This window comes from Acinetobacter amyesii, assembly GCF_023499985.1.
GTDB lineage: Bacteria > Pseudomonadota > Gammaproteobacteria > Pseudomonadales > Moraxellaceae > Acinetobacter > Acinetobacter amyesii.
In genome coordinates this window covers 460,717-518,387 of record NZ_JAMCOU010000013.1, presented here as the reverse complement: position 1 = coordinate 518,387, position 57,671 = coordinate 460,717, and the positions used below count along the sequence as shown (strand labels likewise).

Annotated in this window: 55 protein-coding genes and 1 tRNA gene; 26 read left to right on the top strand and 30 right to left on the bottom strand. The window is 39.6% G+C overall.

The annotated features are described in order from the left end of the window. Positions 1-191: 191 nt before the first annotated feature. Both alaS and M5F03_RS04035 read right to left on the bottom strand, forming a co-directional pair. Positions 192-2,885 (bottom strand): alanine--tRNA ligase, encoded by a 2,694-nt coding sequence (gene alaS, locus M5F03_RS04040; RefSeq protein ID WP_249706752.1) that lies wholly within the window; start codon positions 2,883-2,885, stop codon positions 192-194. A 314-nt stretch (positions 2,886-3,199) separates the two neighbouring features. Beyond that, positions 3,200-4,015, bottom strand: a complete 816-nt coding sequence (locus M5F03_RS04035; protein ID WP_180115319.1) for a hypothetical protein — start codon at positions 4,013-4,015, stop codon at positions 3,200-3,202. Positions 4,016-4,190: 175 nt separating this feature from the next. Here M5F03_RS04035 and M5F03_RS04030 point away from each other — a divergent pair, with 175 nt between their 5' ends. Continuing rightward, the gene (locus M5F03_RS04030) at positions 4,191-5,219 is read left to right on the top strand and encodes a type I glyceraldehyde-3-phosphate dehydrogenase (protein ID WP_249706750.1); all 1,029 of its coding nucleotides are present in this window, start codon (positions 4,191-4,193) and stop codon (positions 5,217-5,219) included. 199 nt (positions 5,220-5,418) lie between these two features. Continuing rightward, positions 5,419-5,721 (top strand): hypothetical protein, encoded by a 303-nt coding sequence (locus M5F03_RS04025; protein ID WP_078189224.1) that lies wholly within the window; start codon positions 5,419-5,421, stop codon positions 5,719-5,721. A gap of 163 nt (positions 5,722-5,884) precedes the next feature. On the opposite strand, the gene M5F03_RS04020 is transcribed toward M5F03_RS04025, so the two are convergent. Next, positions 5,885-6,184, bottom strand: a complete 300-nt coding sequence (locus M5F03_RS04020) for an AzlD family protein (protein ID WP_078194391.1) — start codon at positions 6,182-6,184, stop codon at positions 5,885-5,887. Next, entirely contained in the window at positions 6,181-6,927 is a 747-nt protein-coding gene (locus M5F03_RS04015) for an AzlC family ABC transporter permease (protein ID WP_249706749.1), read from the bottom strand. Before M5F03_RS04015 ends, M5F03_RS04020 begins: the two co-directional genes overlap by 4 nt. 142 nt (positions 6,928-7,069) lie before the next feature. Here M5F03_RS04015 and M5F03_RS04010 point away from each other — a divergent pair, with 142 nt between their 5' ends. From M5F03_RS04010 to M5F03_RS03985, 6 genes are all read left to right on the top strand, one after another. Further along, on the top strand, positions 7,070-7,525 hold the full coding sequence (locus M5F03_RS04010; RefSeq protein ID WP_078189073.1) for an Lrp/AsnC family transcriptional regulator: 456 nt from the start codon (positions 7,070-7,072) through the stop codon (positions 7,523-7,525). Positions 7,526-7,845: 320 nt separating this feature from the next. After that, positions 7,846-9,012, top strand: a complete 1,167-nt coding sequence (locus tag M5F03_RS04005; protein ID WP_249706748.1) for an ATP phosphoribosyltransferase regulatory subunit — start codon at positions 7,846-7,848, stop codon at positions 9,010-9,012. Positions 9,013-9,078: 66 nt separating this feature from the next. After that, positions 9,079-10,398 carry an adenylosuccinate synthase gene (locus M5F03_RS04000; protein WP_078189071.1) on the top strand — a complete coding sequence of 440 codons (1,320 nt, stop codon included), beginning with the start codon at positions 9,079-9,081 and terminating at the stop codon, positions 10,396-10,398. A gap of 561 nt (positions 10,399-10,959) precedes the next feature. Next, on the top strand, positions 10,960-11,763 hold the full coding sequence (locus M5F03_RS03995) for a M48 family metallopeptidase (protein ID WP_249706825.1): 804 nt from the start codon (positions 10,960-10,962) through the stop codon (positions 11,761-11,763). 97 nt (positions 11,764-11,860) lie between these two features. Continuing rightward, positions 11,861-12,169 (top strand): hypothetical protein, encoded by a 309-nt coding sequence (locus M5F03_RS03990; protein WP_180113969.1) that lies wholly within the window; start codon positions 11,861-11,863, stop codon positions 12,167-12,169. 112 nt (positions 12,170-12,281) lie between these two features. Beyond that, the gene (locus M5F03_RS03985; RefSeq protein ID WP_078194384.1) at positions 12,282-13,061 is read left to right on the top strand and encodes a M48 family metallopeptidase; all 780 of its coding nucleotides are present in this window, start codon (positions 12,282-12,284) and stop codon (positions 13,059-13,061) included. 56 nt (positions 13,062-13,117) lie between these two features. Here the strand turns inward: M5F03_RS03985 and M5F03_RS03980 are convergent, their stop codons facing one another. The 4 genes from M5F03_RS03980 to M5F03_RS03965 all read right to left on the bottom strand — a co-directional run bounded on the left by M5F03_RS03980 (position 13,118) and on the right by M5F03_RS03965 (position 17,576). Beyond that, entirely contained in the window at positions 13,118-14,101 is a 984-nt protein-coding gene (locus tag M5F03_RS03980; RefSeq protein ID WP_180088512.1) for a hypothetical protein, read from the bottom strand. Positions 14,102-14,238: 137 nt separating this feature from the next. Then, complete coding sequence (locus tag M5F03_RS03975; protein WP_078194383.1) at positions 14,239-14,721, bottom strand: FKBP-type peptidyl-prolyl cis-trans isomerase; 483 nt, start codon at positions 14,719-14,721, stop codon at positions 14,239-14,241. A gap of 136 nt (positions 14,722-14,857) precedes the next feature. Then, positions 14,858-16,159, bottom strand: coding sequence for an NAD(P)/FAD-dependent oxidoreductase (locus M5F03_RS03970; protein WP_249706747.1), 1,302 nt, complete (start codon positions 16,157-16,159; stop codon positions 14,858-14,860). A 103-nt stretch (positions 16,160-16,262) separates the two neighbouring features. Beyond that, a complete protein-coding gene (locus M5F03_RS03965; protein WP_180085733.1) occupies positions 16,263-17,576 on the bottom strand; it encodes a D-alanyl-D-alanine carboxypeptidase PBP6B in 1,314 nt (437 codons plus the stop codon). 180 nt (positions 17,577-17,756) lie between these two features. Between M5F03_RS03965 and M5F03_RS03960 the strand changes: the two genes are divergently transcribed. Further along, on the top strand, positions 17,757-19,460 hold the full coding sequence (locus M5F03_RS03960) for a M61 family metallopeptidase (protein WP_249706746.1): 1,704 nt from the start codon (positions 17,757-17,759) through the stop codon (positions 19,458-19,460). Between the two features lie 61 nt (positions 19,461-19,521). Next, positions 19,522-20,271: a hypothetical protein gene (locus M5F03_RS03955; RefSeq protein ID WP_249706745.1), complete on the top strand. Its 750-nt coding sequence runs from the start codon at positions 19,522-19,524 to the stop codon at positions 20,269-20,271. A 65-nt stretch (positions 20,272-20,336) separates the two neighbouring features. On the opposite strand, the gene M5F03_RS03950 is transcribed toward M5F03_RS03955, so the two are convergent. Further along, a complete protein-coding gene (locus tag M5F03_RS03950; RefSeq protein WP_078194377.1) occupies positions 20,337-21,365 on the bottom strand; it encodes an ELM1/GtrOC1 family putative glycosyltransferase in 1,029 nt (342 codons plus the stop codon). A gap of 141 nt (positions 21,366-21,506) precedes the next feature. Continuing rightward, positions 21,507-22,295 carry an rRNA large subunit pseudouridine synthase E gene (locus M5F03_RS03945; protein ID WP_078194376.1) on the bottom strand — a complete coding sequence of 263 codons (789 nt, stop codon included), beginning with the start codon at positions 22,293-22,295 and terminating at the stop codon, positions 21,507-21,509. 188 nt (positions 22,296-22,483) lie between these two features. Here M5F03_RS03945 and icd point away from each other — a divergent pair, with 188 nt between their 5' ends. Together icd and M5F03_RS03935 are read left to right on the top strand one after the other, a co-directional pair. Then, positions 22,484-23,737, top strand: a complete 1,254-nt coding sequence (icd, locus tag M5F03_RS03940; protein ID WP_249706743.1) for an NADP-dependent isocitrate dehydrogenase — start codon at positions 22,484-22,486, stop codon at positions 23,735-23,737. A 418-nt stretch (positions 23,738-24,155) separates the two neighbouring features. Next, complete coding sequence (locus M5F03_RS03935) at positions 24,156-24,305, top strand: hypothetical protein (protein WP_171319314.1); 150 nt, start codon at positions 24,156-24,158, stop codon at positions 24,303-24,305. Between the two features lie 302 nt (positions 24,306-24,607). On the opposite strand, the gene M5F03_RS03930 is transcribed toward M5F03_RS03935, so the two are convergent. Together M5F03_RS03930 and M5F03_RS03925 are read right to left on the bottom strand one after the other, a co-directional pair. Next, positions 24,608-25,783 (bottom strand): YbfB/YjiJ family MFS transporter, encoded by a 1,176-nt coding sequence (locus M5F03_RS03930; RefSeq protein ID WP_249706742.1) that lies wholly within the window; start codon positions 25,781-25,783, stop codon positions 24,608-24,610. Between the two features lie 230 nt (positions 25,784-26,013). Next, positions 26,014-27,444 (bottom strand): pyridoxal phosphate-dependent aminotransferase, encoded by a 1,431-nt coding sequence (locus M5F03_RS03925; protein ID WP_249706738.1) that lies wholly within the window; start codon positions 27,442-27,444, stop codon positions 26,014-26,016. A 228-nt stretch (positions 27,445-27,672) separates the two neighbouring features. On the opposite strand from M5F03_RS03925, the gene msrB reads away from it, so the two are divergent. The 3 genes from msrB (at position 27,673) to M5F03_RS03910 (ending at position 29,199) form a co-directional block, all read left to right on the top strand. Then, positions 27,673-28,092 (top strand): peptide-methionine (R)-S-oxide reductase MsrB, encoded by a 420-nt coding sequence (gene msrB, locus M5F03_RS03920; RefSeq protein ID WP_180004102.1) that lies wholly within the window; start codon positions 27,673-27,675, stop codon positions 28,090-28,092. Beyond that, the gene (locus tag M5F03_RS03915; RefSeq protein WP_111885907.1) at positions 28,089-28,577 is read left to right on the top strand and encodes a glutathione peroxidase; all 489 of its coding nucleotides are present in this window, start codon (positions 28,089-28,091) and stop codon (positions 28,575-28,577) included. The genes msrB and M5F03_RS03915 overlap by 4 nt, the downstream gene beginning before the upstream one ends. A gap of 112 nt (positions 28,578-28,689) precedes the next feature. Then, positions 28,690-29,199 (top strand): energy transducer TonB, encoded by a 510-nt coding sequence (locus tag M5F03_RS03910; protein WP_249706736.1) that lies wholly within the window; start codon positions 28,690-28,692, stop codon positions 29,197-29,199. Positions 29,200-29,565: 366 nt separating this feature from the next. Here the strand turns inward: M5F03_RS03910 and dapC are convergent, their stop codons facing one another. From dapC to M5F03_RS03880, 6 genes are all read right to left on the bottom strand, one after another. Further along, entirely contained in the window at positions 29,566-30,735 is a 1,170-nt protein-coding gene (gene dapC, locus M5F03_RS03905; protein ID WP_249706734.1) for a succinyldiaminopimelate transaminase, read from the bottom strand. Between the two features lie 24 nt (positions 30,736-30,759). After that, positions 30,760-33,426: a [protein-PII] uridylyltransferase gene (gene glnD / locus M5F03_RS03900; protein WP_180085728.1), complete on the bottom strand. Its 2,667-nt coding sequence runs from the start codon at positions 33,424-33,426 to the stop codon at positions 30,760-30,762. A gap of 29 nt (positions 33,427-33,455) precedes the next feature. Further along, entirely contained in the window at positions 33,456-34,670 is a 1,215-nt protein-coding gene (gene purT, locus M5F03_RS03895; protein WP_249706732.1) for a formate-dependent phosphoribosylglycinamide formyltransferase, read from the bottom strand. Positions 34,671-34,830: 160 nt separating this feature from the next. Next, positions 34,831-35,235, bottom strand: a complete 405-nt coding sequence (locus M5F03_RS03890; RefSeq protein ID WP_249706730.1) for a hypothetical protein — start codon at positions 35,233-35,235, stop codon at positions 34,831-34,833. A 335-nt stretch (positions 35,236-35,570) separates the two neighbouring features. Then, positions 35,571-35,918 (bottom strand): L-valine transporter subunit YgaH, encoded by a 348-nt coding sequence (gene ygaH / locus M5F03_RS03885; protein WP_078189050.1) that lies wholly within the window; start codon positions 35,916-35,918, stop codon positions 35,571-35,573. After that, the gene (locus tag M5F03_RS03880; RefSeq protein WP_078194362.1) at positions 35,915-36,667 is read right to left on the bottom strand and encodes an AzlC family ABC transporter permease; all 753 of its coding nucleotides are present in this window, start codon (positions 36,665-36,667) and stop codon (positions 35,915-35,917) included. The genes ygaH and M5F03_RS03880 overlap by 4 nt, the downstream gene beginning before the upstream one ends. 103 nt (positions 36,668-36,770) lie before the next feature. Between M5F03_RS03880 and M5F03_RS03875 the strand changes: the two genes are divergently transcribed. Continuing rightward, entirely contained in the window at positions 36,771-37,250 is a 480-nt protein-coding gene (locus tag M5F03_RS03875) for a hypothetical protein (protein ID WP_078194361.1), read from the top strand. A 432-nt stretch (positions 37,251-37,682) separates the two neighbouring features. Next, positions 37,683-37,841: a hypothetical protein gene (locus M5F03_RS03870; RefSeq protein ID WP_180133541.1), complete on the top strand. Its 159-nt coding sequence runs from the start codon at positions 37,683-37,685 to the stop codon at positions 37,839-37,841. 96 nt (positions 37,842-37,937) lie between these two features. Here the strand turns inward: M5F03_RS03870 and M5F03_RS03865 are convergent, their stop codons facing one another. Next, positions 37,938-38,645, bottom strand: coding sequence for a Crp/Fnr family transcriptional regulator (locus M5F03_RS03865; protein ID WP_249706728.1), 708 nt, complete (start codon positions 38,643-38,645; stop codon positions 37,938-37,940). A 100-nt stretch (positions 38,646-38,745) separates the two neighbouring features. Here M5F03_RS03865 and M5F03_RS03860 point away from each other — a divergent pair, with 100 nt between their 5' ends. Next, positions 38,746-39,285: an Mpo1 family 2-hydroxy fatty acid dioxygenase gene (locus tag M5F03_RS03860; protein WP_249706727.1), complete on the top strand. Its 540-nt coding sequence runs from the start codon at positions 38,746-38,748 to the stop codon at positions 39,283-39,285. A 63-nt stretch (positions 39,286-39,348) separates the two neighbouring features. On the opposite strand, the gene M5F03_RS03855 is transcribed toward M5F03_RS03860, so the two are convergent. Then, complete coding sequence (locus tag M5F03_RS03855) at positions 39,349-39,783, bottom strand: hypothetical protein (protein WP_249706725.1); 435 nt, start codon at positions 39,781-39,783, stop codon at positions 39,349-39,351. 231 nt (positions 39,784-40,014) lie between these two features. Further along, complete coding sequence (ychF, locus tag M5F03_RS03850; protein ID WP_078189045.1) at positions 40,015-41,106, bottom strand: redox-regulated ATPase YchF; 1,092 nt, start codon at positions 41,104-41,106, stop codon at positions 40,015-40,017. A gap of 269 nt (positions 41,107-41,375) precedes the next feature. Between ychF and M5F03_RS03845 the strand changes: the two genes are divergently transcribed. Beyond that, the gene (locus M5F03_RS03845) at positions 41,376-42,140 is read left to right on the top strand and encodes a glutathione S-transferase family protein (RefSeq protein ID WP_078194356.1); all 765 of its coding nucleotides are present in this window, start codon (positions 41,376-41,378) and stop codon (positions 42,138-42,140) included. A gap of 81 nt (positions 42,141-42,221) precedes the next feature. Here M5F03_RS03845 and M5F03_RS03840 read toward each other — a convergent pair whose 3' ends face one another. After that, positions 42,222-43,550, bottom strand: a complete 1,329-nt coding sequence (locus M5F03_RS03840) for a hypothetical protein (protein WP_249706723.1) — start codon at positions 43,548-43,550, stop codon at positions 42,222-42,224. Between the two features lie 482 nt (positions 43,551-44,032). On the opposite strand from M5F03_RS03840, the gene M5F03_RS03835 reads away from it, so the two are divergent. After that, positions 44,033-44,503 (top strand): Lrp/AsnC family transcriptional regulator, encoded by a 471-nt coding sequence (locus M5F03_RS03835; RefSeq protein WP_067763303.1) that lies wholly within the window; start codon positions 44,033-44,035, stop codon positions 44,501-44,503. Between the two features lie 89 nt (positions 44,504-44,592). Here the strand turns inward: M5F03_RS03835 and M5F03_RS03830 are convergent, their stop codons facing one another. The 3 genes from M5F03_RS03830 to M5F03_RS03820 all read right to left on the bottom strand — a co-directional run bounded on the left by M5F03_RS03830 (position 44,593) and on the right by M5F03_RS03820 (position 47,057). Next, entirely contained in the window at positions 44,593-45,345 is a 753-nt protein-coding gene (locus M5F03_RS03830; RefSeq protein WP_078194353.1) for a YebC/PmpR family DNA-binding transcriptional regulator, read from the bottom strand. Positions 45,346-45,646: 301 nt separating this feature from the next. Then, positions 45,647-46,216 carry a 1-acyl-sn-glycerol-3-phosphate acyltransferase gene (locus tag M5F03_RS03825; RefSeq protein ID WP_180077584.1) on the bottom strand — a complete coding sequence of 190 codons (570 nt, stop codon included), beginning with the start codon at positions 46,214-46,216 and terminating at the stop codon, positions 45,647-45,649. Between the two features lie 764 nt (positions 46,217-46,980). Continuing rightward, positions 46,981-47,057 (bottom strand) — tRNA-Ile (locus M5F03_RS03820). Between the two features lie 368 nt (positions 47,058-47,425). Between M5F03_RS03820 and M5F03_RS03815 the strand changes: the two genes are divergently transcribed. Both M5F03_RS03815 and M5F03_RS03810 read left to right on the top strand, forming a co-directional pair. After that, positions 47,426-49,630: an OsmC domain/YcaO domain-containing protein gene (locus M5F03_RS03815; protein ID WP_249706721.1), complete on the top strand. Its 2,205-nt coding sequence runs from the start codon at positions 47,426-47,428 to the stop codon at positions 49,628-49,630. Between the two features lie 535 nt (positions 49,631-50,165). Continuing rightward, positions 50,166-50,390 (top strand): hypothetical protein, encoded by a 225-nt coding sequence (locus M5F03_RS03810; RefSeq protein WP_180034670.1) that lies wholly within the window; start codon positions 50,166-50,168, stop codon positions 50,388-50,390. 125 nt (positions 50,391-50,515) lie between these two features. Here the strand turns inward: M5F03_RS03810 and bioB are convergent, their stop codons facing one another. Both bioB and queG read right to left on the bottom strand, forming a co-directional pair. After that, entirely contained in the window at positions 50,516-51,508 is a 993-nt protein-coding gene (bioB, locus tag M5F03_RS03805) for a biotin synthase BioB (RefSeq protein ID WP_249706720.1), read from the bottom strand. Positions 51,509-51,785: 277 nt separating this feature from the next. Continuing rightward, a complete protein-coding gene (gene queG, locus M5F03_RS03800; protein ID WP_078193286.1) occupies positions 51,786-52,880 on the bottom strand; it encodes a tRNA epoxyqueuosine(34) reductase QueG in 1,095 nt (364 codons plus the stop codon). Between the two features lie 20 nt (positions 52,881-52,900). Between queG and M5F03_RS03795 the strand changes: the two genes are divergently transcribed. Both M5F03_RS03795 and M5F03_RS03790 read left to right on the top strand, forming a co-directional pair. Then, on the top strand, positions 52,901-54,388 hold the full coding sequence (locus M5F03_RS03795) for an NAD(P)H-hydrate dehydratase (protein ID WP_249706717.1): 1,488 nt from the start codon (positions 52,901-52,903) through the stop codon (positions 54,386-54,388). A gap of 1 nt (position 54,389) precedes the next feature. Then, positions 54,390-54,665, top strand: a complete 276-nt coding sequence (locus M5F03_RS03790) for an acylphosphatase (RefSeq protein WP_249706823.1) — start codon at positions 54,390-54,392, stop codon at positions 54,663-54,665. A gap of 70 nt (positions 54,666-54,735) precedes the next feature. On the opposite strand, the gene ruvC is transcribed toward M5F03_RS03790, so the two are convergent. Further along, positions 54,736-55,281, bottom strand: coding sequence for a crossover junction endodeoxyribonuclease RuvC (gene ruvC, locus M5F03_RS03785; protein WP_078189034.1), 546 nt, complete (start codon positions 55,279-55,281; stop codon positions 54,736-54,738). A 131-nt stretch (positions 55,282-55,412) separates the two neighbouring features. Between ruvC and M5F03_RS03780 the strand changes: the two genes are divergently transcribed. Together M5F03_RS03780 and M5F03_RS03775 are read left to right on the top strand one after the other, a co-directional pair. Then, positions 55,413-55,985, top strand: a complete 573-nt coding sequence (locus M5F03_RS03780; RefSeq protein WP_078192890.1) for an FxsA family protein — start codon at positions 55,413-55,415, stop codon at positions 55,983-55,985. 146 nt (positions 55,986-56,131) lie between these two features. Continuing rightward, the gene (locus tag M5F03_RS03775) at positions 56,132-56,776 is read left to right on the top strand and encodes a LysE family transporter (protein WP_180094140.1); all 645 of its coding nucleotides are present in this window, start codon (positions 56,132-56,134) and stop codon (positions 56,774-56,776) included. Between the two features lie 72 nt (positions 56,777-56,848). Here M5F03_RS03775 and M5F03_RS03770 read toward each other — a convergent pair whose 3' ends face one another. Next, positions 56,849-57,043, bottom strand: coding sequence for a hypothetical protein (locus M5F03_RS03770; RefSeq protein WP_180077594.1), 195 nt, complete (start codon positions 57,041-57,043; stop codon positions 56,849-56,851). A 238-nt stretch (positions 57,044-57,281) separates the two neighbouring features. Next, the gene (locus M5F03_RS03765) at positions 57,282-57,524 is read right to left on the bottom strand and encodes a hypothetical protein (protein WP_180094142.1); all 243 of its coding nucleotides are present in this window, start codon (positions 57,522-57,524) and stop codon (positions 57,282-57,284) included. Positions 57,525-57,671 lie beyond the last annotated feature (147 nt).

Sequence of the window (57,671 nt, the reverse complement as noted above, 5' to 3'; positions counted from 1 at the left end):
GAACCCAGCCTTTTAGACTCCATTTTCATCATTTAGCCAGAGGTTGAATATTGGTTTCAACATGATGATTGAGTTTGCGCTTTCACGCATCAACAGTGTTTAAGCAGGATCCAGCATTAAAAAACACACTGCTTAAACCTGTTGATTTGCTCAAAGGAGGTGAGTCACTTTGAGCTATAGGACTTTTGGTCTTATTTTGCAGCTAACCATGCAACGAGGTCAGTCATTACCGCTTCAAGTTTGTCGCTATAAGGCGCACCACCTTGAGCCATATCAGGTTTACCACCACCTTTACCGCCAAGTTCTTGACCAAGGTGTTTGATGATGTCACCTGCTTTTACAGCAGCAGTGTATTCTTTAGCAACCGAAGCAATGAGGCTCACTTTGTCGGCATCAACCGCCGCGATCACGATCACAGCATTGTCTAACTTAGATTTCACACCGTCGTGCAAGTTGCGAAGTGATTTCGCATCTACACCTTGAACCGTGGTGATTAATGTTTTACGGCCAGCAATCTCTTGAACTTGACTCAATAACTCAGCGGCTTGGAAGCTTGCCAATTTTTGGTTCAATTGTTCAATTTGTTTTTGCAAGCTAGATGCTGTGTGAGACAAAGCTTCAACTTTTTCTAAAGTTTGATCTTTTTGCGCTTTCAGCAAATCGTTGATTGCATGAATGTCACGATCTGCTTTTTGCGCAGCTTCAACAGCTTTAGTACCCGTAACGGCTTCAATACGACGTACGCCTGCAGCAACACCGCCTTCAGAAGTGATTTTGAATAGACCAATATCACCGGTGCGTTTTACATGAATACCGCCACAAAGTTCGATAGAGAAGTTTTTCTCATCTTTGGTTGTACCCATTGAAAGTACACGTACTTCGTCACCGTATTTCTCACCGAACAACATCATTGCGCCTTTTTCTTTGGCCGCCTCGATGTCTAAAAGTTCAGTTGAAACAGCAGTATTGGCAATCACTTCGGCATTGACAATGCGTTCAATTTCTTGAAGCTGTTCAAATGAAACAGGTTGGTCATTAGCAAAGTCAAAACGTAAAAGTTCGCTTGCAACCAATGAACCTTTTTGCTGTACGTGCGTACCTAAAACTTGGCGAAGTGCTGCATGTAATAGGTGAGTTGCAGAGTGGTTGCGTGAAGTTGCTTCACGGATATCCGCTTTAACAATAGCCTCAACTGCTTGAGCTGCTTTTAAGTTACCCATGGTCACGATGCCTTGGTGTACAAAAGCGCCGCCTGATTTTTTGGTGTCTTGAACTTCAAAAATACCAGTTTCGTTTTTGAAGATACCCGTATCGCCAACTTGACCGCCACTTTCTGCATAGAAAGGTGTTTGGTTGAGAACGATCAGCGCTTCGTCACCTTCAAAAACTTCATCAACTTGTACGCCGTCTTTGTAGATTGCAACAATTTGACCTTGGCCTTGAGTTGCGTCATAGCCGTCAAATTGAGTCTCGCCTTCAACTTTGACAATTGAGTTGTAGTCGACAGCAAATTTACCAGCATCACGCGCACGTTGACGTTGAGCCGCCATTTCGACTTCGAAACCAGCTTCGTCAATGGTTAAATCACGTTCACGTGCAATGTCTGCTGTTAAGTCAGTCGGGAAGCCGTAAGTATCGTAAAGTTTAAATACAGTTTCGCCTGGAATCACTGAACCTTTAAGTTGAGCCAATTCGCCTTCAAGCAATTTCAAACCTTGCTCTAAAGTTTTAGCAAATTGTTCTTCTTCTTTCAAAAGCTGAGCTTCGATACGTGCTTGCTGTGCAGCAAGTTCAGGGTAAGCAGCACCCATCACGTTAATTAACGGTTGAAGCATTTTGTGGAAGAATGAACCAGTCGCACCTAACTTATTACCGTGACGCACTGCGCGGCGGATAATACGGCGAAGTACATAGCCACGGCCTTCGTTAGACGGGTTAACACCGTCTGCAATCAGGAAGCAGCAAGAACGTGCATGGTCAGCCACAACTTTAAGTGAAGCAGGGTATTCAACTGGTTTGTTTTCTGCTTGAGCTTTTGCTTCAAGTTCAGTGGTATCTAAACCAATGATTTCTGCAGCAGCTTTAAGTAGGTTTTGGAATAGGTCGATTTCGTAGTTTGAGTTTACATGCTGTAAAACTGCAGAAATACGCTCAAGGCCCATACCTGTATCTACAGAAGGTGCAGGAAGGGCATGCAGTACGCCATCAGCAGTACGGTTGAACTGCATGAATACGTTGTTCCAAATTTCGATGAAACGATCGCCATCTTCTTCAGGAGTGCCCGGTAAGCCGCCCCAAATGTGGTCACCATGGTCAAAGAAGATTTCAGAACATGGACCGCAAGGACCTGTATCGCCCATTGCCCAGAAGTTATCTGAAGCGTATTTTTCGCCTTTGTTGTCACCAATACGGATAATGCGTGAAGCGTCTAGACCAATTTCTTTGTTCCAGATATCAAATGCTTCGTCATCTGTATGGTAAACAGTGGCATAAAGTTTATCTTTTGGCAGACCTAACCATTTTTCGTTGGTTAAGAAATCCCAAGCAAATGTGATGGCATCACGTTTGAAGTAGTCACCAAATGAGAAGTTACCCAACATTTCAAAGAACGTGTGGTGACGTGCTGTATAACCAACGTTGTCTAAGTCGTTGTGTTTACCGCCGGCACGGACACATTTTTGTGAAGAAGTTGCACGAACGTAGTCACGTTTTTCAAGACCGAGGAAGCAGTCTTTAAACTGGTTCATACCAGCATTTGTGAACAATAGTGTTGGGTCGTTGGCAGGTACCAGAGAACTCGACGCGACACGTGTATGCCCTTGCGATTCAAAGTAGCTTAAAAAAGCTTCGCGAATTTCAGCTGATGTCATAAAACGAGTACTCACAACCAAGTCTCTCCTAATTTCGATTTGGTAATAGCCTATCAAGCAAGTCTTACAAAATTTTCAAGCTGGCTTGAGATGCTGACATAAAATTTAAAAACGCTAAATTATAACGGAAAAAGGTGTAGTGACCAATGATTTTCAATGAACTATATGACTTTTTATATAATTCATTTGAATTGATTCATTTTCATTATGGTTGTGAAAATTTTGGCAGTTTTTACTCAATGGTACTTTGGTTTATTTTTAAATTTAAGATGAAATTTTACTTAAATCCTAAACGCATTTTCAAATTTTAAAGGCGTGAATTAATCAGCTTATAAGTCAGGATCTGTCTTTTTTATGTGTTGAATGGGGTATTCCTTGCCATCAAATTTGAGCTGATAACGACCTTGGTCATGTTCAGCGGACGCTTTGCAGTTTTTGTGATTGTAATGGCTGCTAATGCTCGACTCTTTGATTAAGAAAATAGGGAAGCCCTTATGGGTTTGATTGCTGATGTGCAAGGTGCGCTTCAATTCTTCAGTATTCCAGTCATCACAAGCACTTTGTGTACTGCTGTTGTAGTTGGTCATTAGTCCATTTAAGACAGCTAAAATTTTTGAATCAGTTTGAATGGCATAAAGGTAAAGCAATCGTCTTGATGAATGAATACCGCCTATGTGCGATTGTTTTAAAGCAATACCCACCAAGTCCTGATCTTTTGCATAGGGGGTGAGATCAAATTGAACATTATCTAAACGTGTCGTAGGCACAATGCCTTTAGGTGACTTAAATACTTTTAGTACTTGAAATGTGCCTTTATCTATAAGATAAAGCTTTAGATCATAATTGCCCGCATTGTCCTGAATCACGTCAGTCGCATTACTAGAAAGGGCTAATAATCGACGACTATGCTGAAGTTGAATGCAGTCCTGAAATACAGGTTCATTGGCATTGGAGGAATTATTGTCTGAGAATAGGCGTTGTAATTTTTGTATCTCCGCTGATGAACAGTGTTGATATATTTGCGCTGTAGTCTCGGTTGAACCTAATAAAAATATCAAAAATATTGAGATGGAAGCGTAAAAGAGCTTTGTAGGTTTAAGCTTTTGCCAGAACAAATAAAATGGTTGTAGTGTTTGCTTCATCATTGTGATTTATGGTCTATAGAATATTTTTCTTCATTATAAAGTCGAAAAGCTATTTTGAATATTTTCACTCAACACCCATTTTAATAAGTATTAAGAGAATTAATGATTACGAATTATTGTTGAAATCCTTTAATATATAAGCGCTTTATAACTGTTTCAAAATGAAGGGTAAGTCATGCAGCGAGTGGCAATTAATGGATTTGGTCGAATCGGACGCAATGTATTACGCGCTTGGTTTGAAAATCCAAAAGAATTTCATTATGAAATTGTTGCCATAAATGATGTCGCTGATGTGGAAACCATGGTGCATTTGTTTAAATATGACACCACGCATGGTCGTTTTGCAGGCCAAGTCGAAATTCTTGAACAAGATGGCGCTATTTTTCTAGACATCTCTTGTGCCCAAGCACATCTCAAAGTGCAAGTGTTGAATGAGCCACAGCCGAGTCTTTTGCCGTGGCAACGACTAAATGTCGATGTGGTACTCGAATGCACAGGTTTATTTCGATCAAGAGAGGCAGCCACACAGCATATTGGTGCAGGTGCCAAACGTGTGATAATTGGTGCGGCGCCGTTTGACAGTGTTGATGCTGCGATTGTCTATGGTGTTAATCATCGTGAAGTAAAAGCGACGGATCAAATTATTTCCAGTGTGTCTTGTACCACGCAGGCTTTGGTGCCCTTAGTCAAAATTATTGATGATGCCTTTGGTATAGACACCGCACTGATGACAGAAATTCATGCTGTGACTGCGGATCAGTCTGTATTGGATCATGCACATCGTGACTTACGTCGGGCGCGAGCTTCGGGTCAAAATATTATTCCAACGACGTCTTCAGCTCTAGGGGCATTGAAACGGGTCATGCCGAAAATGGAAGATCGAATCGATGGCTATTCGATTCGTGTACCGACTATCAATGTTGCTGCAATCGATTTAAGTTTTGTGTCCCAATCGCTTATCACCAAGCATGAATTAAATGCAGTGTTAAGCAAAGCTGCACGTTTTGATTATCATGAAATTATGTCAGTAACCGATGAACCTTTGGTCTCAAGTGATTTTAATCATTCACCTTATTCATTGATTGTCGATTTGAATCAAACCATGGTGGTAGGAAAACAAGCAAAAGTCTTCGCATGGTATGACAATGAATGGGGCTATGCGAACCGCTTACTCGATTTATGTGAAAGCTTTCATTCTCTTTAAAAATTCAAACTTATCCGATATAAAAAACATCTACTAGCTTGTAGGTGTTTTTTATTTTCTAAAATTAGATGAAAAATCATGCGTAATGACGTTGATGTATCTCGAAAATATTGAAAAACTTTAAAAAATATTCAAGCACAGCCGATTTATTGTTTAAGATGAAAGTCAAAGAAATATATAAAGAGTATTGAGCATGATGTTGATGTTACTTTGGGGATTTATTTTATTATTGGCGCTGGCGGTTATATTTTTAATTTGGCTACAGTTTAATCGTGACGTATCGCAATCTACCGCGCATGAAACCTTGCCACTCGAGGAAAAAGTGGTGCATCTAGAAGCGAACTTGAAAAAGACCTTGGAAATTATGCAAGATCTTGCAAAGAAAATGCATATCCAGCAAGAAGTATTAGATCAAACCACTCACAAATTACAGCAAGTTGAATTGCAAAATGCAGAGTTGGTGAACCTTTTGGCAAAAGTGGTCAAGACAGACCAAAGCTAATCAAAAAAATACAAAAGACTGCCCATACCTCGATATTTACTGAATGCATGTGATCTCAAGGTATAGGTATTTTTTATCCAATAAGATGATTCCTAATATTCATCATCATTGGGTTTAAATCGTAGTTCTTTCGTTATTCAAAACATGATCGCGTATTACTTAGTTAAATCAAAATTTGTCTTAATACTGCTGCTGAAAGCATGCTAATCACAACGGTAGGCAATAACGAAAAACGTGATGCTGCAAATAGGGTAATGGCTATCGCAATCAGATCGGCAGGATTATCTTTGACAAAATAGGGCGCAATCACTGATATCAAAACACAGCCGGGGACAACTTCCATAATTTGACGTTGTTTGTTGGTGAGGCTACGGTTTTTCAGTAACACATAACCCAAGATGCGGGTCAGGTAAGTGGTTAAGGCTATAAATAGAATCGCGATCAGGGTGCTAGTGTGGATCATGCATCATCTCCAATTAGGAAAAATGCAGAAGCAATACCCGTAACTGCGCCAATCGGAACATACCAGCCCGCTGGGAGATAAAAATACGCCAGAGATGCGGCAATCAAACTGACCAGCCATGGGCGCGCCGCTTTAAAGCCTTTCCACATACCACGCAGTAAAACAAGAAATACAGCAGGGAAGGCCATGTCAAAACCAAGTCGACTAATATCGCCAAGTATCGGTCCAATTATTGCCCCTAGCGTGGTAAAGCCAACCCACATCAAATATAGAGCACAGCATAAGCCTGCATAGAACATTAAACTAAAGGCGCGCTGAATTCCCAAAACATTAGATTTTTTTTGCGCATCAGCCAAACCCACAGCCCAACTTTCATCGCACATAAAAAATAAAGCGGTATAAACCGTACGATTCGGTAAATGTCGTAAATACGGGACAAGGCTCACCCCCATTAATAGGTGCCGACTATTCACTAAAAACGTAATAAACATCAGCATGAGAATATTAGGGGGATTGGTCCAAACTTCCAAAATGGCAAATTCAGATCCACCGGCAAAGTTAAGGCCAGTCAAAAGCGGAACTTCTAAACTAGAAAATCCTTTATGTGTTGCCTGAGCACCCAAAACTAATGCAAAAGGAATAATGCCCAGCAGCATTGGAATAGATGTTTTTAGACCTCGTTTAAACTCAATAGAATGCTGTGAATGGGTGTGATTGAGTGTACTTTGTCTAAACATCAACATGACGTTTTCCATGAAGCGAGATCAAAAGCAATATTTTATGAATATCTAAGCAGCATTTGGCAGCTATTTTATGGAAGATTGCTTTTATTGTGCAATGAAATTGCTAAAATAAAGATTATTGTGAAATTTAGTGCCTTTATTGATGGATCAGATAGATAAACGCATTTTGCAAGCATTACAGCAAAATGGAAAACTACAAAATAATGAATTGGCCCAACTAGTTGGTTTATCACCTTCGCCGTGTTTGAGACGGGTTAAGCAACTAGAAGATGAAGGCTATATTGAGAAATATGTGGCTTTACTGAATCAGTCAAAATTGAATTTAAGTTTAACGGTATTTGCGCGGATTTGGCTAAAAGGTCAAGATGCAAAAACCGTGAATGATTTTGTTGCAGCGATTCAAACGATGCCTGAGGTGGTTGAATGTCAACTCATGGCAGGGGATTGTGACTTTTTCTTACGTATCGTCGTGGCAGATTTAGAAGCCTATCGAAAGTTTCAGATTCATCATTTAACGCAGATCGCCAGTGTGCAAAATGTAAAAACAGAGATACCGTTACAGGCCGTTAAACAAACTACAGCGCTTCCATTGGATTGATGTTCGTGTCTTAAATTAAGTTATTGAGCCTGATCAAATTTATAACTTTGTTTAAAACTTCATCTATAGAAAGTAGGACGCTTATTATTTTTTATCAAATGGTTAAAAAATAACGTTCACAGGATTTTAAAATATAAGCATAAACATATATTTAGTTGTAAAAATTAAAGCTGTTGATGAAGTAATGAATGCTGAAGCATCTTTTATGAAAAAGTCGTGTGCAAGCGTAAAACTATCGTGCTAAACTAGGAGAAATCGGGTGTGCTCCCGATTTTTTTATGCGGATTTGTTCCGCGCTGACAAGAATTTAGGTTTACAACATGCCCATTTCAGAGACATGGTTATTACCTGATGGTGTAGCTGATGTACTGCCAGAACAGGCGCAAGTGATTGAATCTTTGCGTCGTGAAGCATTAGATTTCCTCGCATCTCGAGGTTATCAGTTGGTGTACACGCCATTCATTGAATACATCGAATCTCTATCTTCTCTTTCAGAATCGAATCAAGATTTAGACTTAGCCACTTTTAAAGTGATCGATCAACTTTCAGGTCGTTTGCTTGGTGTGCGTGCCGATATGACACCACAAGTGGCTCGTATTGATGCGCATGTACATCCTGTCGAAGGTGTAGCTCGTTATTGCTACGCTGGTACAGTACTACATACTAAACCACAGGGTTTTAATACCACACGTGCACCTTTACAGTTAGGTGCAGAATTATTTGGTTCAGACAGCATTGATGCTGACGTTGAACTGATTGATGTCATGATCAACTTGCTTGCTAAAGCAGGTCATGCAGATGGTATCCATCTTGATTTAGGGCATGTCGGTTTATTCCGCAGCATGGTAAAACAAGCTGGCTTGAGCAAAGCGGTTGAACGTCAGTTATCTGACTTGTATCAACGTAAAGCTCTACCTGAACTTGCTGAATTCACACAAAGCATTCCAAATGGTGCTGACTTCTATACATTAGGTCGTTTTGCAAGTGACTTAGATGCACTGCAAGCCAATTTAACGGCTGATGTATTGGCAAATGAAGCATTTAAACTGGCTTTTGATGCAGTGAAATCGACTCAAGCGGCAATTCAGGTGCGTTGGCCAGACTTACACATTGGTATCGATGTGGTTGAACTTCGTTCATATCATTATCACACTGGTTTAATGTATGCCGTATATGCACCAAACCGTGCTGCGCCATTGGCTCAAGGCGGTCGCTATGATGGTATTGGTGAGCACTTCGGCCGTGCGCGTCCAGCAACAGGTTTCTCTTGTGATCTATATGCATTAACTGCAGGTCAAGTTCAGAAAAGCCAAGTTTTGGTTGCACCAAAAGGCATCGAAGCAGATTTATTAAAGGCAATTGAGGCAGCACGTACTGAAGGATTCAGTGTTGTTCAATTGTTAGGTAATGATGATTTAAGCTCAGCACCGTATGCAACGCACCAGTTGGTGAATGCAAATGGCGAGTGGACAATCGAACAAATTTAATCGCGGATGTGCCTGCGGGCACACACGTTTTTTCCAATTTTAACAGCATGATGCAATGAGGCTATTATGGGCAAGAATGTTGTGGTACTTGGTACCCAATGGGGCGACGAAGGTAAAGGTAAGATCGTCGACCTGCTCACAGATCAAGCGGCTGCGGTAGTTCGCTATCAAGGTGGACACAACGCAGGTCATACACTTGTGGTTGGTGGTAAGAAAACTGTATTACACCTCATTCCATCTGGTATTTTACGTGACAACGTATTGTGCTTAATTGGTAATGGTGTTGTTTTATCACCTGAAGCTTTAATCCATGAAATGGAAGTTTTAGAAAAAGAAGGCGTGCCTGTACGTGAACGTCTACGTATTTCTCCAAACTGTCCGTTGATCCTTCCACACCATATCGCCCTTGACCAAGCACGTGAGAAAAAACGTGGCAATGCGAAAATTGGTACAACAGGTCGTGGTATCGGTCCTGCATACGAAGACAAAGTGGCTCGTCGTGCAATCCGTGTTGCTGACTTGGTTCGTGGTGGTGCTCATCTTAAAGCTCAACTTGAAGAGCTTCTTGAATACCATAACTTCCAATTGACTCAATTCTTCGGTGTTGAAGCAGTTAAAGTTGAAGATGTGATCGCTCTATGTGACGAATGGCGTAAAGTCATCGAACCTATGGTGATGGACGTGACTGGTGAACTTCATGCTTACCGTAAAGCAGGTAAGAAAATCATGTTTGAAGGCGCGCAAGGTTCACTTCTTGACGTTGACCACGGTACATATCCGTATGTTACATCTTCAAATACGACTGCTGGTGGCGTAAGCTCAGGTTCAGGTCTTGGTCCATTACACCTTGACTATGTATTGGGTATCACTAAAGCGTACACAACTCGTGTAGGTGCTGGTCCGTTCCCAACTGAACTTGTTTATGATGCTGCTAATGATGTTGGTGATGCGATCGGTAAACACTTGGGTACTGTCGGTTCTGAGTTTGGTGCGTCTACTGGCCGTCAACGTCGTTGTGGTTGGTTCGATGCTGAAATTCTACGTCGCTCAGTAGAAGTAAACTCACTTTCTGGTATTTGCTTAACTAAACTAGACGTTCTAGATGGTTTAGAAGAAGTGAAAATCTGTGTGGGTTACGAAGCAGCTGATTCTGGTTGTGTAGGTTCTTCTGATGCGCTTGCATTTGAAACTTTAAAACCAATCTATGAAACTATGCCAGGTTGGTCTGAGTCTACTTTCGGTGCGAAATCACTAGATCAATTGCCACAAAATGCAATTAACTACGTGAAACGTTTAGAGCAATTGATTGAATGTCCAATCGACATCATTTCAACTGGTCCAGACCGTGATGAAACAATCGTATTACGTCATCCATTCGACGCATAATGTGCTGTTGAATTAAGATGTCAAAAGCCTCGCGAAAGCGGGGCTTTTTTTATAGAGCGAAGCATAAAAATTCAAAAAACGACAGGTATTATTAGCTAATAATACGCAGTAACATCCGAAGTGCTATTTGATTCAAAGAAAAGAACGATACGCGGTAAGGTCATCCGCAAGTGTTTGAGACAGGACAACTTTTAATCAAAAAATGTTTTTGCAATACTGTGAATAATTTGACACTAGTGAACGAGTTTTGTCGGTGAGGTGCATTGCACCGCAAGATGGTTTCCTTGCGAAGCACGCTTCTCATTTTGCCTAATGAGAAACATTGTTTCATGTGTGTACCTCCAGCCGAAGGTTTATCCCTTTATTTAAACCCTAGATGTAAGACTCCGTCGAATATACTTAAAAGTATTAAAAAAATGTGAAAGTATTTTTATGGGCGTAACATCAGTTATTAAATTTAAATCATGGAAAAATAAAGATTTTGAAAAAAAGCATAAAAATATTGAGTCAGTCAATTTTTTGTATATATTTGACACTCTTTATAAATAACTAGAGATCATGATGAATTATAAAAAAACTTTGGCATACTTTGCCCTAGTAGCTTCTTTATCAGGTTGTACCACGATTGCTGATCTTGCAGGCGCTGATTCTGCATCTTTGAACTTACAGGCAACACAGTCTTATAACGCAATGTTAAAAGATGCACAAACCAAACAAGTGCTCGATACCAAATCTGCTACTTATCAAAAAGTAAACCGTGTTTTCTGGAAAATGAAACCATTTGCAGATCAGATGAATCAAACGGGTCAAGCTTTTGAGTGGAAAGTTGCCGTGATCAAGTCTAAAGAAATCAATGCCTATGTCGCACCCGGTGGCAAAGTTGTTTTCTATACAGGAATCGTCGAAACACTCAAACTTACGGATGATGAGGTCGCTGCAATCATGGGTCACGAAATGGTTCATGCCTTAGAGGAACATGCAAAAAATAAAATTGGTGCTTCTGCACTGACTAATCTTGCAGTGAGTATAGGTTCACAATACGTAGGTAATGCAGCAGGTGGCTATGGTGCAACCTTGCTTGACTTGGGGAGTCAATTTGGTGTGGGCTTGCCGTATTCACGTAATTTGGAAAGTCGCGCGGATAAAGGTGGCCTAGTGATGATGGCAAAGGCTGGATACAATCCAGAAGCTGCGATCTCGTTGTGGAAAAAAATGAATGCGAATGATAAAAGTGGCAACGACGCACTGAGCAAATTTATGTCTACACACCCAAGCAATAATGACCGTATTGCTGCTATGCAAAAAATGATGCCGGAAGCGCAGCAATATTATAAAAATGCGACACCATCGAGTGTACGTCGTTAATATCTGCGGTTTTCAAGACTAAAGTTGCATTTTAGTACGCTATACACATTGTGTTGAGTTGCTAAAATGCAATTTGAATTAGGAAGAGAAGTGCAGGATGCAAAAGAATATTTCGACCACCATTTTTTATTCTTTATTATTTGCGATGGGGGGAGCACCCACTATTGCTATGATGATCATTCGTGCCCAAACTCAAGATCCACAATTAATTTATCAAGCCCTGATTGGGTTGTCGGTGATTATTGCCTGTATTCTTGTGCCCATAGTTTTGATACAAAATGCTATCCTATTTTTTAAGCGAAAAAATGTGCAGTTAGAGGAAAAAATTAAGCCATTAATGCATGTGTATTTGGGCTTGAATGTGGTTTGTTTAATCTATTGGTTGGTTCTTCAATTTTCAGCTTAAAAAAATTACATAAATACTATTATAAGTCGCTATAACTTCGTTTTAAGCTCCAAACCATAAGAATATAATATCCATAAATTCACTTATATTTTAATGGTCTGGAGTATCCTTAATGAAAAAAATAATTCTAACGAGCCTGTGTATGGCCGGTGTAATGACGATTTCGGGCTGTGCGACAGTGGCAGATATGGCAGGAGCGGATACTGCTACATTGAACGCGCAAGCAACACAAAGTTATAACAAAATGGTGACAGATGCGCGTTCTAAAAATCAGCTCGATACCTCTTCGAGTACATATAAGCGCATTAATACTGTATTCCAAAAACTGCGTCCTTATGCAGACCAAATGAACCAAACGGGTCAAGCGTTCCAATGGCAATTGGCAGTCATGAAATCAGACCAAGTCAATGCCTTTGTCGCTCCAGGCGGTAAAGTTGTATTTTATACAGGTATCGTCAATAAACTGAATTTAACCGATGCAGAAATTGCAGCAGTTATGGGACATGAAATGGTCCATGCTCTTGAAGAACATGCAAAAAGTAAATTGGGTGCTCAAGCCTTAACGGATCTTGCGCTGAATATTGGTTTAAGTGCCGCAGGCAATAATGTCGGTCAATTGGGCACTGCTGCTGCGCAGTTAGGTAGTCAAATCGGTATAGGGTTACCGTATTCACGTTCTCTGGAAAGCCGTGCTGACCAAGGTGGTTTAATGTTAATGGCACGTGCAGGTTATAACCCACAAGCGGCGATTACGCTTTGGGAAAAAATGAATAAGCTTGAAGGTGCGGGAGGTTCATCATTCTTATCAACGCATCCATCAAACTCACAGCGTATTGAAGCGATGCGTAAAAATCTACCTGCAGCGCAGCAGATTTATAACCAACGTCGTTAATTCATAAGAATTAATTATCCGTTTTAAAAAGCAGGCCGTGGCCTGCTTTTTTTCTATCACGAACAAAAATCATTGATAGATTTTGATGATATTTCATTTAGAGATTTAATTTCATTATCTTTTTTATCAAATTCTTTAAGGTTGTTTTGATAAGTTTTAAAGATTGTACAATTCCATTGCTTTAGCTTTTGATCCGATTCTTTCCATTGATAAGGGTTCCATTTTTTTTCGTTACTTATTTTAATGGATGAATTTTCTAGGTCGGTTAAAAAATGTTTTGCAAATTTAGTTCCATACCAAACATTATCTTTAAATACCAGTGAACCATCAATATAAGTTCTCTTTAGAAGCTCATCGGGGACTAAGAATGCATCTTTTTGTTGTTTGAAAAACAAACGGCGCCACATGTGATTATAGTTTTTATTAAAGAATTGCTCATTAACTTGTAATGCATTTTGGGGTAATGCACGTAATTGAGTTGTTTGCGGTGTAATATCACGTCTAAGTGCACGTTCAGCCCAATTAGCCATACTTTCCAAGTACCATGCGTTTTTAAATTGTGCATAGCTATATTGGTATAAATGAAATAATTCGTGAGTGATCGTAGTCCAATAATTTCCAGGAAAGTCTTTTAATTGATTTGAAATAGAAATGCTGATAAAGCAAAGATTATTTTTAAGATTCGTGGCACTTGGCGCTCGAGATGAGTTTTCATAGGCGAGCCCATTTCCTTTTAGTTCGTGTACATATATGGCAATAGCCTTTACATTCTTATATCTTGGGCTTTTTAGAGGATGTCTAAATCCTGCTAGTTTAAAGATATCTCTTGATGCGACTGCTTGGATGGCAATATCTTCGATATAGTCAGGAATTGCATTATTGTTTGTATCGTTCAGATTTTGGATGCGGTCTCTACTTTTCTGTTTATCCGAATAAAAAATATAGAATTCATCTTTTTGATAGACGCGATTGAGTTGCTTTGCGCTTTTTAATTCGAAACTGCGACAAGTATCGCTAGATCCGTATGCTGGAAAAGACATATTTATGAGACATAGACTTAATAGAAGGGTATGAGTTTTCATTCTTATTCAATAAATTATTTGCTTTACATGAAATATAGCAAATAAAAAAAGGCAAAGTAAAAACTTTGCCTTCTTGCACTAGAGATTGGAAGATCTTAGTGGTGGTGACCGCCTGCACCGTGTACGTGACCGTGTTCAAGTTCTTCAGCAGAAGCCTCACGGATTTCAACGATTTCAACTTCGAAAGTTAAATCTTGACCAGCAAGTGGAAAGTTCGCATCAACAACAACGTTGTCGCCTTCAACAGCTTTAACTGTCACGATTTGAACGCCATCATCAGTTTGAGCTTGGAATTGCATACCTGGTTGGATGTTGTCCACGCCTTGGAACATTTGAGCAGGAACTTCTTGAACGAGATCAGGGTTGTATTCGCCATAACCTTCGGCAGCAGGTACAGTTACAGTGAATTTTTCACCAACTGTTTTGCCTAAAAGAGCTTTTTCAAGACCTGGAATGATGTTACCAGCGCCGTGCAAATATGCTAGTGGCTCACCTTGAGATTGGTCGAGAGTTTCACCCTCTGCATTAGTCAATGTGTAGTGGAAAGAAACCACAGAGTTATTTGCAATAGCAGTCATGTTATTGATCCATTCAATTTTTTAAGGGTTACATCATAAAGTGAAATTGCACTTTTGTAGACTAAATTTATCAAAAAAATGCAATTTTTAAATGTTTATGATGATTTTTTCATTAATCGGGGCAAATCTGTAAATTTCAATGCAATTTAATTTTAGGCGCAATTTTTCGTGTAACAAAATCTTTAGCCGTTAATAGTCCTGCATGTGCGTAGCCGTAAATTGTGGCTTGATGCATTCGATAAAGTGAAACGTACATTGATTTAGCAACAAAGCCTTGAACATTGACCTGACCTAAAAGTTCACCAACCGCTTTATGCTTGCTTAATGAGACTAGGGAGCCTTTGTCTGAAAATACGAACATTGGGAGTTGCTGACCACGGATACGCGCCTTTAAACAATCCACGAGAAATGACGCTTGTTGGCTAGCAACTTGAGCGCGTGGGCCGAGGACAGGCTCATCTGCACGCGGTTGGCAATGTGCACAATCACCAAAGGCGAAAATATCTGGGTGTGCCTTAGTTTGTAGTGTTGCATATACACTTAAACGCCCCATGTGGTCTTTTTCAAAGCCTTCAAGTTTAGAAATTACTTCTGGTGTTTTAATGCCTGCCGCCCAAACTTTTAGTTCGGCTTTAATTTTGCTTCCATCATTAAAATAAACATGTTCAGCATCGACTTTTTCCACACGTTTAGAGGTTAAGACCTCAATTTTCATGCGTTGTAATTGCTGCTGTGCATGCTCGGCCATTTTTTCAGGGAGTGCAGGCAGAATCCGATCAGCACCTTCAATCAAATTGATCTGTACGCTTTGAGGATGAATTTTATTTAAACCATATTTATAAAAATTATTTTTGGCTTCAACCAATTCTGCTGAAAGTTCAACCCCCGTTGCACCTGCGCCAATAATGGCAATTTTCAACTCACGTGCTGTATTACTATTTTGTGCATCCAAATACAACTGTAAGAGATCTTGTTGGAAGATTTCAGCTTGTTGTAGGCTGTCCAAATAGTGGCAATGTTCATACACGCCTGGTGTATTAAAATCGTTGGAAACTGAGCCTAAAGCAAGAACAAGGGTGTCATAACTCAGTTGCAGTTGTTCTTGAGTAGATTCATATTTACCTTGTTGGACTTTGCTAAGCTGAATAGTTTTTTCAGCAGGATTGACATCTTCCAACTTAGCCAACACAAATTCATAATGATGCTTCGCAGCATGCGCATAGTAGTTAATTTCTTCTTCGCTAACCGACATCGTCCCTGCGGCAATTTCATGCAAGAGGGGTTTCCATACATGCGTGAGTTTCATATCTACAAGGGTAATGCGCGCTTTCTTTTTTTTACCGAGTAAATCACCGAGTTGGGTGACCAGTTCTAAACCACCGGCACCACCACCGACAATGACAATATGATGTAACTTGGAGTCATCAGCGTTATTCATTGAATTACCTATTTTATTATTGTTGAAAAAAAGAAGATGGCACGAGTATGCCATCTTCTTTTTTGCACGAATAACGAATTGTCTTACAAGTTACATAATCACATCATTGACCTAAAGGGTAGGTTTTAACTTCTGCTGCATCCGTATTAAAGATGCTAAAAAGACCTTTAATCCACATCATGAAACGCTCAAAAATATTGGCTTCTTCAATTTGCACGTCATCTTCGATATCAAAGGTATTGATCAGCTGATTATTTTGATAAACCGTAACGGTGGCTAATTTCATCACTTCAGCCAATGGCGCAGTGAGTTCTTTTTCATTTACTTCAACACTCAGTTTAGTCTGTGTTTCATGAAGTGGTTCAATGGCTTGAATTTGACCATTGCCAGTATTTAAAAGAATACGTTGCTGTGTAGGGTCAAAAGCTTTTAAATCGATGGCATAAGCTTGATCATAAAGTGAAGTTGTAATTAGTTTAGGTTGTTGAGTTTCCACCTTAAACATTTTCAAGGTTGATTTAACCACAGGTAATTCTGCAATTAATTGCTTATCTTTGATTGCAACTTCATTACGTGTATAGGTATAAGCCAAGTTCATGAGGTTGTGTGCTATTTCTGCACGTTTTAATCCACTTTTTGCCCCTAATACCACAACAATCAAACGACGTTCTGGCGCGTCAGGATTCGCGATCAAACGGTTGGCTGTTAAAGCTAAATTATAACCTGCAGCTTTAGTAAAACCTGTTTTTAAGCCATCAACGGTAGGATCTTGTTTGAGTAAAATATTAGTTGCATGGTGGAAACGGTGATTATAACTAAAACTTTGTTGTTTTGAATAATACAAATAGTCAGGTGTTTCAGTCACCAGTGCTTGCCCTAAACGTGCAAGGTCAGCTGCCGATGAATAATGTTCTGGCATGGTAATACCGGCTGGATTTTGAAAATTGGTATCATTCATGCCCAAAGCTTTAGCTTCTTTGTTCATGCGTTCAATAAATTTTGGAATATCACCAGAAATGCGTTCAGCTAAAGTCACAGCGGCATCATTGGCAGACATGACCACAAGACCTGCCAAAAGCTGATCAACTGAAATTTGTTCGCCTGCTTTGAGATACATTTGTGATTCATCCCATTGAACCACTTGTACAACTGGGGTTGCGGTTAGGATTTCATTTTTCTTTAAATGACCTGCTTTAATTTCCTTTAAAGCAATATAAGCCACCATCATTTTGGTAAGTGAAGCAGGAGCACGCTGAACATGGCTATTATGTTCTGCAATCACCTGACCCGATTGAGGGTCTAAAATGGTCCAAGCTTCAGCTTCCACGGTTTCAGGGACAATATTTAAAAGGGCAGCATTTGCTATCGTGGAGCATAGAAAACTAAGCAGCGCGATGAGGTAGATCACGTGTTTCAATGAGGTTCCTTAACCAACCATTCCGTTGGTGGTAAAACGAAAAAATTTTTAGGCATGCTATGCCTTTTTTTTTCTGCTGACTAGTCATAATTGTAGACAATTGCGACAGTTCCGCATTCAGTTGTAAAAAATGTTAATCTAATTGATAAGTTATCTTTTACTAATTTTATATCGCCCATTATGTTGCATTATCAAATCGAATTTGACGATTATCGTCAACATCTAGTCCATGTCACTGCACGTTTCTTGGCAAATCCAACACAGGTGCTTTCTTTGCCAACTTGGATTCCCGGAAGTTACTTAATCCGAGAATTTTCGAAGCATATCGAAGCTGTTCGAGCTTATGATGAAGATGGGCGTTTGTTACAAATTGAGAAATTTGAAAAAAATAAATGGCGCTTATTCAATACAGATCATGAGTTGATCACGGTTGAATATGATGTATATGCCTTCGATTTGTCGGTCCGTGGTGCTTATGTTGATCAAAGCCGTTTATACGTCAATCCAGCTTGCGCATGTTTAGGTTTAGTTGACCAAGAACATACAGCCATTGAGGTTGAAGTTTTCTTGCCACCCGAGTTAAAGCACTTCCAACTTGCGACAGGATTAAAGTCAAAAAGTTTAGTGAAAGGTCGTTATACCTTATATGCAGATAACTATGCTCAGTTAATTGATGCACCGTTTGAACTGGCGGAACAAACCCGTTTTAGTTTTGAAGCCAACGGCATTCCACACGAATTTGTGGTGTCGGGCAAACATGCTATGAACGCGCAGCGTATGCAGCAAGACATCGAAAAAATTTGTTCGACAGAAATTTCCATGTTTGGTTCAGCACCATTTAAAGACTATACCTTTATGACCATGGCAACGGCGAATAGCTATGGTGGTTTGGAACATCCAAACAGTACGAGTTTAATTAGCCCGCGTGATGATTTACCAAAAGCCAATGAACCTGTAGAGCCTTCGGCAGATTATCAACGTTTCTTAGGTTTATGCAGCCATGAATATTTCCATTCATGGTTAGTAAAATTTATCCGTCCAGAAAACTTTGTGAATTATGATTTGAACAAAGAAGGCTACACTTCTTTGCTTTGGATATTTGAAGGTTTTACATCGTATTATGATGATTTGATTTTATTGCGCAGCGGCGTGATTAATCAGGATTCATATATCAAGCTTTTGAAAGCACAAATTGATCGCTATTTACAAAATCCAGGTCGTGAAATTCAAACTGTTGCTGAGTCAAGCTTTGATGCATGGGTGAAATTCTACCGTCAGGATGAAAACTCAAATAATGCAGGTACCAGTTACTACAACAAAGGCTGCCTCGTGGCGCTATGTTTAGATCTTGGCTTACGTCTACGTGGTTCAAGTCTTGATGCCCTAATGCGTAAATTATATGCAAATGCGCAAAATGGCATTCAAGTGAATGAACGGACTATTTTCAATTTATGTAATGAATTAACGGGTGATGATTGGTTAGAACAAATCAATCATTTGATTAATACTACGGATGAATTGCCGTTAGACCAATTATTCCCTGAGTTTGGCTTAAGCTATACACTCAAAAATGACAAATCATTGCCATTTGGTTTAAAACTGGCTGATAAGCCTGAAGGTGTGTTGGTTCAGTCTGCTCGTCGTGATGGTGGAGCGGCAAAAGCTGGCTTGTCTGCAAATGATGTGATTATTGCAATTGATGGTTTAAAAGCGACGGTTAAATTGGCAGAAAAATATGCCAAGCAAGACGGTACTTATACCGTACTAGCATTTCGCCGCGATGAACTGATGAGCTTTGAAGTGAAAGCTGCAGGTTCAGAATTAACTGAAGTTGAACTTAAAGTGGAAGATCAGGCTAAAGCGGAGAAGTGGTTGAAGGCTTAATTTGATAAGTATTTAATTTTCATGTAAAACCCATACTTAGGTATGGGTTTTTTATTAGAAAATGAATAGTAAAAATTTAATAATTGGAATTTCGATAACTGTAGTTTGGTTTTTAGTTATAGGACTGTTTTGCGTTCAAAACAATTTTGTATTTACCAATAGAGAGCTGAATTCACTAGGGGATTTCCTTGCAGGTATATTTGCTCCAGTTGCTTTTCTTTGGTTAATACTCGGGTATCTCCAGCAAGGTAAACAATTAGATCAAAATACTAAAGCATTGGAACAGCAAGAAAAAGCGCTACAGTTGCAAATTGAAGAAATGAAAAATGGACTTGAGCAGCAAAAACAGTTGGTTCAAACACAAAAAGAACAACAGTTGGAACAGCGAAAACAGTTATCTCCAAAAATTTTTATTTCAGATTTTCACGCAAGAGCTGTTTTTGGCAATGATCTATCTGCTGATAATAGCTCGGGTGAGTATATTTACAATAATGTTGTATTTATTACCATATATTTTAATTTAGAAAACTTAGGTGAAGAAGCCTATCACTTTAAAATTATTGAAAAAAATAGTCTAGAGTGTTTGGAGCAAATAGATGTTTTGAAAAGATCAGAAACCTATAAAATTAAATTACATCTATCAACAAAATTGGTTGATCAATTGAATTTAAACAAAATATTAGATGAATTCTTCAATCTTTCTTATGAGTGTAAAAATGGGGTGAAAATTCAAAGAGATTTATTCATGCAATTGTATCCAAGAAATGTAAATTCCCCTTTTTTTCATGTAAACATGTATTTAGATGATTAGTTAAAGTAAATAGTAAAAAAGCCCACATCTGTGAGCTTTTAATTTCTATCGAATAAAATTTTTAATTAATAGATAACTGCTTTTTTTGCATGACATTTATAAAAACTCAGTTCTTGAGATTTTGCCCTCAAATCTTCTGCAAGTTGTTGAGTCACGATTTGTTCAATATGTTGAGCATTTAATTTTGGCTTGATATATGCAGCTTCAGTAATCTGCCCAATAGTTTTACGTTGTATTAATTCGAGATCTAAATAATTTTGAATAATTTCATCTTTTTCAGAATATTCACGACAAACTGAAATAACAATGCGACCGGTTTGGATTGATTCGGATAACATCGTTGCACTATCTTCAGTAACAAAAATATATTCACTTCGCTTTAACACATCGCAAATAGAAGTTTTAGAACAAGTATTCACAAGCTCAATATTTTTATCTTTTAACATTTGAATCACATGTTCTGATAACGCAGGTGTTCTACGAGAACATACGACTGACGCCTGAATTTGATGGTGATCTGCGAATTGAACAAATTGCTGAATCATCTCTTCAAAGTCTTGATGGGTAAAAGGGTACTCTTTTGTCGGTCCACCAATTAACAGGCATGCTTCATGATTCGACGGAATATGCGCTAAGCGAGTAATTTTAGAAGGTACAGCACCTGTAGGAATAATGATTTGTCTACCAGAATGATCTTCTGGAATCGTCGTAATAGTCCAATCAATAAGTCGCCAATTAAATTTACGTGTACCGCCTGCATAAATAAGTGGGATATTGAAACGTTGAGATAAATAAGCGGCATAAATTAAATTAGGCATACCTGAACAGACGATAACGTCGGTATGCTCTAAATTTCTTGGTAAGAATTTAAAGTATAAACGCCCGAGCGTGCGAAACAAATTCGGGAAATTAGACAGTTTCTTAAAAACGCTCACTGTACGCTTAGGTAAAGTAGGAATTGCAAACTGCTCAGATTGTAGATAAAAGCGCTTCTCAATCATTTCACTCACAGCGAGAGCAGGATTTAAATGTCCAATTCGGTTGTCATGAATAATTAATACTTTGCTTCTATTGTGTGTAGATGTGCTGCTCATTTTTGAAGTTCAAATAATCAACGTTTATATTGTTATAACTTATTATAGTGTCGAAATATGAAAATAATCTTAAATAATAGTTAGGTTTATAAAAAAATGTAAAGGCCTACGTAGATTGTAGGCCATTTTTGAAGCTTTTTATCAACGTCCGTTACGACCGCGGCCACGAGGGGCTTTAGTATTCGGACGAGTTGTGCCATTGGTACGGCGTTTGGGTTTTTCGCTCTCATCCATTTGCCAGATACGTTTTGTACCTGACTTTTTCACTGAGCCATCTTTATTCTTACGAACCATTGGCTTACCACCTGTACCGCCTGGTTTTTTCACATAAGAGCGCGAACGGTAAGGTTCTTCTGCAGGTACATTTTGAAAGTCAGGGTACAGTAAAGGTTCAATTTCTTTGGTTTCACCTGGTTCTAAACCCAATTGAACTAAATCGATGGCACCAATACGTGTACGAATTAAACGTAAAGTCGGGAAACCTACTGCTGAAGTCATACGACGAACTTGACGGTTACGGCCTTCGCAAATTTGGATTTCAACCCAAGAGGTTGGAATGTTTGCACGGAAACGTACAGGAGGATCACGATCCCATAACCATTCTGGCTGTTGCACTTTAATGGCTTTGGCTGGCAAAGTCATACCATCTTTTAGCTCAACGCCTTTACGTAATTGTTCAAGCGCTTCTTCTGTGATGTCGCCATCGACTTGCACTAAGTAGGTTTTGAACTTTTTATTTTCAGGATTGGTGATGTACTGATTTAAACCACCATGATCGGTTAAAAATACCAAACCTTCGGAGTCCATATCTAAACGACCTGCAATACGTAGACTAGGATCGTCCACGAAGTCAGATATGGTCATATGCGCTTCGTCTTTACGGAATTGGGAGAGCACGTCATATGGCTTGTTTAAGATGACGATTTTCATAGGAAATAACTTCTATTAAATACAATAATTCAAATTGGTTAAGATTTATTCAATAGGGAAATGCAGCTATTTCCCATCTAAATCTCAAAAAAGGTAGATTTGCTTTAGAGTATTATGCGTGAAGCGCAATTAAAAGTCTTATCAAACAGCAATTATTTTTCACTCGCTTCTCAGGGAGGATCATAAAAATGGGTTATCAGAAGATCGTCGTTCCAGTGGATGGGACAAAAATTACAGTAAATTCAGACTTATCATTCAATGTTCCCAATAATCCAATTATTCCATTTATTGAAGGCGATGGTATTGGTGTTGATATCACTCCAGTGATGAAAACCGTGGTGAATGCCGCAGTACAAAAAGCTTATGGTGGAAAACGTGCCATAGAATGGATGGAAGTCTATTGTGGTGAAAAAGCCAATAAAATTTATGGTACCTATATGCCCGAAGAAACCTTTGAGGCTTTACGCGAATTTGTAGTTTCAATTAAAGGGCCGTTAACGACGCCTGTCGGTGGCGGTATTCGTTCGCTGAATGTTGCATTACGTCAAGAATTAGACCTCTACGTCTGTGTGCGTCCTGTACGTTGGTTTAAGGGCGTTCCTTCACCCGTTCAGCATCCTGAACGTACAGACATGGTGATCTTCAGAGAGAATTCAGAAGATATCTACGCAGGGATCGAATGGAAAGCAGATTCGCCTGAAGCCAAGAAAATGATCAAATTTCTTAAAGAGGAAATGGGTGTTACTAAGATTCGTTTTGAGGAAAATTGCGGTATCGGTATTAAGCCTGTATCTAAAGAAGGTTCTCAGCGTTTGGTTCGGAAAGCTATTCAATTCGCCATTGATAACGATAAGCCGAATGTCACTTTGGTGCATAAAGGCAATATCATGAAATATACCGAAGGTGCGTTTAAAGAGTGGGGTTATGAAGTCGCACTTGAGCGCTTTGGTGGTGAATTGCTAGATGGAGGTCCTTGGGTCAAAATTAAAAATCCGAAAACTGGCAAAGAGATCGTGATTAAAGATGTGATCGCGGACGCTTTTTTACAGCAGATTCTCATGCGTCCGACCGATTATTCAGTCATTGCTACCCTAAATTTAAACGGTGACTATATTTCAGATGCTCTGGCGGCTGAAGTTGGCGGCATTGGTATTGCACCGGGTGCCAATATTGGTGGCGCTGTACAAGTATATGAAGCGACACATGGCACTGCACCTAAATATGCGGGTCAAGACAAAGTAAACCCAGGGTCTATTATTCTGTCTGCAGAAATGATGCTGCGAAATATGGGCTGGACTGAAGCGGCAGATCTAATTATTAAAGGTATTGCGGGGGCGATTGAAGCCAAAACAGTGACCTATGATTTTGAACGACTCATGCAAGGTGCAAAACTCTTGCGTTGTTCGGAGTTTGGACAAGCCATCATTGAGCATATGGACTAACTTTATTTGCTAATCTAGGTGTTAAAAAGCTAGATGCATAAAAGGCTAGGTAAAAAGGACTGAATGATTCAGTTCTTTTTTAGGACTAAACATTAAAAACACAGAATCATAGCTTCTCAATACCATTCAAAAAACAGCACTCAAAAGGTGACTTCACGCAATCAATCAGATGGTCTGGCATGCTTGTCATGTTACTAAAAGTTTAAAACCGCACTATTCGAGTGAACTTAAGTAATGCAGAAAATAGAGGGGGATTGATTTCAAATTAATTATTCTCCAGAAATTTTACAATGACGTAATTCGAAACATTTATCGGGTTGGTTCCATGAAAATTAGCGGTACATTGGTTGTTGTCCTTTAGTAGATGTACATCTAGTAACAGTACATTGTGACACTTATGATGATAAGGAGAAATGAAATGTCTCGTAAACAGCATCAACAAAACCAACAAACTGATCAACAGCAGCAAAATGATCAGCAACAGCAACAGCAACAGCAACAGCAACAAGACCAAAAGAAACAGAAACAACAGCCACATCAACGAAATCAGCGTCAACAACATCATTAATAGGCTAAAGACTTTGTGAGTCAAAGTTCATTTGGCCAAACGATTTACTCATTGAACGAAATTAAAGTTTTATACGTAGACGAGAAGGAGATGAATTTGTCTAAGAAAACCAAATCACTTAAAAAGGAAATTAAAGCGAGGTTGAACAAAATTTCAAAGCATAATTCTGCTTTGAAAAAGTTAAAGAAAAAGCTGAAAAAAGCTTAGTCCATTCACGATTTATCAAAAAGAAAAGACCTATTTAAATAGGTCTTTTCTTTATATACATGATTGGTGATGTAGTTGAATGTCTTGTGATCTACCTAGACGAGATGCTTACTTAATTTTGCAGTGCGAGTAAACCAAAAGAGTTGTAGTGTTCCAATGCAGAGCACGCATGCGGCCAAAATAAATTGCTGTGAATAATCAATACCAATTCGCTGTAAAAAACTAAAGCTTATACCGCCAATCAATTGAATAGATGCAAAGCACAGGGTTGCAATACTCCAGAGCTTTTTATAGGCGCTACCATAGATTTGCAGAATGGTATAAGAGGTGAGAAAAACCACTGCCGGATTGAGCAAGCCTGTAGCAAAAGAAGATAAAAAAGTAAAAAGTGGATGGATATTAATGATCGCTATAAAAATCGCGAAGACATAGCAGCTATATAAAATTTTAAGAGCGCTGATATTTCCCAGTTTTTGTGCTAGGCAGTAAGCAGCAAATGCCCCTAAAGCACTCCCCAGACCATATAAAATCCAATTGAAATTGATCCCGATCGGGCTTAGGTGTAGGGTGTGAGTTAAATAGTCAATCCAAAATAATGAATGGGGCACGTAAGCAAAAGCACTGGTGCTATACACAATTAAGAGACAATAGAAAATTCCATCGACTTTATGTTCTACTGCTGGAACCGCGGTGAGTGTTGTGAGCTGTAATTTAAAACTCTTCAAAAGCACGCTGAGTAACATACAAATCAGGCTTGAAAAAGCAAACAAAATCAACCAAGCCCACATTGTCGAAATTTGTTGGATGTAAGGCAAAAATAGCGTTGCCATTAACACCCCTAAGCCAATACCACTGAAACCAATAAAGTTGATTTTAAAGCGGTCTTGAAGCTGTGAATATTGGGCCACAACACTTGGGGAGAGGATCATTAGTAAGCCGCCGCTGATCCCTGAAATAACGCGCCAAGTGCTATACCAAAGTTCTGAAAAACCTGAAAATGCACAACTGAGTAAACTGAGTGTCCCTGCAATAGCTGCGAGTTGGATATAATTCACCATGCTTTTATTTTGGGGTAATTTCATGGCCCAAAATGCACCGATCAAGTAGCCGAGCAAATTGGCACTGCCTAAGATGCTGGCAAAACTTGGGCTCCAACCAAATGCTTCACGGGTTGAAGGGAGGAGTGCAGTATAGGAAAAACGTAATATCCCGATGCCTAGGCACATGCTTAGACAGAGAAATAGGCTCAGTTTAATTTTGTTAGAGAACATCCTGTACTCATGTATTTTTATGATTGGTTAAAAAATAACATGAATAGGCTATAGAAAAATCAACAGATCTTAAAGTTTTGACTAAGGTCTAAGCTAAAAATTAATTCTTAAAAACTTAACTATTCAAAAAGATAGCTGTGGTGTGCGTACAGTAAGAAATCAAATTTAAAGATACAGTAATAAAAAACCGTACATGGCGTACGGTTTTTTAATTTTAAAGCACTTATGAATTAACGCATTTTCGTCAAGAAACGACCTAAACGAGTGAGTGCTTCACGTAGTTCATTTTCAGCAGGCAAGAACACCACACGGAAATGATCAGGTGTCGGCCAGTTAAAACCTGTACCTTGAACCAAAAGTACTTTTTCAGCACGGAGGAAATCTAACATGAATTTCTCATCGTCTTGGATTGGGTAAATTTCAGGATCCAATTTAGGGAAGCAGTACATAGCACCCTCTGGTTTCACACAAGATACACCCGGAATATCATTCAACATTTCCCAAGCAATGTTGCGTTGTTCATATAAACGACCGCCCGGACGGATGAGATCATTAATCGATTGATAACCGCCTAAAGCTGTTTGAATCGCATATTGCGCTTGGTGGTTGGCACAGAGACGCATCGACGCCAGCATGTCCAAACCTTCAATGTAGTCTAGCGCACGTGATTTATCGCCTGTAATTGTCATCCAGCCCGAACGGTAACCGGCAATTCGATATGCTTTAGATAAGCCATTGAAAGAAATACACAGCTGATCGCCTGACAATGACGCAACAGAAACATGTTCAATACCGTCATAAACGATCTTGTCGTAAATTTCGTCAGCAAACAAAATTAAGTCGTATTTCTTCGCAAGAGCCACAATTTGCTCAAGCACATGACGTGGGTAAACTGCACCTGTTGGGTTGTTCGGGTTAATCACCACGATACCGCGAGTATTCGGAGTGATTTTACTTTCCATGTCGGCAATATCTGGATACCAGAAATTTTCTTCATCACATTTATAGTGAATAGCAGTACCGCCAGAAAGGTTAACTGCCGCTGTCCAAAGCGGATAATCTGGCATAGGCACTAGCATTTCATCGCCATCGTCGAGCAAGCCTTGCATTGCCATCACAATCAGTTCAGATACGCCATTTCCGACATACACATCATTGACGTGCATGTTTAAGATGCCTTTTTGTTGATAATACTGACAAATCGCTTTACGCGCAGGGAAGATGCCTTTTGAGTCGGTATAACCAATTGCATTAGGCAGGTTGAGTGCCACGTCGTTAATAATTTCTTGAGGTGCTTCAAAACCAAAAGGAGCAGGGTTACCAATATTTAATTTAATAATTTTATGGCCAGCCTCTTCCATCTCATTGGCCGCTCGTAACACAGGTCCGCGAATGTCGTAGCAAACATGCTCGAGCTTAGACGATTTCTTAATTTCGCGTGGGGTGTTAAAGGTATTCGGCATTTTTATATTCTCGGAAAGAGTGGAGGTCACTTTTGCATAACGGTATAAATAGCTTTTAAATGTCTCGGTCGTTACTAAATCGAGATGATGTTCGTCTCTGAGTAAAGCAACTATTTTTTCATGCGTAAACCCTGCCTGTTGATATTGTTTGATCACGGGCAGCAGATTTTTAAAAATTACGCTCTTTTTCTGCGACATTTTTTAATCCTGAGCAAGAGTAGCGCTAAGATTATCACTAAAGGTGCTCACAAAAAAGCATTTAATTTTGTATTTTGCTCACCACGATTTTATATTTGCTTACTTTTTGCTTTTTGGGTCATTATATAGATTTTGTAAATTGTTGAATAAAGACTAGAAATTTAAGATTGAATGACGTAAATATAGGATTATCCTATTTTAAATACCACGATATAAAGGGACGTCATCATGGGAAAACTCAATAAAACAGAAAGAGAATGGCAAAGAGAATTGTCGCCAGAAGAGTTTCGCATAACGCGTCAGAAAGGCACGGAGCAAGCTTTCACTGGAAAATATTGGAATACGAAACAAGCTGGCACGTATGTATGTCGATGTTGCGGGGAGCCGCTTTTTTCTTCTGAAACAAAATATGATAGCGGTTGTGGTTGGCCGAGCTTTTATAAGCCGATTGAACCTGCTGCAGTAGAAGAAAATGTAGATACGACACACGGTATGGTCAGAACAGAAATTGTTTGTCATCATTGTGACGCACATTTAGGGCATGTTTTCCCTGATGGACCACAGCCGACTGGATTGCGTTATTGTATTAATTCAGCATCCTTAGAATTAGAAACAAAACAAAAAAATGATGAGGAAACTTATCCATGACCACCATTCACCAGTTTGAAGCAGAATTACTGGACGGAAGTAATAAATCCTTTGCAGATTATGAAGGCAAGGTTTTATTAATTGTAAATACCGCTAGTAAATGTGGGTTTACTCCTCAATTTGCTGGTTTGGAGAAAATTTACGAACAATATAAAGATCAAGGTTTTGAGGTTTTAGGTTTTCCATGCAACCAATTTGGCGGACAAGATCCGGGTTCGAATGATCAAATTGGCGCGTTTTGTCAAAAAAACTATGGCGTATCTTTCCCGATGTTTGCCAAAGTGAATGTAAAAGGCCCTGAAGCGCATGTGATTTTCCGTTATTTAACCAATAACTCGAAAGGCGTATTGGGAAATGGCATTAAATGGAACTTCACCAAGTTTTTAATTGGCAAAAATGGGCAAGTTATTAACCGCTATGCACCCACGACCAAGCCTGAAACATTGAATGAAGATATTGAAAAAGCTTTGGCTCAGTCAAAATGAAGTGAATTATTGGCCGAACTGAGGTTGATATAAAGGCGCGGAAGCGTCTTTATTTTTTGGATGTTTTATACTGAAGTCTCTTTATTTGAAGGTCATAACATTGTTTAAGCAGATGGTTAAACGTCGAATTTGTGTTTTAACGTTTTTTTTACTCGTATGTGTGGGCTTAGCTTGGGCAGATAGCACTCCAAGTGCATCTGAACCTACAAAAATGTCTGTTGTTGCAAGCAATCTAGACCGTACTACAGATGCTCGGGTCAACGCATTATTGCAATTGTTAAAAACACCTATAAAAGAATACCAACCTACACGTGTTGCAGATGTAATTGATCCACATGTAAAACCGAAAATGTATGAAGTTTCTTGGGTAAATGCACCGCAATATGTGCTGTCTGCGTCTGAGATGAAAACATATAAACAACCTGTCAAACTACAGCTTACAGTAATTGCTGCAACAGGCTATATTGGTGGCTCAAAACTCATTGCAAGTTCAGGCTCTAAAAACTTTGATCAAAAAGTACTAAAATCCTTATTAGTTGCGCGACTTGAACCTATTCCGATGGTCGATAAAAATCTCAGTTATACCGTTGAACATGAATTTACTCTTCATCCACCTCAATAAGCTCATAGCAGAAGGCAAATTTTGAGTTCCATAAATGATCTGTTATTAATGGTAGATCTAATTGATAATGAAAGATATTACTTTGCAACTAGCTAAAACCTTTCAGATGTCTGCTTATCTATTCGCTTTACAACAATCTGTTATGACCATACTTATTTTTTATACAGCGTTTAACAGTGAGAGAACCTCGAACATTTAAATTGAGTGCTACATTTGATTTCTAATGGTTTTCAATGATTTCTCAATGATTGTTTATAAGTAATTATTGCTAGATGATTAGCTCTGAACGAATGTTAAGAAATGAGTTAAATAAAAATGCCCCAAATCTGGGGCATTTTTTGTTTTAAGCAAAACACTTTAAATCAATTAAAGTACTGCTTTTAGGCGACGAATTACTTCTTTACATTGGGCAATATCAGCAACCAGGGCTAAACGGACATGGTTTTCACCCGGATTGCCTTGTGCTGTATCACGCGATAAGTAACGGCCTGGAAGCACTTTAACGTGTGCTTTTTCCATTAACATTTTGGCAAAAGTTTCATCATTGTCGACTTTTAACCAATAGTAGAACCCTGCATCAGGTTTTTGTAATGGCAATAAGTGACCCAGTTCGCGTTGGAATAATTCAAATTTTGCACGGTACTGAACGCGGTTTTCTTCGACGTGTGCTTCGTCATCCCAAGCTGCAATTGAAGCTAACTGGTGTTGAACAGGCATTGCAGCGCCATGATAAGTACGGTATTGTAAATAAGGTTTTAAAAGTGCCGCGTCACCTGCAACAAAGCCAGAACGCATACCCGGTAAGTTAGAGCGCTTAGATAATGAGTGGAATACCACGCAGTTTTTATAGTCATCACGGCCCATTTCAGCACAGACTTCAAGCAGACCAATAGGTGCTTCATCAAACCAAAGTTCTGAGTAGCATTCATCAGATGCAATCACAAAATTATATTGGTCAGACAGAGCAATCAGTTTTTTAAACTGTTCTTTAGAAAGTACCGCACCTGTAGGATTACCCGGTGTGCAGACAAACAGTAAAGCGGTTTTTTCCCAAACTTCAGCTGGCACAGCGTCAAAGTCACCAAGGTAGTTATTTTCTTCTGTACAGTTGATGAAGTAAGGTTCTGCACCCGCAAGTAAAGTTGCGCCTTCATAGATTTGGTAGAACGGATTTGGCATCACCACATAAGGGGCATCTTCACGTTTAACCAAAGCTTGTACAAACGAGAAGATCGCTTCACGTGTACCTGACACAGGCAGGACGTTGGTGTCTGCACTGATGCTATTGAGTTTAAAGCGACGGGTTAACCAGTTTGCAATGCTCGTACGAAGCTCAGGTAAGCCCTTGCTGTTTGGGTAAGTGGATAAGTGCTGAAAATTATCAATAATGGCCTGTTTCACAAACTCCGGTGCAGGATGCTTTGGCTCACCAATTGAAAGGGGAATCAAAGGCAAATCTGCGGGTTTCACATCCTGAAATAGCTTATTTAGCTTTTCAAATGGATAAGGGTGCAATAATGACAAACTGGAGTTCATGGAATGGATACCGATCAATTTAAGTTAATGATGACTACAAACCTGATTCGAAGCTTCATCGAGTGCTGACTTTAACTGTGCAGCAAACGTTTCCGCTTCTGAATCACTCATAGGTGAGCCATCTTTTTTAGTGACATAGAAAATATCTTCAGCACGTTCACCGAGCGTTGCAATTTTCGCAGAGTGAATATCTAAGCCTTGCATCATAAATAAACCACCGACTTTAGCAAGTAAGCCCGGATGGTCAAGTGTCGCAATTTCAACCATATTTTGTTGAAGTGCCTCATTAAAGGAAATACTCACGGTATTTTCAATATCAAAATGACGCAGTTGACGGGGAATACGACGTTGCATCAGACCTGGGTACTTGTCGGATTGGCTCAAGGCTTGTTTGAGTGCTTCAATAACAGTTTGCTCACGTTCAGGATCTGTTAATAACGTGCCAAAACGGTCAAGTACAACATAAGTGTCCAAACTAAATGCAGTGGATGCAGTAATAATCCGAGCATCCTGAACGTCTAAATTCATTCTGTCCAAAATAGCCACTGTGGTTGCAAACAAGTTAGGTTGATCTTGAGTGTAAATAAAGATCTGTACTGCATCTTGTGCAAATTTACGATGTGCTCGCATCATCACCAAAGGTTCTGCATTATTGCCATGTTTTAAAATGGCGCGCGTATGCCATGCGATTTCATCGGCAGATTCTTTTAGGAAATATTCATCACCGAGTTCTTGCCAAACAGTTTCTACATCGTAGAGCGAAAAATCGTTGACTAATAGTTCACTGGCCGCAAATTTAGTGTCTTCGATCAGCATTGGGTAATCTACAGGACGACCCAAACCAGAACGAATCACATCACGCGCTTGTGTATACAGTTGGCGCATGAGGGATGCACGCCATGTATTCCAAAGTGTCGGATTGGTTGCGTTGATATCAGCAACTGTCAAGGTGTAGAGATAGTCGAGATGCTCCATATCGCCCATTTTCTCAGCAAATTCTTTCACCACATCTGGATCGGAAATGTCTTTTTTCTGAGAAGTAACGGACATTAGGAGATGGTTTTGAATCAACCATGCGACAAGGTTGCATTCACGTTCAGTAAACCCATGGGTACGACAGAATTCAATCGCATCCGCTGCACCAAGTTCACTGTGGTCACCGCCGCGACCCTTGGCGATATCATGGAAAATTGCGGCTAAATAAACAATGTCACGGCGCGCTAGTCGTTGGAATACGGAGCTAACGACAGGGAAGTCTTTAGCAAATTCAGGCTCTTTAAAACGGTTTAAATTACGTAGTAATAATAGGGTGTGGGCATCGACAGTATAAATATGGAACAAGTCGTATTGCATGAGTCCCATGATTTGCCCAAAGGCAGGAATATAGTTGCCGAGCACACCATAACGTTTCATCGCCACCATGGTGTCGTATAAACGGTAGGGTGAGCGAATGATCGCCATAAATAAGGCTTGATGTGCAGGATTGTCACGGAAGTTTTGATCAATACGTTTTGCCGCAAGAGACAATAGACGTAAAGTTCGGGCACGAATCCCTTCAATTTCTGGACGATTCGCCAAGAGGTAGAAAATTTCTAGAATAGCACTTGGATTTTCAGAGAAAATTTTATGATGCTGTACCGCTAATTTGCCATCGACTAATTTGAAGTTAGCATTGATCTCTTCAATTTTACGTTCATAGTCAGGCAAGCGTGGCGTAATGACAGATTCATTAAAATAAGCCAAGAGCATTTCATTTAACGTCGTCACTTGCTGAGCGCTACGATAGTAACGTTTCATGAACTGTTCGATTGGATAATTCGGTGATTTACCTTCTTCGCGCTGATAGCCAAATTTAGCAGCAATGTCACGTTGATAATCAAACAATAATCGGTTTTCGTCGCGCTTGGTTAAGCGATGTAAATGATGACGGATTTCCCAAAGAAAGCTTTCTGTTTCTTCAAGAACACCCAGTTCAAACTCTGAAATAAAACCTAAATGTACAAGGTCATAGATGCGATTGACACGAAAATGACGCTTAGCAATCCATCCGATTTGGTTGATATCACGGATACCGCCGGGCGCATTTTTAATATCGGGTTCTAAGTTGCTTTCGGTATTGTTATGTTGAGCATAGCGTTTGGCTTGCTCTTGCATTTTGGCATCATAGAAGGTTTTATCCGTCCATGTCTGTGACACGATACGGCGTGGCCATTTAGCTAGGTGTTCATTGCCCACAATCAAACGTGCTTCGATCAGCGCTGTTGCCACGGTTAAATCATTGGTGGCTTGAGCAACACAATCGTTAATAGTACGTACACTGATGCCCGGTTTGAAATTACCAACATCCCAAAGAGTTGAAATAAAGCTGGAGATGAGTTTTTCTTGTTCTGGGCTGATTTCATCTTCAGACAAAATCATGATATCGACGTCGGAGTAAGGCAGCATTTCGCGGCGACCATAGCCACCGACAGCAAATAAACCGAGATCGGTTTGGTCGAGTTCAGCATGTGTCCATAAGAACTTTAAGGCTTCATCGATTAGATTCGAACGAGCCAAAATCACATCACGAATCGACTGTCCATTTTCAAAGCATTCCTGTAGCTGATTTTCAACATCTGAGCGCCATTGGTTAATCGCCTGAATGTCGTGGTTACTTTTAATGTAATTCAGCAGAGGAAGCGTATTGATCATGAACAGTGGTCCGTTAAGGTGTTACAAACTTAGTTTTGTTGAACACTGACTTGTAGTGCAGCATGTTGAGCAAGTTCACGCGCGTGATCTGTGGTTTCAGCGCGTGCTGTTGCTACGCCCATACGGCGACGTTTAAAGCCTTCTGGTTTACCAAAGAGGCGTAAATCGGTGTCTGGATTAGCCAAAGCAAGATTTAAGCCAGTAAATGATAAATTGGTATCATCCACGCCTGCATAGATGACTGCGCTCGCAGCAGTACTGTGTCGAGCAGTATTCACAGGCAGACCAAGAATGGCACGTGCATGCAGTTCGAATTCGCTTTGGAATTGCGATGCAAGAGTGACAAGGCCTGTATCGTGTGGACGAGGTGATACCTCACTAAACCATACTTTATCGCCTTTGACAAACAGTTCCACCCCAAAAATGCCACATCCACCTAATGCAATGGTTACTTTATTGGCAATACGTTTGGCTTCTTCTAATGCAAGAGCAGTCATGAGTTGTGGCTGCCAACTTTCTACATAGTCGCCAGCATCTTGGCGGTGGCCAATCGGGTCGCAAAATGATGTTTCAATTTCACCTGTTTCTGCATTTTTAGCTCGAACAGTCAGCAGGGTGATTTCAAAGTCAAAGTCAATTTGTGATTCCACGATCACAGTACCTTGATTTACACGTCCACCTGTTTGTGCATATTCCCAAGCAGCATCGACTTCATCAAAGCTTTTTACACGTGACTGTCCTTTACCCGAAGACGACATGACAGGCTTAACAAAGTTTGGATAACCAATGTCATCGCATGCAGCACGGAACGCTTCAAGGGTATTGGCAAAGCGGTAGGCTGAAGTCGGGAGTCCAAGCTCTTCGGCAGCTAGACGGCGAATCCCTTCACGATTCATTGTCAGGTTGACAGCTTTTGCAGAAGGAATGACAGTGGCAATATTTTGTTCTTCAATCTCGACTAAAACTTGAGTCGCAATAGCTTCAATTTCAGGAACAATCAAATGAGGCTTAACTTGAGCAATTAAAGCTTTAAGTGCCTCAGGATCTGCCATATTTAAAGTATGAGAAAAATGTGCAACTTGCATGGCAGGAGCATGGTCATAACGATCGGCAGCATGAACTTCTACACCCAAACGTTGCAATGAAATCACAACTTCTTTACCGAGTTCACCAGAACCTAACAGTAAGACTTTATACGCTGAAGACTGAAGTGGAGTACCAATAGTGACGCTCATGTAAATCATCCATGCTTGATTTTATGGGAATTTAAGCATAGCAGAACTTGTTCGAGAGATAAGCGAGTGTTCACATAAATAAATGATATTGTCCAACAATTTTTTTTATATCTTTATGGGTAAGTGTTCATGTAATTATTTACCTGTGAAAATCTTTAAAAAGTGGTATTTAGTTGTTTTTATTTAAATTTACTTTAAATATACCTGCATTTTTTACACATGCACGGAATGGCTCAATATCCAAATTTGCACATTGCAGCGCACGAAGCTGCACAGATGTTTGACGGAAGTTGGGCCAGTACAGCAATCCGAGCAGTGGTACGGCGCATATGCATAAAATCAATATTAAGCTAATTAAAATGGCAGTGAAATAGAGCGCGTCTGCAGCTACCGATAGAAGGTGAAATGATGAATTGAGCCATGCACCAATGCTGAAAATACACAATAGAAAAATCAATAAGAAGTCGGTCAGCTGCAGAAAATTGCTAAACAAGCGGGGTATCGATATGTGTGAAAACATCAGGCGGCGTGGATGTAAGTGCAGAATCTGCTGTGTGTAGTTATATAAGCCCACAATCGTCTTTTGCTGATTTTTCTCTATATAAATGGCGCGGATCTGATCTGCAGGTTGGTAATGTACAGCGCAGAAATTACCACTGAACAGCTGGCTTTAAATGAAGCATTGAAAATATGTACTTTCGATGGGTTTTTGCAGTCCCCAGCTTAATTCAGATGGTTGTCTAGAATGAATATAAATTTTGCCTTGAATACGATGGTGCTTTGCCATCTATTGGTTTTCGCTACATTTTTTATGTTATGCGTTGACTATCTCATAAGTATTGCAAATTAAAAAGTACAGGCTAAAGAAGCGCGTACTTGAGGGGGATTTGGATTGTCGCTGTCTCGGCTTTAGAGATGAAAAGGTATATAGGTATAGACTAAGCCGTAAGTCAGTGCCGCAGTGAGCGTAGCAGGGACAATTTTTTTAAACTTAAAATACAAGCCTGCAAGCACCGCAAATCCAACCAACATGGCAAAGCTTTTATTTGGGGTTTCAAGCAGAGGCGGTAAGGTTGCAACCACCAACATTGAACTAATTGCGGCAATGCCAATCGAGCCCAAAGCGATTTTGAGCCATAAAGAACCACGCTGTTGTGAACCTTGCTGAAATTTTTGAATAACAAAAAATGGCCCAAACCGTGATGCAAAATTCGCAATCCCGACCAAAATCCCGACCAAGATAATTTCTAGATTCATGATGCTTCACCCATATGTTCAGGATCAGGTTTTTTTAAGACATAATGTTTGAATAAACCGGCAAAAATACCAGAAGAAATACCGATAAAAATCGCAGCAGACAAGTCGATAAAGTAACAAGCAATCGCAGAAACAATAATTGTAACCGTGACCACAAATGTATGTTTTTTCTCAAATGCTGCGAGTAAAAAGCTTAAAAACAATGCAGGCAGTAGGAAGTCGAGTGCGGCTTGTAAAAATTGTGGAAGGTTGCTGACTTGATCGGCAAATAAACCGCCTAAAAATGAGCCTGTTGCCCAAGACAGCCAACTAAATAAGCTGAGTCCTAACATCCAAGATTCTGACCATTCTTGACGACGTTGCGACAGTTTGATCATACCTGATGCAAAAACTTCGTCGGTTAAACCCCAAGCCCAAACTGCCGTTTTCTTTAAATTGAGTCGGTCTTGAATCAGGTTTTGTAAAGCAGGACCGTAGAGCAAATGGCGTATATCGAGAGCAATCACAGTGAGTGCAGTCATCCAAATGGATGTTCCACTTCCCAGTAACGCAACGACGAGAAACTGACTGGCACCGGCATACATAGAGCATGATAAAAATAAGGCTTCCCACGCAGTGAAACCAAATTGAGTCGCAGAAACCCCAAATGCAAAAGAAACAGGAAGATAGGTAAAGATAATGGCTTGACTATCTTTAGCACCTTGCCAAAAACCCGCAGGCTGAACTGTAGGAAGTTTGTGCTCAGACACGACACACCTTTGAAAGAGTTGAACAACAGGTCAAATGATGATTGAGTATTGTACGCGAATTCACTAGCATAGTGCCGAATATGTTTGCTGAAATGAGCTGGATATGCAGAGGTTAAAGATGCGTGGGATACTGATTGTTTCATTATTGAGCAGCACGGTGTTGTTGCAGGCCTGTGGTAATGATGGAGCTGAACAAGCTCAAGTCGAAATTAAAGCAGCACCCAAATTAACCAATGATGCAACGGAGTATGCTGCCAAAGCTTGGGCGTTTATCAATGAAGCGGATCCGATTGTTTATGCAAAACAAGTCGATCAGATGGAAGAGAAAGTTCGTGTTCCAGCACGTAAATTGAGTACGGAATGGCGTATCAATGTCAAAATGACCGATTCTGTGACTGAAGGTAAATATGCACTGTGTCGTAAGGCTTTGACAAGTTTGGAAATTTGGGCACGTGAAAGTATTGATCAGAGTTCGACTGTTGCACAAAAGCAAGCAGATTATGAGCGTGATAAAAATCAATGCAAAGGTGCGATTGAAAACCCTGAACTCGGAAATACCGATCCGAAAAAAGTAGGCATTTAACCCGATCAAAGCAGTGAAGTTTCACTGCTTTTTTTGGGAAAATATCAAAAAACAAGAATAAATCTATAATAGAGGATTGGAAAATCCTCCTAAAATCATCGCTATTTCATATAAAAATTAAATCAGTGCGCTGCCGTAGTATTGAGCTAAATTCCAAATAGCATGTTTTTTTTCTGAAGTTAAATAGATAAAGCATTGATAATGAATAGTAAAAATATCTTTTGAGAAAAATTTATTGATAAAAATCCCCCATTTTAGAACGCCAGTCGTCTGACCTTCTCTTTAATTAATATCTTTAAAATATTAATAATATAAAGTATGGATAATGTGATAAAAAATTAAAATTATCATTATTTGATAAAGTATGTAAAAATTACTACGTAAAAGATGAAGTATGTAATTTAAATTAAAGACGTTGAATAGGTGATTAAGATGAAAAAAACATTAATGATGTTATCGGTTTTGGCTGTTTTGACTACAGCGGTCAATGTACAAGCAGCGACTGAAGACAAATCAGAAGCATCAACTCAAGAAGTTGCAGCATGTACAAATGGTTTTGACAGTGTAAATGTTTGCCAATTATTGTCGTGATCAAAACTCGATAAAGCGAAGTGCCACAAATAAAAGCAAAATAACTATAATGAATCATTCTGGTGCAATTAAATGCACTTATTTAAATCACAAATGTCAGACATCATGCACAGGAAGTGCATGAGCAATCTGATGTAACTGCGCTAGATCTAAAATTTCAATTTGTTTAAACGCTACACGAAGAACCTGCATTTTTTCCAACTGCTGAAGCTCCTGATTGACTGATTGTCTTGAGCAATTCATCAGTTGCGCGAGTTGTTCCTGTGAGATGTGTATGGTGTGTTGCTCAATTTCCAAATGATTTCCATATCCATTTAAAATAAACAGCAGACGCTGTGCGAGACGTTGACTTAAACTTTGCGTTTGTAAGGCAATGAGTTCCATAAAGGCATAGCGAAGTTTTTGACTGGTGAGCTGGGCAATATGAAACCAAAACTCAGGGTGTCGTTGTAATAATTGCTGAATTGCTTGAGCCGGTAAGTGTAATAAGGTGGATTTTTTGATACAGATGGCATCGTGAGAGCGTGGTAATTGGTCAACCAAGGATATTTCGCCAAACCACATAATCGGCTCAGCAATGGCGGCAATCGCTTCTTTGCCATGAATATCAATATAGCCTAAGCGAACTGCGCCTTCTAAGACAGCATACATACCATTAAAACGCTGTCCTGATAAAAAAACACGTGCGTCTTTTTCGAAAGTTAAGGTCAGGGCATGGCGGCAGATAAAGTCTTGGAAGGAAATATTTAAGCCTGAATACCACACATTTTTATTGAGTTGATGCACATATTGAGCGTCCAGCACAGCATATCCTTATTTTATGGTCCAACTTGTCTATTAGATGACAACTTTATTGATGTATTTTTTATATAGTGAAATGAGTGAATGAACAAGGAGTAAGTTAATGAGCAAACTTGAAAGACTGTTAAGCCAATATGCATCATATCATTTAGATCGAAAAAATGTGCTGACGCATTTTGTGGGTATTCCGCTTATTGTGTTTTCAATTATGTGTCTAACAGCACGAGCAGGGCTAATGATTTCAGGTTTTGAACTGACCCTTGCATTGTTGTTGATTATTGCCAGTGTCATTTATTACCTGAGTTTAGATAAAATTTTCGGTTTGATTATGCTTTTGGTATTTGCCGTCACGTATCCCTTAGCCTTAATGATCGCAAAAATGAGCCTTATGTCATGGCTGATTTGGAGTGTGGGGATCTTTGTAGTGGGTTGGATCATCCAGTTTATCGGCCATTATTATGAAAAGAAAAAGCCTGCGTTTATGGATGATGTTATTGGCTTGGCAATAGGACCTTTATTTGTTCTAGCTGAGTTTGTGTTTCTACTAGGCTTTCGTAAAGAGCTTGAACAACGCATGCTGACAGAAGCAAGAAGACAGCGCGCAGAGATGGATGCAAAAGCATTACAAACTGCTCACCCATAAATGATTTGAATAAAAAAGCCAGATAATTCCGGCTTTTTTTGCGATGTGTTAATTCTCAACTGTTTATGATTTCACAGCAGCTTTATATTGTTCCGCTGCGACCTTTTGTGCAGCGATTTTTGCTTTTGCGTCAGTATTTGCAGCTTTGGCAGCATGGGCTGAAGTTTTAGCTTCTGATTTTGCTTGTGTTGCAAGATGCTGTGCTTGAGCTGCATCATGTTTTGCTAATTTTTGATTATGTTTCACTTTGCTCTGAGCCAATTGGCTGGCTTGTTTTGCATCGTGTCGAGCGACTTTTGCATCATGCTTTGCAACTTGTGCTGCATGTGTAGCAGTATGTTCCTGATGTTTTGCATCTTTTGCAATGGAAACACAAGTACCACCTTTATGGTTTGCACCTGTACCACCTGTAAGTGTGGTGCCTTGTGGACATGCAAACGCAGTTGCACTAAGCATTGTAAAGATACCTGCTGTTAGAATTGTGCTGATTTTTTTCATTGCTATTGTTCTATGAAAATAGGCATTAGTGCCTATGAGTAAATTTATAGCAGAACGGTAGAGATTTAAGTCGTTGCACTGTGGTGACTCGGCAACCAAATCATGTATTCGTGTCGATATAATTTTGTTTTTAAGTAGGTTTTAAGTTTTTAAATATGCTTATTTTTTGGCTTGAGCTTTTGCTTGAAATTAAAAAAGCCAGCAAATTGCTGGCTTCTTATGAGTACTGTCTTATACGTTAAAACGGAAGTGTAAAACATCGCCATCTTGAACGATGTATGTTTTACCTTCTAAACGCCATTTACCTGCTTCTTTAGCGCCAGCTTCACCGTTGTATTGAACGAAGTCGTTGTAGGCAACACATTCAGCACGAATAAAGCCTTTTTCGAAGTCAGTGTGAATCACACCTGCAGCTTGAGGTGCAGTTGCACCAATTTTTACTGTCCAAGCACGAACTTCTTGTACACCAGCTGTGAAGTATGTTTGAAGGCCGAGTAAGCCATAACCTGCACGAATAACTACGTTTAGACCAGGTTCTTCCATGCCTAAAGCTTCAAGGAATTCCGCACGGTCTTCGTCTTCAAGTAATGAAATTTCTGCTTCGATTTGGTTGCAAAGTGGAACCACAATCGCATTTTCTTCAGCAGCTAATTTTTGTACTGCTTCTAAGTGAGGGTTATTTTCGAAACCATCTTCTGCAACGTTGGCAATATACATGGTTGGTTTAAGGGTTAGGAAGCCATAACCACGCACCAATTTACGTTCATCTTCATCAAGGTCAGCTGCACGCGCAGGTTTACCTTCATCCAGTAAAGGTAAGATTTTGTCTAAAACAGCTTTGGTCGCAATCGCTTCTTTATCGCCACCTTTTGCAGATTTTGCTAGACGTGTAATTGCTTTAGAAACAGCTTCTAAGTCAGCAAGTGCAAGTTCAGTGTTGATTGTTGCGATATCGTCAAGTGGATCAATTTTGCCATTTACGTGAATGACATTCTCGTCTTCAAAACAACGTACAACATGTGCAATAGCATCCGTTTCACGAATGTTAGCTAAGAATTGGTTACCAAGGCCTTCACCTTTAGATGCACCAGCAACGAGACCTGCAATATCCACAAATTCCATCGTGGTTGGGACAACACGTTGTGGGTTTACAATTTCAGCAAGTTTATCCATACGTGGGTCAGGTACAGGTACGATCCCAGTATTTGGCTCAATTGTACAGAATGGGAAGTTTTCAGCAGCAATCGCAGCTTTGGTTAATGCGTTGAAAAGCGTAGATTTACCAACGTTCGGCAGGCCGACAATACCACAGTTAAAACCCATGAAATAACTCACAAAGTATTATAAAAAAATTGTGGATGATTTTACATGAAAGCCATAATAAAGTCAGGTGATATGGGAGGGAGAATGTATAACTTATTGAATCGCGCTGAGATCGAGATGAATTCACGTCTGAATAAAGCTTAAGTTGCACTACGGATGCAGAATAGGTGCAAAAATGACATTGTGTTTCAATAACACAGTGACTAAAGTATCCCTATAAAATTACTGGGTTTTATAAACCACAGTTACAACAAAAACTTGGAGCATTTATGCGAACTCTCTACCAGTTTCCACTCTCACATTTTTGTGAAAAGGCGCGCTGGTTACTCGATCATAAAGAGTTGGATTATGTGGCTCATAATTTAATGCCAGGTGTGCATCGTGCATTTGCACAGCTTAAAACAGGGCAAAACAAATTACCGATTTTACGTGATCAAGATCATTGGGTTGCAGATTCAACTCAAATCGCCTTTTACTTGGATGCGACCTACCCCGAACATAGTCTGATCCGTCCAGATGTCAAACTGCGTGAAGATGCTTTGGAAATTAATGAACTTTCCATTGAGTTAGGCCAACATGTGCGCCGTTGGGGTTTGGCACATGCATTAAATGAAAGTGAAGAATCGCTTGATATATTAATTGGTGAAAAGGGCTATTTACGTCAGTTTGAAAAATATTCCAAGCCCATTATAAAGGCACTAGTTTCTAAAGGTTATCAATTAGATACGGATAAGGTTGCGGCTTCACGTGAGCGATTGGACGAAATTGTGGTTGATTTAAATCAACGTCTGATCGAACAAGGTGGGCGTTATTTTGTAGGCGACCGATTAGGTTTGGCTGATATTGCAGTGTGTTCAATGTTGGCGCCGATATTAGAGATTGTTGGAACGCCGTGGGAAAAAGAGCATGGCGAAACCTTGTCAGAAGAGTTTAAAGCTTACAAAGCCTATTTGAGCGATTTGCCTTTAGGTCAATATGTGCAACGTATATACCAAACAGAACGTAACGCACGGGTAGATTGGCGTGGTGTATAAGCTCTTTATATGAAAACTTTGCGTCATACTGCTTTAAAAAAGCGCGCCTAACAGCGCGCTTTTTCATCAGACATTCAATCCTTAAATATAGCTTTGTTGTTGAATATCCAAAATATTCAGCACTGGACTGATACTATCGGCTTGTAAAGTATTCAGCGGCATAACAGGGTAGAAGATATTGCCTAGCGCATCCTTAATACTTGGGATGATGGTGGAGATATCAAAATCACCTTGAGCAGAACCTAAATTTTCCAATAGGTCATTAATATTCGGTAATTGGCCCGTGAGGTTTTCAGTCAATTGGTTGAACTGATCCGTGATAGAACCAAGATCAATTTTTTCAGGAGCAAGATTGCCAAGTAAATCGCCAAGATCTGGAATGGTCAGTTGATCGAGGAACTGAGTCGCTTCACCATTACTGTCCATCAGAGCAATGACTGGTTTCAATGAATCAATCACTTGATTTAAATCAGTTGAAAGCGTCAGTAAGGATGGATTGTTGACCACATCCAAAATGGTGCTCACGCTATTTAATACATCATAAATCGCTTTGACGGTTTGAGCCTGATCCGTATCGATGACATCGCTTTTTGCCAGTAAATCTAGCAGCGGATTAAGTCCTTTGATCACCCCTGAAATGGTCTCAGGGATATTGCCTTGGTTGGCTGATGAAATGGCGGTCACTAGATTGGTCACACTTCCAATCACAGTCGGTAAAGCATGACTCAATTGTTCCATATCAATAGTTGAGTTGTCTTTATTGATTGAAGCTAATAAAGGTAGGAGGGCACTCGTTGCACCTTGTGCAATTTGCCCAAAGTCGATGTTTCCAGAAGACGAGCTCCCAATCATCTGAAGAATGGGTTGCGCATATTCTAAAACTTGACTGAGTGTATTGATAATTTGCGTTGAATCCGTTGACCCAGTTGCGCTTCCAAGCATAGCAAGCAGTGGTTTGATGGCATTTACAGCGCTACTAATATTGTCAGGAAGATTGGCTTGATTATTGGTGCTACTCAGTAAACTTTGCAAGCTGTTGACAATGGTAGGTAAGGATTGAACCAACTGATTCATCTCTGTTGAGCCAGCGTTGCTACCTAAGTTTTGTAGGAGTGGTTGCAGAGTTGTCATCAATGTCTTGAGTGCATCCGAATTTGAACCGTTATTAGATGTTAGACTTTGAATCGTGCTAATCACTTGGGGCAGCGTTTTAGTCAGTGCGCTAAAATCAAAAGACTTTGTCCCACCTAAATTACCTAATAATCCTGTCAGCGTATCCGTGATGTTGGTTGTAGGTTTAAGCGGGCTAAGTAGGTTACTGACCGTGCTGCTAATTGTACTGAGCTGTAGGGAAGGACTAAGTACAGAACTTAATTTTGAGCTGAGTGAACTCAGTGATTTAATTGCCATGTTTATTCTTCCGTTTTTGTTTTTTTGTATATTTATGAACCGCCGCTATTTTTTAATGTAATTACCAAACCAAGTAAATAAGTGAAAAAAAAGAAATGTGACATAGAGCGCACATTGAAAAATAAAGTAAAAATAAAAAATTGAAAAATATAAATAAAATATCTTTCCCTTTTATCTGAAATTGATTTATTCAGATCAATGGAATGCATCGAGAAGCTTTATTGGTAGGTTGTCTAAAGACGTTATTTAGAATATAAAAACTAAACTTTGATGAAAAAACATTCATTTAAACACGATATATATGCAAATTATTATGTTCATAATGCGTATGAGCTTTATTATTTTTAATAAATCATGCTATACATGAGAAAACTTGCACATAAATTCTGATTTTAAAATTTAAAATAACATTGAAAATGACAACAGGCGTTTGATGAATTGGGATCATCAGCACTGTTTTCAAAAATGGCTGGAGTAGACTGATGGAACTAGACCGTTTTGATAAACAAATTTTAGAAATTTTGACCCATGAAGATGTCAATTTAAATGAACTGTCAGAGCGGGTGAATTTATCGGTCAGCTCCGTACATCGTCGGATTAAACAATTGATTGATCACAATATTATCAGTGGTCTAAAACGTGAAATTAATTATCAAAAATTGGGCTTTAGTTTGCATGTGCTGCTACAGGTGTCCTTAAGCAAACATGATACCGATACATTTGCTAAATTTTTAGAAGAACTTGAAAGTATTCCAGAAGTAATCAATGCATTTTTAGTGACAGGGCAGTCGGCAGATTTTATTGTGGAAGTCGTTGCACGTGATATGGAAAATTATAGTGAAATTTTACTCAAACGTATTGGTAAAATTGAACATGTGGTTGCATTACATTCAAGCTTTGTAATTAAACAATATAATGTTTTTAACTGTAATGGCCTATTAAATAAGGTTTAAATACAGCTCTCATATATAAACTCAAACAGTTGAAAGCTAGGCAATAAAAAACGCACCGATGGGTGCGTTTTATACTTCAGTCGATTGAATTATAAAGCTTCTAACTCAGCCATCACTTCATCGGTAAATTCAACGTTGGTATACACGTTTTGAACGTCGTCTAGATCTTCAAACATATCAATCATTTTGATGATTTTTTTCGCTTGTTCGATATCTGAAATTAACGCTTTAGTTGAAGGGTTCATGACCACTTCGGCGTTATCAGATTTTAAACCTGCTGCTGCAAGTGCATCCTGAACCTCACCGAAAGTTTCAGGTGTGGTGATAACTAGAATTTCATCTTCATCTACTTCGATGTCTTCAGCACCTGCTTCTAAAGCGATGTCCATGATTTGATCTTCTAAAGAAACATCTTCAAAAGTAATCTCACCACGTTTGGTAAACATATAAGCCACTGAACCTGCAGTACCTAAATTACCATCAGTTTTCGAGAAGCAATGACGAACGTCAGGAACAGTACGGTTCAAGTTATCCGTCATTGTTTCAATGATGACTGCAACACCACCAACGCCATATCCTTCGTAGGTTACTTCTTTTAGATCGGTATTTTCTTCACCGCCCACACCACGTTGGATCGCACGGTTAATGGTGTCACGTGTCATGTTTGCAACTAATGCTTTTTCAACAACAGCACGTAAACGTGGGTTAGACGCTACATCACCGCCGCCTAAGCGTGCAGCTGTCACGATTTCACGGATAAATTTTGTGAATACTTTAGCGCGGCTTGCATCTTGTTTTGCTTTACGATGCTTAGTATTAGCCCACTTGGAATGACCCGCCATGCGAAATATGCTCCTTGTAGATTGGCCTTATGCCTATCAAATTGAGCAAATTCTACCATAATGGCTTTTTTGTGTGAAAGTACTGGATTTCATGAATTGAGTAGATGAAAAAAAAATATCCAAATTTGAGAAAATAATGTGAAATGTCTAAACGCCCGTACTGTAATTTTTCTTATGATGAGAATCGGGCTAAAAGGGGGAGTCTGATCCTGTTATAACAGGAAGATATAAATGTACAATGCGTGGAGCACGATACATTTATATCTTTAAATACGTATATCTTAAAAAACGTGAATTGCGCTTAGTCTTTATTTTTAGGTTCTGGGATCACGATGTCTAAACCTACTTTATCTTTATAGAGCTGCTTGATTAAGGCTAAATCGTGATCGAGCTCAGTCGGGTAAATCTTACCGAAAATACCACCTTGTTTGGTTTTTGAGTTGGCATACATTAATACAATCGGCACACCTGCTGCTTTAGCAATATACCAAAAACCTGTACGAATTGGTTTTCGTGCTTCACCACGTACTGCACGGGTCGCTTCTGGAGCAATGACTAAATTAAATTTTTCGTTAACTTCAAAATGCTCAACCATTTGAGTCACGATGTCTTTATTGGCTTTACGGTCTACAGGAATACCGCCAATCGCTTCAAGAACAGGTTTAAATGGACCTTTAAAGAGTTCTTTTTTAATCAGCGTGTGAATTTTAATGTCGTAAATTTGGCAAAGGGCCAATGAAAGAACAGCATCCATCATTGAGGTGTGTTCAAAGCCGACGATCACTTGTTTATTTTCTAAAACATCAGGTTCTACGTGGTATTTCCAGCCCGCCAATTTAAATGCGGATTCGCCAATAAACTTTTTCAACATAGTCGGTGATACGGTGATTTAAAAAAGGTGTAATTTCTGCTTGTTTGTCCTATGAGTCAAGAGCATTTAAGTGAGCTTTGATCCGAATTGTGCATATATTTCAAATCGGATTAAAAAAGAGGGCTGAAGTCTTATATTTTTTAGCAATAAATCGGTTAAATTTTATATAGCAAAGCTATCATCATAGATAAAAATACTCTTAAAAATTTGCTAAATATGGCTAGGCACCGTCAGAAATTCTTATTAGACTTTTGTCGTAGGTTAAAACTTTTAACCTGTTGGTCTTAACTCGTTTTCTAACGGAGAACTCAAGCATGATTTATTTAACTGCTGTGTTATTCGCTGTTGCTATGTTTGCTTTGATTGTTATTTGGTCAATTATTGAGTTTTATTTGGACTTAAGAAAGCCTGAACAGGTTGAGTCTTAATTTTTGCGCTTTTAAAATGCGAAATATGTAGTATTTCTAAAAGTCATGAATCAAAAAAACATTTGCTTATAATGAATAAAATAATATCTTTTAAGTATAACAAATCGTGACTTAATTTACGGGTATTTAGAACTTAAGCTTTTATATTTTTCTTGAATGTATTTTTTTATAACCTACTTCTCGTATTAAGCAATCGTGGTTTACTCAAGCTGGCTTGAAGTTTTGTACGTATCTATAGGTTATCTGCCATATCTTTTAAAGGCTTAGACTGACTTTATTTAGTTTTTAACATTAAAAAACCCCTTACGATTAGTACACGTAAGGGGTTGTTTTATATGGTGGGCCCACACAGACTTGAACTGTGGACCAACGGATTATGAGTCCGCTGCTCTAACCAACTGAGCTATAGGCCCTATATTCTGAATGTGTTATTTATCAACAAGTTCAGACGCAAAGCATACTAGCGAAGATTTTTTTAAAAGACAAGCCTTTTTCTTCACGGCTGCACACTAACACAACAAATTGGCTGTAGTTGCAGCAGTTGAGCTTGGATTCGACCAAAATGCACAAAGTGTCGAATCCTATCGTGATGTAAATCACGACAAAAGTTATCAAACAGTCAAAATAACCTTATAATAATGCCCATTCTTCTCAGTACCGTGCCCAACAGCGCTTAGATTGGTACTGGCCTCACATTTTTAAGTCAATGTCGTACAGTTATTCGGCTTATGTTTTCATTTTTATGTGTTGCACTGACACATAAGAATATTTAGGTGCCCACATGGAAATTAAGGTTAATTATCTCGATAACCTTCGACAAGAAGCCAAATTTGATGACTTCACGGTAATTGCTGACCAACCTATTCGCTATAAAGGTGATGGTTCTGCTCCTGGACCATTTGACTACTTTTTGGCGTCGTCAGCTTTATGTGCAGCGTATTTTGTAAAAGTGTATTGTGCGGCGCGAGACATTCCGACAGATAATATTCGCTTATCACAAAATAATATTGTTGATCCTGAAAACCGCTATAAGCAAATTTTCAAAATTCAAGTTGAACTACCTGCGGATATTTCTGAAAAGGACCGTCAAGGTATTTTGCGTTCAATTGACCGCTGCACGGTTAAAAAAGTGATTCAAACTGGTCCTGAGTTTGTCATTGAAGAAGTTGAAAGCATTGATGCAGATGCACAAGCTTTACTTATGCCAAATTTAGCGTCAGACAGTACCACGTTTATTCCGGGTAAAGATCTGCCTTTAGAAGAAACCATTGCCAATATGTCAGGTATTTTGGCTGGTTTAGGCATGAAGATTGAAATTGCATCATGGCGTAACATCGTGCCGAATGTTTGGTCTCTACATATTCGTGATGCACAATCGCCAATGTGTTTTACCAATGGTAAAGGCTCAACCAAAGAAAGCGCATTAGCTTCGGCTTTGGGTGAATTTATTGAACGTCTCAATTGCAACTTCTTCTATAACGACCAGTTCTGGGGTGAAGAGATTGCCAATGCTGACTTTGTGCATTACCCAGATGAAAAATGGTTCCAACCCGGCCCAGAAGGCGAGTTACCTGTCGAAATTTTGGATGACTACACACGTGAAATTTATAACCCAGAAAATGAGTTATTAGGTACACATCTATATGACACCAATTCAGGAAATATAGCACGCGGTATTTGCTCTCTTCCATTTGTCCGTCAGTCCGACGGTGAAACAGTGTATTTCCCATCAAACTTGATTGAAAATTTATACTTGTCAAACGGGATGAGTGCAGGGAATACCTTGGCAGAAGCGCAGGTTCAATGCTTATCTGAAATCTTTGAACGTGCAGTAAAACGTGAGATTTTAGAAGGTGAATTGGCTCTACCAGATGTCCCTGAAGAGGTTTTAGCCAAATATCCAAGTATTGTTGCGGGTATTCAAGGCTTAGAAGAACAAGGTTTTCCTGTATTGGTAAAAGATGCTTCACTTGGTGGTCAGTACCCTGTGATGTGCGTAACCTTAATGAACCCACGTACAGGTGGTGTATTTGCTTCATTTGGTGCACATCCAAAACTTGAAGTGGCTTTAGAGCGTAGTTTAACTGAGCTTCTACAAGGTCGCAGTTTTGAAGGTCTAAACGATCTACCAAAACCAACCTTTAGTTCAAATGCAGTCACAGAGCCGAATAACTTTGTAGAACACTTTATTGACTCAAGTGGTTTAGTGTCTTGGAAATTCTTCAGCGCACAATCAGACTATGATTTTGTAGAGTGGGATTTCACTGCAGAAGGCGAAAATGCCAATGCGGAAGAAGCCGCAGCGATGTTTGCGATTCTAAAAGATATGGGCAAAGAAGCGTATATGGCGGTCTACCAGCATCTTGGTGCTACGGCATGTCGTATTTTAGTTCCGGGTTATTCTGAAGTGTATTTGGTTGAAGACTTGGTTTGGGATAACACCAACAAAGCTTTGGACTTCCGTGAAGATATTTTAAACATTCATCGCCTAGATGAAGACGAGTTAGTGTCACTGGTTGAGCGCTTAGAAGAGCTTGAGGTGGATGATTACACGGATATTGTGACGCTCATTGGGATTGAGTTTGATGACAATACGGTATGGGGCCAATTAACGATTCTTGAGCTCAAACTACTGATCTATATTGCCTTACAAGAATTTGAAGAAGCAAAAGAGTTGGTCGAAACCTTCCTTCAGTACAACACTAATACGGTCGAACGTGGTTTGTTCTATCAATGCATGAATGTAGTTTTAGAAGTTGAATTGGACGATGACTTAGATCTCAATGACTATGAACATAATTTCCGTCGTATGTTTGGTGACGAACGTATGGATGCAGTGATTGGTTCAATGGATGGCAGTCTTCGCTTCTACGGTTTAACTGAAACCAATATGCAACTTGAAGGTTTAGATCGTCATTTACGTCTGATTGATAGCTATAAAAAATTGCATGCTGCACGTGCGAAGTTTGCCAGTCAGAACGTTTAAATCTGGGCTTGTGAATAACGTTACTCATGTGATCATCTATTTGAAAAAACTCTCCTAAGGGGGAGTTTTTTTATGCAAAATTTGCTGAAAATTAATCTATATCTGTGATGTTGATATTAATAAAAATCCTTATAACTCAGGTGAATATAAGGAAGGCTTAAAAATAACCGATTATCCGAAATTGTGTCATTTTAAAGTAAAGATATTTGACTCATTGGAAAAATATGCTAATAAATTAGCTATGGCGTGTTTAGGCATGATCATAATATTTCAGGACGAAATATTCAGAAGCACATTAATAAATAAACGGGAGTTTTAACAACATGCTTCAATTATTCAGAAAACTATTTTGCATGCATATTTACGAATACGAGCAAATGGAAGAAATCGGTTCGCACAAGGAATGTCGTAAGTGCGGTGTGACAAAGTAATGCAGAGTCTCAGCCGAAAAAAAGTGAGCGAAAGCTCACTTTTTTAATGCCGGTCAATATTGAAATCATTAAAATAGAATCACATTCACAGTTTTCATGCAGATATGAGTAAAGATTTTCAAGCCGAGCGTTATACCGTCGATGCCAATATGGCAGATACCATTGCATGGTTATTACAACATCAAGATTGCTTTGAATCTTTTCATTATGATGCGATTCAGCAGCAATTGGTGGTTCAACATGCCAATGGTCAAGACATTATTCGTGAAGGGGATTATTTAAATGCAGGCTATGGAATTTTAATAACAGCACATAACTTTGTTAAGTAAACGATATATTTTCCCTACTCATGGTGATTTAGCCATTTCATTTATTCGCACCATCTCTTGCATTGCACTTTGATACCTATCACTGATCATTCAATTGAACTAAGCCCCGAACTTCGGGGCTTATTTTAAGCCATTTGCATAGCATCAGTTGAAAGCTGTGCAGCAGTTGGTTTGGGCTGTTCAGCCACTAAACCGAGTTTGCTAAATAAATGCTGATCTTTGCCTTCGCCTGCATTTGGCGTGGTCAGGAGTTTTTCACCAGAAAAGAGTGAATTTGCACCTGCCATAAATGCCAAAGCTTGTTCTGAATCACTCAGGGATTCACGACCTGCAGAGAGTCGAATATAGCTTTTTGGCATAATGATCCGTGCGACTGCAATGGTGCGAATCCATTCGATCACATCAAGTTTCTCAACCTCTGCAAGTGGGGTACCTTGAATAGGGACAAGTAGATTAATCGGCACGGATTCAGGATGAATCGGCAGCGTTGCCAACTCCATCAAAAAGGCGATACGGTCATCACGGCTTTCACCTAAGCCCACAATTCCGCCGCTACAGATTTTCATTCCAGATTGGCGAACATAGTCTAGCGTCGTTAAACGGTCATCATAGCTACGCGTGCTAATGACATTGGGATAATACTCACGAGAGGTATCGAGGTTATGGTTGTAATAATCTAAGCCTGCCTCATGTAGGCGCTCTGCTTGAGACTGATTCAGCATGCCAAGGGTCATACAGGTTTCAAGTCCCAGCGCTTTGACTTCACGCACCATTTCTAGCACATAGGGCATGTCCCGTTCATGTGGATTGCGCCATGCAGCGCCCATACAAAAACGCGAAGAACCTGAGGCAAGCGCAGCTTTCGCTTCATTGATGACTTTTTCCACAGCCAGACGTTTTTCAGCTTCTAATCCAGAGTCATAATGTGCAGACTGAGAGCAATATTTACAGTCTTCAGGGCACTTACCGGTTTTAATCGAAAGTAAGGTGCTGACTTGAATATGATTGGCTTGGAAATATTCACGGTGAATGGTCTGTGCTTGGAATAATAAATCCATCAATGGTTGTTGATACAACTCTTGTATTTCTGGATGTGTCCAGTCATTTCGGTAGCTCATAAATAATCCATATTTTCTGCCTAATGCAGATCATCATACGTAAAATTTGCAGACTTCCAAGACTATTTTGTAACATTGAAATTTAGCTAAAATACATTGAAATGACTTTTTCAAAGAACTTTTGATATTTAAGATACTTACAAAGTTATGCTAAATGACAGCACAATCGCTGCAATGTTTATTTTTAGTTAAAAAATTAATTTTCTTGGATTACGTCACTAAGTTTTAGCTTAAATGAAAACTTTGTAAGGATCTGGAAAATAGAGAATAAAAACCCTTAAAGCATTTTTGAGTTTTGTTCTGCAATTGCCCAATCAATATGAACTTGCACAATCGCGTCATGTTTTTCGCGAGAATTTTTTAATGATTGCACAATATTTGAACTGTATGGTGCATTGCCTAAGCCAATGGCGATATTTCGCATAAAGCTTTGATAGCCTGTTCGTCGGATAGGACTGCCTTCAGTACAGCTTAAAAAAGTGGCTTCATCCCATTGCCAAAGATCTAATAAACTCACTTGGTCGAGGCCATGACGTGGATAAAAGTCCTCAATTTGAGTTTTATGCGCAAAGCTATTCCATGGACAGATAAGTTGACAGTCATCACAACCAAACACACGGTTGCCAATGCCACGGCGTAATTCTTCAGGAATGATGCCTTTGTATTCGATGGTTAAGTAGGCAATGCATTTACGTGCATCTAACATATAGGGCTCAACGATGGCCTGAGTTGGACAGATATCAATACAGGCTGTGCATGAACCACAATGTTTGGTTGCCGGCGAATCAAAAGGCAAATCGAGTGATGTAAACAGCTCACCTAATACAAAAAATGAGCCTGATTTTTTATGGATCAGTAAGGTGTGTTTGCCTGTCCAGCCCATGCCTGCATTTTCAGCTAAGGATTTTTCAAACACTGGTGCAGAGTCGGCAAAGGGTCTAGATTCAAAATCTCCGATTTTTTCACGGATGATATTCGACAAGGTTTTTAAACGACCACGCATGACTTTGTGGTAGTCACGACCTCGTGCATAGCGTGCAATGATGGCTGAGTTTGGCTCATCAGGAACATAACGTGGTTTTGGGGTTTCGACCAAATAATCCATGCGGACACAAATGATACTGCGGGTGCCGGGGACTAAAAGTGCTGGATTGGCACGTTTTTCAAGGTTTTCCTCTAGGAATTTCATATCGCCATGATAACCACGCTCTAAATATTCTTTAAAACGAGGGAGTTCCTCTTGAGCATCTGGCTTTGCGATGACACAATCAGAAAAACCTAAATTTAAGGCTTGTGCTTTAATCCATGCTTTTAGGGTTTCTGGATCATATTGATCGACAGGAATTTTTTGTGCAGGAGTTGAAGCGGCCATAATCATAACAAGGAAAAACAATGCGTCTGCAAGTTTACCATAGCCCTGTTTATCTTAGCCAAAGTATTCAAGCTTGGGAGCAGCGTTGGTTTGCTCAGCACAATAGCAGTTATGGTCTGATGCAGCAGGTCGCATGGTCGATTGCTCAGCAACTCATTCTAATGTTAAAGCAGCAAAATTTAAAAAATATTGCAGTGTGTTGTGGGCAGGGCAACAACGCAGGTGATGGCTATCTTACAGCGCAATACCTACAGCAAGCAGGCTTTCAAGTTGATATCTATGCCGCTGAAATAGGGGCATCGAAGGACTTACATTCTGCAGTACAGGAAGCGATAGATCACAAGCTTAAGATCTATACACATTTTGATTTTCAGCGAGATTATGACGTCTATATCGACGCATTATTTGGTATAGGACTCAATCGTGAACTTTCTAGCGAATGGCAAGCCATTATTCAACGATTAAATGCATGCACGGGACTCAAAGTTGCGATTGATATTCCAAGCGGTTTACATGCCAATACAGGGCAGCCTTTACCCATCGCATTTCAAGCCGATTATACCTTTACTGCATTGGGTCTAAAAGCAGGGCTATTTACAGGTCAAGCGAAGGAATATGCAGGTGAAGTTTCGGTGATGGCATGTATACCGACTGATGCAGAGCTAGAGCCACTCGCTTATTTGTCTCCGCAGAAAATCACTTTACCTGAGCGACAAGCTTTTGGTCATAAAGGCAGTTATGGCCATGTTTTGGTTGTTGGTGGGCATGCTGAAATGGGTGGGGCGGTGATAATGGCTGCTGAGGCTGCATTCCATGCAGGTGCAGGAAAGGTCACCGTTGTTTGTGATGCACGACATCACACCGCTATTTTGGCGCGCGCACCGAATATTATGCTACGCGATATCAATGCATTAAATGTAAAAGCGATTCAGCAACTGATCGATCATGTCGATGCGATTAGCTTTGGCATGGGGCTTGGTCGTGACGATTGGGCACAACAGCAGTTTCAGTCATGGTTTCCATTGATTCAGCAGTCAACCTTGGAAATTGTTTTGGATGCAGATGCCTTATGGTTTCTAGCTGAAGCACCTAAAAATTTGAATGCACGAACCTATGCAACGCCACATCCGGGTGAAGCTGCGAAATTACTGGGTATTACTACTGCTGAAGTTGAAGCAGATCGTTTACAAGCAATTCAGTATTTAAAAGAAAAATTTCAAGGTCAATGGGTGCTTAAAGGCGCAGGCAGCTTGATACTCGAAGATCAACTTTGGATTTGCACCGCAGGTAATGCAGGAATGGGTACAGGCGGTATGGGAGATGTGCTTGCAGGGATGATTGCAAGTTTAAAAGCACAATTCCATCAGCAAATTCATCTGCATGAAATCGTAAGTCTGCATGCTTTAGCAGGTGATGTATTGGCGCAGTCGGGGATGCGTGGTTTGCAGGCACATGATATGGCCCAAGCGGTTTATCATGTGGTCAATCATTCAGGAGATGAAGACTAAAATGCATGCGGTTAAATTGCGAATTCAAGGTAAAGTGCAGGGTGTTGGTTATCGTCGTTGGTTTGAGCAGCAAGCGATTGCACTTGGTTTAAATGGCTATGTGAAAAATCTAGCGACGGGCGAAGTTGAAGCGCTGATTATTGGAACTGAAGATGCCATTCATAAAATACTGAAACACAGTCTGGTGGGGCCTTTACGAGCAGACGTGACTAAAATCGATCAGCAAGAAATTCCACTGCATGAATTAGACTATTGCATTTTTAAAATGATTCGCTAAATTTGATCACTAGATTGAGTGGGCTTTTGAAAACTGTCTGAACTACTGATCTATATAATTTGACGAATATTTACCGACGTCGAGTGCTTACACGACTTCGACCACGAGCCATACCGCCTAAGGCATTCAGTACAGCCATTTTACTCATACTACCAGACGCATGCGCATGACAAATTGCGGCAGCCAAAGCATCGGCTGCATCCTGCTGGGGTTTGATGCTTAGGTTCAGAATGCGCATAACCATCATTTGGACTTGTTCTTTATCAGCAGCCCCATAGCCGACCACAGATTGTTTGATTTGCCGCGCAGTATATTCAGCGACTTGTAAATCTAAATTGGTTAAAGCGGCAATGGCAGCACCGCGTGCTTGACCTAATTTTAAGGCCGAGTCAGGGTTTTGAGCCATAAATACTTGTTCAACCGCAGCTTCAGTAGGCCCGTGAAACTTTACGATGCGATCAATACCAGCAAAAATACGTTTTAAGCGTTCAGGCATTTCTGTCGTTTCGGTACGAATGGTGCCAGCATCGACAAAACGTAGTTTAGAACCATCCTTTTCGATGATGCCGTAACCAGTTAAGCGCGACCCAGGGTCAATACCGATAATTAATGACATGTTTGCCTATTTGCCCTTTAAAAATAAAATTATGCCCATATTGTTACATAAGCGTGTCAAAAAAGCTTGATAGTGATTGAGCAGTTGAACGCAACACCTTAAATTAATTTACTTAGATTTGTTTAATTTTCATGAAATTATTTCTTCTGATTTTAGCAGGCTTGATCCTGGAAGTGTTTGTCTGGATCGGTGTGGGCGACCTCGTCGGCAGCATGTGGTATGTCTTTTTCTGGTTCGTGGCGGCCTTCTTTATAGGGATGAATATTATCCGTAAATATTCATCAGGTCTGATGCCTCAAATGCAGCAAATGCAAGCAGGTCAAATGAGTAATGATCCAGCTTTAACTGGAAATTTACCAAAAATTTTGGCTGGTTTCTTATTGCTGTTACCGGGTCTAATCTCAGATATTATGGCATTACTTATTTTGATTCCACCTGTACAAAATGCCATGAAAGCAGTCATGATGAAAACAATGATGAAGCGTCAGCAAGCCATGATGGAAAAAATGATGGGTGGCATGATGGGCGATATGGGAGGCATGGGCGGTGCTCAAGGTCAGAACCCATTTGCAGATATGATGCGTCAAATGCAAGATATGCAAAATCAGCAATCAGGTCGTGATTCATCCGTTATTGATGGTGAAGCTCGTGAAGTGACGCCAGATGCGAAACAAATTGAACTGAAAGATGTCAATAAAAAATAATTAACTCAGTATGAAAGGCCGAATGTGTATTCGGCTTTTTTTTTGCGTAAATTTTGATACGGCCTAAAAATAAACCTTGTGTTGCCAACAAAAAAATTGAACAGGCGATATAATCTTCACGTTTTAATTCAAATGAATCAGCTAGCATGTCACTGTTATTCACCATCTGCGCGCTACATTTTGTTGCGCAGTTGAGTCCAGGTCCAGACGTATTATTAATTGCTAAAAGTGCTGCATCAACAACCCGTGCAAATACCTTAAAAATTATTGCGGGGATCTCTGTCGGGATTGTGGTATGGGTCGTTTTAACCTTATTGGGCTTTACGGTTCTGGTTGAGCAATTTCCATGGATACAACAAGTTTTAATGGCTGTTGGTGGATTTTTCTTGGCGAAAATGGGTTGGGCGATGTTTAGTGGTGGGCTTAAAAGTTTAAATCAAACAGCCAATTTAGAAGATGGGCAGGCCTTAAGTCAGCAGAAAACTGAAAATTATTTTTTATTAGGTTTATTTACAAATTTAGCAAATCCGAAAACACTGATCTATTTTAGTAGTGTGTTCTCACTGGCGTTGAGTTCATCAGCCAGTAGTAACCTAAAAGCACAGCTTGCTGTCATCATTCCGATTCAAACTTTTATTGTGTTTAGTCTGTTTATGATGATTATGTCTTTGCCTAAAATTAAAGCACTCTACCAACGGTCAGGTAGTTATATTGATGTGGTTTCAGGGGCGTTATTTTTAATTTTTGCGATTTGGTTGTGGTTCGACGCAATTAGAATGTTCAATCTATAAAAGCAGTAAATATATTGCTGTTAGCAAAGCGAAAGCCAAGTATTAAGACTTGGCTTTTTTTATGTGCCAATTTTATTGTTCTGGATTGGTTTGATCTTGGTCTTTAGATGGTGCTGTATTTGATGGATCTTGTGCAACATTGGTAGTTTCAGCATGATCACGATAACGGTTCGGTTTGAGGGTGGTTTCGGTATTTTCAGAGCCCTTGTATAATCTGCTACGATTGGCGCGTTCACGTAAACCGCCTTTTTTGATTAACTGCACCATCGTCTATAGAACCTCATTGCTATTGCCATAGTTTAAAGAATTTTCCTCGTGAAGATAAGTGAGCAGGGCGATGCTAGCGCATAAAAAAGCCTGAAATCATTCAGGCTTTCATCATTTTAACTTATCTCTTTGAATGACTTTAACGCGACCCGATAACGGTGCTTAAATTCAGCTTAGCTAAAATTTTACACATTGCCAGCTTGTTCATAGGGCTGTATTTGGCTGTTGTAAAAAAAGCTTAATTTTTACCATCTTGCTTGAGTACTTCAAAGATGTTGAGTTGGGTTGTCGCTTCAGTATCGTGCTGTTGCAAATACACTTGGATACTCTTAAATAGAATGGCAACAGCCAAACAACTGAGTATGCAAAATATCCAAAAGCCATATGGGCTACGGATATTATGTGAGCCACATTCGGAACATTCTTTATCGCTTGAAGCCAATACTTTATTGCAACAAGCACAGTGATATTGATAGTGCATTGCGTTTCTCCATTTAGTCGAATTTGACCAACATTCTTGTTGTTATTGTCAACCATCAATCCGTGATGATTGTTTTATCTTAATGTGCAAATAAGCTGCTGTACAAGTTTTAAACGGTTTGTTTTGCTCATTATTGTGTAAATGAAA

What these genes read in the sequence shown, in the direction of transcription:
- M5F03_RS03780 (WP_078192890.1), top strand. Translation starts at nt 55,413, where the DNA reads ATGAAATTATTTCTTCTGATTTTAGCAGGCTTGATCCTGGAAGTGTTT.
- icd (WP_249706743.1), top strand. Translation starts at nt 22,484, where the DNA reads ATGGGTTATCAGAAGATCGTCGTTCCAGTGGATGGGACAAAAATTACA.
- M5F03_RS03915 (WP_111885907.1), top strand. Translation starts at nt 28,089, where the DNA reads ATGACCACCATTCACCAGTTTGAAGCAGAATTACTGGACGGAAGTAAT.
- M5F03_RS03945 (WP_078194376.1), bottom strand. Translation starts at nt 22,295, where the DNA reads ATGAAAATCGTCATCTTAAACAAGCCATATGACGTGCTCTCCCAATTC.
- M5F03_RS03930 (WP_249706742.1), bottom strand. Translation starts at nt 25,783, where the DNA reads ATGTTCTCTAACAAAATTAAACTGAGCCTATTTCTCTGTCTAAGCATG.
- M5F03_RS04020 (WP_078194391.1), bottom strand. Translation starts at nt 6,184, where the DNA reads ATGATCCACACTAGCACCCTGATCGCGATTCTATTTATAGCCTTAACC.
- M5F03_RS03990 (WP_180113969.1), top strand. Translation starts at nt 11,861, where the DNA reads ATGCAAAAGAATATTTCGACCACCATTTTTTATTCTTTATTATTTGCG.
- M5F03_RS03795 (WP_249706717.1), top strand. Translation starts at nt 52,901, where the DNA reads ATGCGTCTGCAAGTTTACCATAGCCCTGTTTATCTTAGCCAAAGTATT.
- M5F03_RS03840 (WP_249706723.1), bottom strand. Translation starts at nt 43,550, where the DNA reads ATGGCAATTAAATCACTGAGTTCACTCAGCTCAAAATTAAGTTCTGTA.
- M5F03_RS03855 (WP_249706725.1), bottom strand. Translation starts at nt 39,783, where the DNA reads ATGAAAAAAATCAGCACAATTCTAACAGCAGGTATCTTTACAATGCTT.
- M5F03_RS04035 (WP_180115319.1), bottom strand. Translation starts at nt 4,015, where the DNA reads ATGATGAAGCAAACACTACAACCATTTTATTTGTTCTGGCAAAAGCTT.
- M5F03_RS04010 (WP_078189073.1), top strand. Translation starts at nt 7,070, where the DNA reads ATGGATCAGATAGATAAACGCATTTTGCAAGCATTACAGCAAAATGGA.
- glnD (WP_180085728.1), bottom strand. Translation starts at nt 33,426, where the DNA reads ATGATCAATACGCTTCCTCTGCTGAATTACATTAAAAGTAACCACGAC.
- M5F03_RS03775 (WP_180094140.1), top strand. Translation starts at nt 56,132, where the DNA reads ATGTCACTGTTATTCACCATCTGCGCGCTACATTTTGTTGCGCAGTTG.
- M5F03_RS03765 (WP_180094142.1), bottom strand. Translation starts at nt 57,524, where the DNA reads ATGCACTATCAATATCACTGTGCTTGTTGCAATAAAGTATTGGCTTCA.
- M5F03_RS03950 (WP_078194377.1), bottom strand. Translation starts at nt 21,365, where the DNA reads ATGAGCAGCACATCTACACACAATAGAAGCAAAGTATTAATTATTCAT.
- M5F03_RS03810 (WP_180034670.1), top strand. Translation starts at nt 50,166, where the DNA reads ATGAGTAAAGATTTTCAAGCCGAGCGTTATACCGTCGATGCCAATATG.
- M5F03_RS03955 (WP_249706745.1), top strand. Translation starts at nt 19,522, where the DNA reads ATGAATAGTAAAAATTTAATAATTGGAATTTCGATAACTGTAGTTTGG.
- M5F03_RS03875 (WP_078194361.1), top strand. Translation starts at nt 36,771, where the DNA reads ATGCAGAGGTTAAAGATGCGTGGGATACTGATTGTTTCATTATTGAGC.
- M5F03_RS03935 (WP_171319314.1), top strand. Translation starts at nt 24,156, where the DNA reads ATGTCTCGTAAACAGCATCAACAAAACCAACAAACTGATCAACAGCAG.
- M5F03_RS03985 (WP_078194384.1), top strand. Translation starts at nt 12,282, where the DNA reads ATGAAAAAAATAATTCTAACGAGCCTGTGTATGGCCGGTGTAATGACG.
- msrB (WP_180004102.1), top strand. Translation starts at nt 27,673, where the DNA reads ATGGGAAAACTCAATAAAACAGAAAGAGAATGGCAAAGAGAATTGTCG.
- M5F03_RS04000 (WP_078189071.1), top strand. Translation starts at nt 9,079, where the DNA reads ATGGGCAAGAATGTTGTGGTACTTGGTACCCAATGGGGCGACGAAGGT.
- bioB (WP_249706720.1), bottom strand. Translation starts at nt 51,508, where the DNA reads ATGAGCTACCGAAATGACTGGACACATCCAGAAATACAAGAGTTGTAT.
- M5F03_RS03790 (WP_249706823.1), top strand. Translation starts at nt 54,390, where the DNA reads ATGCATGCGGTTAAATTGCGAATTCAAGGTAAAGTGCAGGGTGTTGGT.
- M5F03_RS03860 (WP_249706727.1), top strand. Translation starts at nt 38,746, where the DNA reads ATGAGCAAACTTGAAAGACTGTTAAGCCAATATGCATCATATCATTTA.
- M5F03_RS03845 (WP_078194356.1), top strand. Translation starts at nt 41,376, where the DNA reads ATGCGAACTCTCTACCAGTTTCCACTCTCACATTTTTGTGAAAAGGCG.
- M5F03_RS03910 (WP_249706736.1), top strand. Translation starts at nt 28,690, where the DNA reads ATGGTTAAACGTCGAATTTGTGTTTTAACGTTTTTTTTACTCGTATGT.
- M5F03_RS03925 (WP_249706738.1), bottom strand. Translation starts at nt 27,444, where the DNA reads ATGTCGCAGAAAAAGAGCGTAATTTTTAAAAATCTGCTGCCCGTGATC.
- purT (WP_249706732.1), bottom strand. Translation starts at nt 34,670, where the DNA reads ATGATTTACATGAGCGTCACTATTGGTACTCCACTTCAGTCTTCAGCG.
- ygaH (WP_078189050.1), bottom strand. Translation starts at nt 35,918, where the DNA reads ATGAATCTAGAAATTATCTTGGTCGGGATTTTGGTCGGGATTGCGAAT.
- M5F03_RS03960 (WP_249706746.1), top strand. Translation starts at nt 17,757, where the DNA reads ATGTTGCATTATCAAATCGAATTTGACGATTATCGTCAACATCTAGTC.
- queG (WP_078193286.1), bottom strand. Translation starts at nt 52,880, where the DNA reads ATGGCCGCTTCAACTCCTGCACAAAAAATTCCTGTCGATCAATATGAT.
- M5F03_RS03835 (WP_067763303.1), top strand. Translation starts at nt 44,033, where the DNA reads ATGGAACTAGACCGTTTTGATAAACAAATTTTAGAAATTTTGACCCAT.
- ychF (WP_078189045.1), bottom strand. Translation starts at nt 41,106, where the DNA reads ATGGGTTTTAACTGTGGTATTGTCGGCCTGCCGAACGTTGGTAAATCT.
- ruvC (WP_078189034.1), bottom strand. Translation starts at nt 55,281, where the DNA reads ATGTCATTAATTATCGGTATTGACCCTGGGTCGCGCTTAACTGGTTAC.
- M5F03_RS03830 (WP_078194353.1), bottom strand. Translation starts at nt 45,345, where the DNA reads ATGGCGGGTCATTCCAAGTGGGCTAATACTAAGCATCGTAAAGCAAAA.
- dapC (WP_249706734.1), bottom strand. Translation starts at nt 30,735, where the DNA reads ATGAACTCCAGTTTGTCATTATTGCACCCTTATCCATTTGAAAAGCTA.
- M5F03_RS03980 (WP_180088512.1), bottom strand. Translation starts at nt 14,101, where the DNA reads ATGTCTTTTCCAGCATACGGATCTAGCGATACTTGTCGCAGTTTCGAA.
- M5F03_RS04030 (WP_249706750.1), top strand. Translation starts at nt 4,191, where the DNA reads ATGCAGCGAGTGGCAATTAATGGATTTGGTCGAATCGGACGCAATGTA.
- M5F03_RS03975 (WP_078194383.1), bottom strand. Translation starts at nt 14,721, where the DNA reads ATGACTGCTATTGCAAATAACTCTGTGGTTTCTTTCCACTACACATTG.
- M5F03_RS03995 (WP_249706825.1), top strand. Translation starts at nt 10,960, where the DNA reads ATGAATTATAAAAAAACTTTGGCATACTTTGCCCTAGTAGCTTCTTTA.
- M5F03_RS03970 (WP_249706747.1), bottom strand. Translation starts at nt 16,159, where the DNA reads ATGAATAACGCTGATGACTCCAAGTTACATCATATTGTCATTGTCGGT.
- M5F03_RS03870 (WP_180133541.1), top strand. Translation starts at nt 37,683, where the DNA reads ATGAAAAAAACATTAATGATGTTATCGGTTTTGGCTGTTTTGACTACA.
- M5F03_RS04015 (WP_249706749.1), bottom strand. Translation starts at nt 6,927, where the DNA reads ATGTTGATGTTTAGACAAAGTACACTCAATCACACCCATTCACAGCAT.
- M5F03_RS03770 (WP_180077594.1), bottom strand. Translation starts at nt 57,043, where the DNA reads ATGGTGCAGTTAATCAAAAAAGGCGGTTTACGTGAACGCGCCAATCGT.
- M5F03_RS04005 (WP_249706748.1), top strand. Translation starts at nt 7,846, where the DNA reads ATGCCCATTTCAGAGACATGGTTATTACCTGATGGTGTAGCTGATGTA.
- M5F03_RS03815 (WP_249706721.1), top strand. Translation starts at nt 47,426, where the DNA reads ATGGAAATTAAGGTTAATTATCTCGATAACCTTCGACAAGAAGCCAAA.
- M5F03_RS03825 (WP_180077584.1), bottom strand. Translation starts at nt 46,216, where the DNA reads ATGTTGAAAAAGTTTATTGGCGAATCCGCATTTAAATTGGCGGGCTGG.